The sequence below is a fragment of the Limimaricola cinnabarinus LL-001 genome (assembly GCF_000466965.1).
Lineage (GTDB): Bacteria > Pseudomonadota > Alphaproteobacteria > Rhodobacterales > Rhodobacteraceae > Limimaricola > Limimaricola cinnabarinus.
Window position 1 is genome coordinate 1 of sequence record NZ_BATB01000028.1, and the last position, 44,268, is coordinate 44,268.

The following is a 44,268-nucleotide window of genomic DNA, read 5'->3' on the forward strand; positions in this document are numbered from 1 at the left end:
CCTGAAGCTCGCCAAGAAGTCGAGGGAGGAGATCGACGCCGCGATCTCCAACGCCGCCCGCATCCTGCAGCTCGAACCTTATCTCGACCGCCTGCCTAAGGCGCTCTCGGGCGGCCAGCGGCAGCGGGTCGCCATCGGCCGCTCGATCGTGCGCGACCCCAAGGTCTATCTCTTCGACGAGCCGCTCTCCAACCTCGATGCGGCGCTGCGCGTCGCCACGAGGATCGAAATTGCCCAGCTCAAGGAATCGATGCCCGACTCGACCATGATCTACGTCACCCACGACCAGGTCGAGGCGATGACGCTGGCGACCCGGATCGTGGTTCTGGCCAACAAGGGCATCGCCCAGGTCGGCACGCCGCTCGAACTTTACGAGCGGCCCGAGAACGAGTTCGTGGCGCAGTTCATCGGTTCGCCGGCGATGAACCTGCTGCCGGGCCGGATCACCGGCACCGGCGCGCAGACCACGGTGACGCTTGATGGCGGCGGCACCGCGCTTTCGGCGGTGCGACGACCGAGGCCGACATGGGCAAGGTCGTAAAGCTGGGCGCGCGGCCCGAGGATCTGATCGAGACCACGGATGCGGGCGGGGCCCATATCTTCGAGGGCCGCGTCGATTTCACCGAGTCGCTGGGCGAGGTGACGATCCTGTATTTCGAGAAGGTGAACGGCGCCGATCCGGTGATCGCCAAGCTGCCGGGCATCCATTCCGACCTGCGTGGCCGCAATGTGCGTCTCTCGGCGGCGCCAGAGAAGGTGCAGGTCTTCCACGAGGGGCGCTCGCTCTACTACCGGTGAGCCGGGCGGGCCGACCCCGGCATCGGCGAGCGGAGGCGCACCGGTGCCGGGGTCGGCCTTCAAGGCCTCATCGGTTCAGGAACGCGCCGCGCGGTTTGCCCCGCGGCTGGCCGTGCCGGCCCGAAGGTTCAGATAATTGCCCCCGAGGATCAGCGCGGCGCCCAGAACGACCCAGGTCCCAATCGGTTCGCCGTAAGCCACGAGCCCGACCACCGCAATCACCGGAAGCCGCAGGAAATCGAACGGCATCACCAGCGTCGCCGGGGCAAGCCGCAGCGCGCTCGCGATACAGAAATGCGCCGACAGCCCCGCTGCCGCGATCAGGGCAATCCATGGCAGCGTTGCGGCGGAGGGCAGGGTGATGTCGGCGTCGAACGCGGCGCAAGCAAGGCCGAAGACGGCTTGGCTGACGGTCATCCACCACAGGATCTCGGCGGTGCTTACCTGCACGGTAAGCTTCTTGGTCAGGATATAGGTGAAGGCGAAGCCAATGGCGCAGCCCGCGGCGGCCAAGAGGGCGGGAGAGATCGGGGCAGCGCCGGGGCGCGCCACCAGCAGGATCCCCGCGAAGCCCAGTAGCGCGGCCAGCGCCCGGGCCCGCGTCAGCCGTTCGCCGAGCAGCAGCGGCGACAGTACAAGCGCCCAGAGCGGCGCGGTGAACTCGAGCGCGAAGACCTGCGCCAGCGGCAGCGAGACGATCGCGTAGAACCACAGGTTCTGGGCCGTGAAATGTGCGAGGTTGCGCGCGAGGTGAAGATCGGGCCGGCGCAGGCCCACCGCGCCCCAGCGGCCGCGCAGGCCCAGCGTAGCAGCGACGATGGCCGCCCCGATGAGCGAACGGTAGGCCATGATCTCGAAGGTATCGAGCTCGAACGACACGGCCCGGCCCGCCACCGCCATCGAGGTGAAGGCCGCCACTGCGCCCATCATCCATGCCGCCGCAAGAAGCGCCTGCGATCCGGTGCCGTCGGTCGCGTCTTGCGTGCTCATGCTGCCCTCCCGTTCTCCCCCGATGTGCTAGCGCAGCCCTTCGTCTTTGCCCATGCCCCGTGGCCATGCGCGGCACTCGGCCTCGGGCGCGGCACGGGGTCGAACCCGTTTGACCCGTCGGCGCGGGCGTCCTAGAAGTCGACAACACTTCCGACAGAGCGGGACACGCCTTGACCGACGCCAGCATCATCCGCCACGACTGGACCCGCGCCGAGGCGCAGGCGCTCTTCGACCAGCCGTTCAACGACCTGCTGTTCCAAGCCCAGACCGTGCATAGGCAGAACTTCGACCCCAACAAGGTCCAGCGCAGCCAGTTGTCGAACATCAAAACCGGCGGCTGTGCCGAGGATTGCGCCTATTGCAGCCAATCGGCGCGCAACGGCTCGCATCTCCCGGCCTCCAAGCTGATCGAGGTGGAGCGCGTGCTTTCGGAGGCGCGCCGCGCCAAGGAGCAGGGCTCGACCCGCTTTTGCATGGGCGCGGCCTGGCGTTCGCCCAAGGAACGCGACATGGACCAGCTCGTCGCCATGGTCGAGGGCGTGCGGGCGCTCGGCATGGAGACCTGCATGACATTGGGCATGCTCGAGGACGATCAGGTGATCCGCCTCAAGGGCGCGGGGCTCGATTACTACAACCACAACATCGACACCTCGGAGCGGTATTACCCCGAAGTGATCACCACCCGCACCTTCGCCGACCGGATCGACACGCTCAACCGCGTGCGCGAGGCGGGGATCAAAGTCTGTTCAGGCGGCATCCTCGGGATGGGCGAGACCGAGATGGACCGGATCGACATGCTGCTGGCGCTGGCCAATCTTGCCGAGCATCCCGACAGCGTGCCGATCAACCAGCTGATGCCGATGCCCGATACGCCGCTCGCGGATGCCGAGCCGGTGGACGGGATCGACTTCGTGCGGGTCATCGCGTTGGCGCGCATCCTGATGCCGAAAGCCCATCTGCGGCTCTCGGCCGGCCGCACGGCGATGAGCGAGGAGACGCAGGCGCTGTGTTTCTTTGCCGGGGCCAATTCGATCTTCTCGGGCGACGTGCTGCTGACGGCGCAGAACCCCGGCGAGGATCGCGACAGCGTCCTGTTCGGTCGGCTCGGGCTCGAGTCGATGGAGCTTGGCGAGACCGGCGCGCGATGAGTGCTGCGGCCTCACGGGGCCGCCCCGGATTTGCGCGCCACGCCGATGCGCTCGACGCGCTCGGTGCGCGCGGCCGCAGGCGCGTGCTGATGCCCCGGTTGGGGCAGGACTTTTCCTCGAACGATTATCTCGGGCTGGCGGGATCCGATCTGTTGCGCGCGGCGGCGCGCGCGGCGCTCGACCGGGGCGTGGCCACGGGATCGGGCGGCTCGCGGCTACTGCGCGGCAACGACGCAGAGCACGAGGCGCTGGAAGCCGAGGCGGCGGCCTTTTTCGACGCGCCCGCCGCACTCTACATGGGCGCGGGCTTTCCCGGCAACGTGGCGATCTTCTCGAGCCTGCCGATGCAGGGCGATCTCGTCCTCCACGACGCGCTGGTGCATGCCAGCGCGCATGACGGGATGCGTCTCGGCCGGGCCGAGACCCTGAGCTTTGCGCATAACGACGCGGATGCTGCACGCGACGCCCTGCGGGGCTGGCGCGCGGGCGGCGGCATGGGCCGGGTCTGGATCGCCTGCGAGAGCCTCTATTCCATGGAGGGCGACCTCGCGCCTCTCGAGGACCTCGCCGCCATCGCGGTGGAGGATGGCGCGGTGCTCGTCGTCGACGAGGCGCATGCGACCGGGCTTTATGGTGATCGCGGGCAGGGGCGAGCGCATGGGCTCGACCCATCCGTCGATATCGTGACGCTGCACACCTGCGGCAAGGCCCTCGGCGGCGCGGGCGGTCTGGTCTGCGCCGATCCGGTGCTGATCGACACCCTGGTCAACCGCGCCCGCAACTTCGTGTTCTCCACCGCCCCGTCACCGCTCGACGCGGCCATCATGCGCGCGGCGCTGCGGCTGATGGCCGAACGGCCCGATCTGCGTGATGCGGCATGGGACAACATCCGCCACTCTCACGACGTCGCCCGGCGCGCGGGCTTCGGGCAATTCGACACGCAGATCCTGCCGGTGATCATCGGCGAGGATGCCGAGGCGCTGGTTCTTGCGACCGCACTTCAGGCGCGGGGCCACGACGTGCGCGCGATCCGCCCGCCCACGGTGCCGCGCGGCACGGCACGGCTTCGGATCTCGATCACCCCCAATGTCGCTTCGGGCGAGATCGACGCGCTCTTTGCCGATCTGTCCAACCTTCGAAAGGCCGCCGCATGACCCCCATCATCGTCACGGGCACCGATACCGGCATCGGCAAGACGGTCGTTTCCGCCGGTCTCGTGCAGGCCCTCGGCGCGCGCTATTGGAAACCGGTGCAGTCGGGGCTGGAGCATGAGACCGACAGCGAGATCGTGGCGCGGCTTTCGGGCGGAGTTGTCCTGCCAGAGGCGGTGCGCCTGAGCCTGCCCGCGAGCCCGCATATCTCCGCCGAGGCCGAGGGTCTGAGTATCGACCTCGACACACTGCGCCTGCCCGAAATCTCCGGGCCTTTGGTCGTCGAGGGGGCGGGCGGCATCATGGTGCCGCTCAATGACGAGACCACCTTTCTCGATCTCTTTGCCCGCTGGCGCGCGCCGGTGGTGCTCGTGGCGCGGACCGCGCTCGGGACGATCAACCACACGCTTCTGTCGCTCTCGGCGCTGCGCTGCGCGGGCGTTCCGGCGGGAGGCGTGATTTTCGTGGGCGAGGCTGCGCCGCGCGTGGAGCGCACGATTGCCGAGATGGGCAAAGTGGCGCATCTGGGCCGCCTGAGCCACCTCGATCCGCTGGACCCCGATACCCTGCGCGCGGGGTTCGACGCCATCGACATCACCGCGATCCGCGCCGCGATGGAGGCCGCATGACCGACGCCGCCTTCGACCGCGATCATCTCTGGCATCCCTACACCAACGTCATGGCGCCGGGGCCGACCTATGTGGTCGAGAGCGCCGAGGGCGCGTGGCTCACTCTCGATGACGGCACCCGCATGATCGACGCCATGTCGTCTTGGTGGTGCACCATCCACGGCCACCGCCACCCGGCGATCTCGCGCGCGATGCACGAGCAGATCGACCGCCTGCCGCATGTGATGTTCGGCGGGCTGACGCATGGCCCGGCGATCGAGCTGGGCCGCAGGCTGGTGGCGATGACGCCCGAGGGGCTCGAACACGTGTTCTACTGCGACAGCGGCTCGGTCGCGGTCGAGGTGGCGATGAAGATGGCAGTGCAGCATCAGCTTGCCGCCGGGCGGCCCGGCCGCGTCCGTTTCGCGACGCCGCGCGGCGGCTATCATGGCGACACATGGAAGGCGATGAGCGTCTGCGACCCGGTGAACGGAATGCATCATCTGTTCGAGGGCGCGCTCAACATCCAGTATTTCGCGCCGCGTCCGCCGGTAGCGATGGGCGACGATTGGCCCGAGGACGACGAAGCCAACGGCATCGCGGCGCTGTCGCGGCTGCTGCATGAGCATGGCGACCAGATCGCCGGGCTGATCCTCGAGCCGCTGGTACAGGGCGCGGGCGGCATGCGCTTCTACCATCCCGAATATTTGCGCCGCGCGCGCGAGCTTTGCGACGAGTTGGGCATCCTGCTGATCTTCGACGAGATCGCCACCGGCTTTGGTCGCGTGGGCGAGATGTTCGCGGCCGATCTCGCGGGCGTGGCCCCCGACATCATGTGCTTGGGCAAGGCGCTGACTGGTGGGCACCTTTCCTTCGCCGCCGTCATGGCCTCGGGCGAGGTGGCGCGGATGATCGGCTCGGGCACGCCGGGGCTCTTCATGCACGGGCCAACTTTCATGGGCAATCCGTTGGCCTGCGCCGCCGCCTGCGCCAGCCTCGATCTGCTCGCGGATGGCACATGGCGCGACCATGTCGCCGCCATCGCGGAGCAGATGGGAGAGGAGTTGGCCCCCGCGCGTGACCTGCCGGGCGTGGCAGAGGTGCGCGTGCTCGGGGCGATCGCGGTGATCGAGATGGAACACGAGGTCAGCGCCGATGCCGCCCACCCGATCTCTCGTGAGACCGGCGTCTGGCTGCGTCCATTCGGGCGCAACATCTACGCCATGCCGCCCTTCGTGCTGACATCGGGAGAGGTCAGCCAGGTCTGCGCCGCGATGATCCGCCTCGCAGGCGAGCTATAGCGTCATGCGGACGCGCTGGCTGGCCGGGCCGAGCGATGCGTCGGAGGTCATCGTCGCCTTTGGCGGTTGGACCGCCGGGGCCGGGCCGCTGGCACATTTGTCGGGCGATTGTGACGTGCTGTTCTGCGACGACTGGCGCGATCTGGGGGCCGAGCTTCCCTCGCTTGAGGGCTATGCGCGGCGCTCCCTCGTCGCGTGGTCCTTCGGTGTCGCGGCCTATGCGCATTGGCAGGCCGGGCAGGCGACCGGGTTCGACCGGCGCGTCGCGCTGTGTGGCAGCCCCGTGCCGGTCGACCGCCGCCTCGGCATTCCCCCTGCGATCTTCGCGCGCACCCGCGACCGGCTCGATCGGGATACGCTCAAGCTCTTTCTCGATCGGGCCGGGGTCCCGCCGGTGGCGGATGCAGATATCGACGCCCTGCGAGATGAGCTCGACGTCGTGGAGGCGCGCGGAGTTGCGCCAGAGGTCGTCTGGAACAACGTTGTGATAGCGTCGCGTGACCACGTGTTCCCCGAGGCCAACCTGCGGCGGGCCTTCGAAGGCGTGCCCCTGCGCGTGGTCGAAGCGCCGCATTGCCCCTTCGGCCTCTGGCAGAGTTGGAACGAGGTGCTTGGATGAGCATCGCCACCGACCGCGTGGCACGTGCGTTTCGGCGAGGCCTGCCGAGCTATCACGACGAGGCGCGGGTGCAGGCGGCGAGTGCCGCGCGGCTGGCCGGGATGCTGGTCGAGGACGGGGTCGGGCCGCGGATTGCCCGCGCCTTCGAGTTCGGCTGCGGCACCGGGCTTCTGACCACCGCTCTGCGGTCGCGCTTCGCCATCGAGAGCTTCGAGACCAACGACCTGCTGCCGGAGGCGGTCGCCTATCTTCCTGCCGATCTGCGCGCCGGGTTCCGTCCCGGACCGATCGAGGACATCGCCCTCGACGGCCGGTTCGACCTGATCGCCTCGGGGGCCACGATCCAGTGGATCGCCGATCCCGCCGCGCTGCTCTCGCGGCTGGCGCGGCATCTCGCGCCGGATGGGCGATTGCTGATCGGCGGCTTCGGTCGCGGCCATTTCGCGGAGCTGGCGGCGCTGGCGGCGCCTGAGCCTTTGTTCTACGCTGATCCCGCCGACTGGCCTGCCCTGCTGCCTCGGGGGTTGGCTCTGCGGGCGGTCGAAATCCGGCGCGAGGTGTTGGGGTTCGACGACTTGCCGCAGCTCTTGCGGCACCTGCGGGCCACCGGCGTCACCGGCAACGCACGGGCGGGCTGGGGGCGGAGGGCGATGCGCGCCGCCGAGACGCGCTGGCGGGCCGAGCATCCGCGCCCCGACGGGCGGCTCGGGTTGAGCCATGTTTCGGTGCATCTCGTCATCGGTGCCACCGCTGCGGGCGGCGCATGTGCCGGGGCCGATACGCCCTAGCCCGAGAAATACAGTTCAGGGTGTTGCAGTAATGTTCGACCAAGGCAGAACCGCCTGCGCGGTCTCCTCCTGCCGGGGGTCGGCCTGCGGCGCGGGCGCGGTTTGGGTCAGGCAGATCACCTCGATCTCGGCTCCGGCGCGGCCCACCGCATGGATCGATGCGCCGCAGGTCAGCGTTTCGTCGCCGCCACGTGTTACGATGCAGATCAGTTGATCCGCATCCCCCAGAAGCTCGACGGTCGTGATCGACAGCGCCTTGTGGGCGGCATGCAGCAAGGCGCTCTCAGGCACACGTGGTGGAACGGGACCGCAGGAACGGCTCAAGGGAAGGTCACGAGCGCGAATGGGCGGCATCGCACCGTCAAAGCCACCGGCGGCATGGCTGCGATCATCGGTCCTTCCGTTTCGATTCTGCCCAAAACTCCGCCCCGCGGCATGGTTCGGGATGACTCCGCCAAGCCTGCACCGCCCGATCTTTTTGCGCCAGCGCGGCGTGGCGCTCCAATAGACGGCAGCCCGGGCGACGTTGCCCAATTTTGCGACATCGCGCCACCTGAGCGCCGCCAGAAGAGGCAAGTCGTGTCGCGTGTCGAAAATGCATTTGGCCTCGATTGCACCCGCGGCGGCTCTGGCCGAACCGTGTGCCATCCCGACCATTCGCCCGATGGGCCATGAGGGCGGGAGGGAGACGGCCACTGGACTTGGACCTCGCGGCGGCCGCCCCCCGGATGCAACACAGTTGCGGAAGTTGAGCTAGGGCGGGCAGGGCCGAGAGGCAATCCCCGCCCCGCCGCTTCCGCCAGGAGACCGACAGATGATCAGACCCTCGACTTCACTGGCCGCCTTCCTCGCGATCGGCGCGCTGAGTGCCCCCGCCATGGCGCAAGACGCATCCTGCCCGATCAAGGTGGGCGTGCTGCACTCGCTTTCGGGTACCATGGCCATCTCCGAGACCACGCTGAAGGACACGGTTCTGATGCTGGTCGAGGATCAGAACGCCAAGGGTGGCCTTCTGGGGTGCGAACTCGAGGCGGTGGTCGTCGACCCGGCCTCAGACTGGCCGCTCTTTGCCGAAAAGGCGCGCGAGCTTCTGTCGGTGCACGAGGTCGACGTGATCTTCGGCAACTGGACGAGCGTGAGCCGCAAGTCGGTGTTGCCGGTGGTCGAGGAGCTGAACGGCCTGCTGTTCTACCCGGTGCAGTACGAGGGTGAGGAGAGCTCGAAGAACGTCTTCTACACCGGCGCCGCGCCGAACCAGCAGGCGATCCCCGCGACCGACTACATGATCGAGGAGATGGGGGTCGAGAAGTTCGCGCTCCTTGGCACCGACTACGTCTATCCGCGCACCACCAACAACATCCTCGAAGCCTATCTCAAGGATCAGGGCGTCGCCGACGCCGACATCTTCGTCAACTACACCCCCTTTGGCCATTCCGACTGGTCCAAGATCGTCTCTGACGTCGTGGGCTTGGGCGCCGACGGCAAGAAGGTCGGCGTGATCTCGACCATCAACGGCGACGCCAATATCGGCTTCTACAAGGAACTCGCCGCGCAAGGCGTCTCGGCCGAGGACATCCCAGTCATCGCTTTCTCTGTGGGTGAGGAGGAGCTGTCGGGTCTCGACACCTCGAACCTCGTCGGTCACCTCGCCGCATGGAACTACTTCCAGTCCGCCGATGGCGAGGCGAACGAGGCGTTCGTCGCCAAGTGGAAGGAGAAGATGGGCGAGGAGCGGGTCACCAACGATCCGATGGAAGCCCATTACATCGGTTTCAATATGTGGGCGCAGGCGGTCGAAAAGGCCGGCAGCACCGAGGTCGATGCCGTGCGCGAGGCGATGTACGGCCAGACCTTCGAGAACCTCACCGGCTCCACCGCCGAGATGCTGCCCAACCACCACCTGACCAAGCCGGTGCTGATCGGCGAGATCACCGAAGACGGGCAGTTCGACATCCTGACCCAGACCGACCCGGTGCCCGGCGACGCCTGGACCGATTTCCTGCCCGAGAGCGCGGTGCTGACCTCGGATTGGAAGGATCTCGGCTGCGGCATGTACAACACCGAAACCGAGACCTGCGTGCAGACCAAGTCGAACTACTGACGACGCAAGGGCCGGGGCGGATTGCGCCCCGGTCACCCACGGGGGCGAACGAATGACACGGATATTCATGACGGCGCTGGCGGCGCTGTGGCTGGCTCTCGGGCCTGCCACAGCGCAGACCGGATCGGTGCAGGATCTTTTGCAGGATCAGGGCGATCTGATCGAGCAAAGCTCGCGGCGCACCATCCAACCCGCGATCGACGCCATCGTCGCGAGCGGGCTGGAGCGGGTGCAGCCGGTTCTGCAGGCTTGGCAGAACAAGGCGCTGTGGCGCGATGCCGAGGGGCGCTTTTGGCGGGTGATCGAAAGGGACGGGGCCGAAATCCTCGTCGATGTCGATACCGGTGAGGAAACCGGCCCGGCCAACACCGACGCGATGGAGCAGATCAAGCCCAACAGCGGCATCCGCGCCCTCATCGGCACGGCGCTGGTGCAGTTCCAGCTCACCGACCCCGAGCCGCGCCGCCGCCGCGAGGCGCTGGTCTCGATCACGCGCGACCCCGAGCCGGAGCTGCTCGCACCGCTGCGCGCCTCGATCGAGACCGAGGAGGACGCCGATCTGCGCGCCCGCAAGATCCGGCTGGAGCGGCTTCTGACCATGCGCTTTGGCACGGCTGAGGCCGAGCGCGTCTCTGCCATCGAGGCGCTGTCGACCGACACCGCCGTCGAAGTGCGCGCCGCGCTCAACCCGCTCCTGGCCACGCGCCTTGAGGTCGTGCCCGCCGGCGCCACGCCCGAGGGCAACGTCGCGCGCGCCCTGTCGCCCGGAGGCGAGAGGCTGTCGATGGGCGCGGCCTATGCCCGGCTGGTCGAGGAGGGCCTCGCCCCGGCGCGTCCCGACAATTCCGACATCCGCGCAGCCCTTGAGGCGAACCGGGAGGCGGGCCGAGTCGGCGGCGTGCCTCTGGGCGCGCTAGGCGATCCCGCCGTCCGAGCCCGTGCCTATGACGCGCTGGCCGCCCGGGGCACCGTGCCGCCGCGCGTCGAGGATGGCGACGTCGAGGCCGCGCTCGGGGCGCATGACTTCTTCGGCGTCTATGTCGAGCCGAGCAGCGCCGTCACCGACGCCGCCCGCGCGGCAATCACCTCGATCGGGCTGCGGGTCGGCGCGATGAAGGGGGTCGATATCGGCCTCGATGCGCTGAGCCTCGCCTCGATCTACTTCCTCGCCGCCATCGGCCTTGCCGTCACCTTCGGCGTGATGGGCGTCATCAACATGGCGCATGGCGAATTCATCATGATGGGGGCCTACACCGCTTATCTCGTGCAACAGATCGTGCCGGACCGCACGCTGTCGCTCATCGCGGCCTTGCCTGCCGCCTTCGTGGTGACCTTTGCCGCGGGCGTGGCGATGGAGCGGTTGGTGATCCGGCATCTCTACCATCGCCCGCTCGAAACGCTGCTCGCGACCTTCGGCATTTCGATTGCGCTGCAGCAACTCGCCAAAATCATCTTCGGCACGCAGGCCCGCCCGCTCACCGCGCCAGACTGGCTCGGCGGCGCGTGGATCCTCAACGACGTGGTCGGGATCAGCTACATCCGCATCGCGATCTTCGTTCTGGCGCTGATGTTCCTCGGCTTCTTTCTATTTTTGATGAAGCGTACGCGGCTCGGGCTCGAAACCCGCGCCGTAACGCAGAACCCCGGCATGGCGGGTTCGGTCGGCATCGATCCGGGCCGGGTCAACATGCTGACCTTCGGGCTCGGCTCGGGCATCGCGGGCATCGCGGGCGTGGCGATCGGCCTCTATGCCAAGGTCACCTCCGAGATGGGGGCCGACTACATCGTGCAGAGCTTCATGACCGTGGTCGTCGGCGGCGTCGGCAACATCTGGGGCACGCTTGCGGGGGCCGCGATGATCGGTGGGCTGCAAAAGGGCATCGAGGTGCTCAACCCCTCGAACACGCTGGCGGCGCAGACCTACATGATCGTCGCCGTGATCATCTTCATCCAGTTCCGGCCGCGCGGCATCATCGCGCTCCGGGGCCGCGCGGCGGGAGACTGACCGCATGACCGCCCCTCACATCGCATCGGAGGCCCCATGACCGGCTCCTTTCTCAAGCGCAACCCGTCGGTCCCGATCATGCTCGGCGCGCTGCTCCTCGTCACCTTCCTCGTCTCGATCCTGTCCGAGGCGGCGGGCGGCGGGCTGTCCACCAGCTTCGTCAAGACGCTCGGCATGACGCTGTGCCTCGCGCTCGCGGCGCTCGCCATGGATCTGGTCTGGGGCTATGCGGGCATCCTGTCCTTAGGCAACATCGCCTTCTTCGCGCTGGGCGGCTACATGATCGGCATGTGGCTGATGACGGCCCGGACCGAAAACATCGTGGCCGAAAGCCTCGCGGGTTCGGTGATCCCGCCGACCCCCGCCGAGATCCGCGACGCGGTGGGCGGACAGATCTTCGGCGTCGTCGGCTCGTCCGATTTCCCGCCGATCTGGAGCCTGTCGAGCAGCCTCTGGGCGCAGCTCGCGCTCGTGGTGCTGGTGCCGTCGCTCTTGGCGCTGGTCTTCGGCTGGCTGGCGTTCCGCAGCCGGGTCACCGGCGTCTACCTGTCGATCCTGACGCAGGCGATGACGCTGGCGCTGGCGCTCTACCTGTTCCAGAACGACAGTGGGCTGCGCGGCAACAACGGGTTGTCGGGGCTGCAGAACCTGCCGGGGCAGGGCGACGTGCCGCAGGCGCAGGTGGCGCTTTGGTTCCTTTGGGGCTCTGCCGTGGCGCTGGGCTTGGGCTACGTGCTCTGTGCGTGGGTGGTGTCGGGCAAGTTCGGCGCGATCCTGCGCGGCATTCGCGACAACGAGGCGCGGGTGCGCTTCCTCGGCTACCCGGTCGAAGGCTTCAAACTCGCTGTCTTCACGCTGTCGGCGGCGATCACCGGCATCGCGGGCGCGCTCTATTATCCGCAGGCGGGGATCGTGAACCCCGCCGAGATGATGCCCATCGCCTCGATCTACCTCGCGGTCTGGGTGGCGATCGGCGGGCGCGGACGGCTCTATGGCGCGGTGATCGGTGCCATCGTGGTGAGCCTCGTGTCGTCGTTTTTCACATCTGGCCAGCTGCCGGATCTGGACCTCGGTCCGCTGCGCATCGTCTGGGTCGACTGGTGGCTGGTGTTCCTCGGCCTCAGCTTCGTGGCGGTGACGCTGTTCGCGCCGCGCGGTCTCGGCGGTCTGGTCGATTTGTGGACCCACCGCCGCCGGCCTTCGCGTCACGGCGCCGATCTCGGCCCAGACCGGGGATCGTTCCGCGAAGAGGAGGCAGAGGCATGAGCACGCTTCTTGAGGTGTCCGGCGTCTCGGTGAGCTTCGATGGCTTTCGTGCCATCAACAACCTGTCGTTCCGCATGGGCGCGGCCGAGCTGCGCGCGGTGATCGGGCCCAACGGCGCGGGCAAGACCACCTTCATGGACATCGTCACCGGCAAGACCCGCCCCGACAAGGGCACGATCCGCTGGGGCGAAAAGGGGCTGTCGCTCCTTGGTTTGTCGGAGGCGCGCATCGCCCGTGAAGGGGTGGGGCGCAAGTTCCAGAAGCCCACGGTGTTCGAGGACCAGACGGTGCAGTCGAACCTCATCGTGTCGCTCAAGAACCGGCGCGGGCCGTTCGCCGCGCTGTTCTACCGCCCCGGCCAGGGCGACATCGCCCGCGTCGAGGCGCTGGCCGAAAAGATCGGCCTCACCGCGCACCTGGCGCGCAAGGCGGGCGAACTCAGCCACGGCCAGAAGCAATGGCTCGAGATCGGCATGCTGCTGGCGCAGGAGCCGCGGCTCTTGCTGGTGGACGAGCCCGCCGCGGGCATGACGCTCGAAGAGCGTGAGAAGACCACCGACATCCTCGTCGAGGCCGCGAAGACCCGCGCCGTGGTGGTGGTCGAGCACGACATGGAGTTCGTGCGACGCCTGAACTGCCGCGTGACGGTGCTGCACGAGGGATCGGTTCTGGCCGAGGGCAGTCTCGATCACGTGACCTCCAACCCCGACGTCATCGACGTCTACCTGGGACGATAGACATGCTCGACGTGACCGATCTCGACCTCCACTACGGCCATAGCCAGATCCTCGATGGCGTGTCGATGACCGCGCGGGCGGGCGAGGTGACCTGCGTGATGGGCACCAACGGCGTCGGCAAGACCAGCCTGCTCAAGGCGCTGTCGGGGCGTCACCCGGCAAGCAGGGGCCGCATGACCCTCGATGGCGACGACATCGGAGGGATGTCCGCCCATGGCAAGGCGCGGGCAGGCGTGGGCTATGTGCCGCAGGGGCGCGAGGTGTTCCCGCTGCTTACCGTGCGCGAGAACCTAGAGACCGCCTTTGCCGGACTGCCGCGTGCCGAGCGGAAGGTACCCGACGACATCTTCGATCTGTTTCCCGTGCTGCACCAGATGCAGCACCGGCGCGGCGGCGACCTCTCCGGCGGCCAGCAGCAGCAGCTTTCGATCGCCCGCGCGCTGATCCTCAAGCCGCGCCTTTTGCTGCTCGACGAGCCGACCGAGGGCATCCAGCCCAACATCATCCAGCAGATCGGCCGCGTCATTTCCAAGCTGCGCGACCGGGGCGACATGGCGATCGTGCTGGTCGAGCAGTATTTCGACTTCGCCTACGAGCTCGCCGACAGCTTCGTCGTGATGCGGCGGGGGCGAGTGACCCTTACCGGCACCCGCGACGGGGTGAGCCGCGACGAGCTGCTGCGCGGCGTCTCGGTCTGAGTCGGGCGGGGCCGTTACGGCCCTGCCCACGAGATGCGGACAGGCATCCTCATCCGAGGCCCGGTCAATGTGCTTTGGACTTGGCAGGCAACAGCGACAGGACCGCCACGAGCACCGCGCCCACCGCGAGGCCTAACAGGCCCATCAACGTCGCACCGGTCAACCAGCCCAGCGCCTCGGGCAGGACCGGCACGTGATGCATGACGTATTCCTTGGCCCCCTCGACCGCGTGTTCGGGAAGGGCGATGTGATAGTTCTCGAGCCCGTGGATCAGGATCCCGCCGCTCACCCACAGCATTGCCGCCGTGCCGACAATCGACAGAAGGTCGAGCACATAGGGCATGCCCTTGACCAGCAGCCGCCCGAAGGCCGGAACGAACCCGTCCGGGCCGCGCGCCGCCAGCGCTGCGCCCACATCGTCGGCCTTCACGATGATCGCCACGGCGCCGTAGACGAGGAAGGTGATGAACACGCCGACGACCCCGAGCACGAGAGCTTGGGTGACGAAGGGCTGGCCCGCCACGGTCGACAGCGTCAACGCCATGATCTCTGCCGACAGGATGAAATCCGTGCGGATTGCGCCCTTGACGGTGCTCTCCTCGTCGAGCGGTGCCGCCTTGGCCGCACCGTGCCCGTGCCCCAGAAAGACCTCGGCTACCTTTTCGGCGCCTTCGTAGGCGAGATAGAGCCCACCCAGCATCAAAAGCGGCGTGATGGCCCAAGGTGCTAGAAAGCTCAGCGCGAGGGCCGCCGGCAGCAGCACCAGCAGCTTGTTGCGCAGCGAGCCGATGCCGATCTTGCGGATGATCGGCAGCTCCCGGTCGGCCATGAAGCCCAGAACGTATTTGGGGGTGACGGCGGCGTCGTCGATGACGATGCCCATGGACTTGCTGCCCGCCTTCACGGTGGCTGCGGCCACGTCATCGAGCGACGCCGCAGCGGTTCGGGCGATCAGGGCGACGTCGTCGAGAAGAGCGAATATTCCGGAACTCATGGGCCTGCCAATGCTGTGGGACGGTTGAACTTGCGTCGGGTGTATCGTCTTCCAACGAGCCATGCATCGAATGGGTCGCTATTGGGACGAAGTTTCTGTCACGAGGCAGTCTGAACCTGCGCCATGAGGAACCTCGGGCATCGCTCGCGAGCGCCATGCTTTGCTCAGAACTTCAGAACTGTGGAAGGGATCGCGCGGTCCGGTTGGTCAGCCCGCGCCGATGTTGCCGAAGTGCTGCGGCCTTCCCTGACCGGAAGAGGGGGGCGAACGCCCGCGCCGGGCTTGCCGCGCAGAAACTCGTCATGATCCGGCACTCCCCGGGGATCGCGGGCGAGGTCAGGCGACCCTGCGCAGGAATCGCCGGAGCCGCTCGTCGCGCGGCGCGTCGAGAACCTCGCTCGGCGGGCCCTGCTCGACGATGCGGCCGCCCTCCATGAAGACCACGCGGTCCGCAATTTCGCGGGCGAATTGCATCTCATGCGTCACGATCAGCATAGTCTGGCGCTGCTCGGCGACACGGCGCATGAGATCGAGCACCTCGCCGACCCATTCGGGATCGAGCGCAGAGGTCGGCTCGTCAAAGAGCATGAGCTGCGCGCCGATGGCCATGGCCCGGCCGATGCCGACGCGCTGCTGCTGCCCCCCCGAAAGCGCGGCTGGAAAGCTGTCGGCCTTTCCGGCGAGCCCGGTCTCGGCAAGCACTTCCAGCGCGCGGTGCTCCGCCTCGTCCTGCGAACGGCCCTGCACCGTGACCAGCGCCTCCATGATGTTCTCCTTCGCCGTCTTGTTGGCAAAGAGGGCGTAGTTCTGGAACACGAACGACGTGGCGCGGCGCAGCGCGAGGATGTCGCGTTTCGAAGCGCGGTCGGCATCGACCGAGACGTCGCCCACCCGGATCGTTCCGGCATCGGGCCGGTCGAGGAAGTTGAGGCATCGCAGCAGCGTCGACTTGCCGGTGCCGGAGGGGCCGATCACGACGACCCGCTCGCCCTCTGCGATGTTGAGGTCGATCCCGTCCAGCACCGCCGTGCCGCCGAACCTCTTGATGAGACCTTGAACCGAGATCATCGCGCATACGCCTTGTTGAGATGGGCCTCGAGCTGTTTCTGCCCCTGGTTCAGCGTCTCGACCATGATCCAGTAGATCACCGCCACCACGAGGAAAGCCTCGAAATAGAGAAAGCTGCCCGAGGCTTCCTTTTGTGTCGCGCCCATCATCTCGGTCACCCCGAGCGTGAAGGCGAGCGAGGTGCTCTTGATCATGTCGATGAAGTAGTTGACCAGCGTCGGCGCCGCGATCCGTCCGGCCTGCGGCAACACGATCCGCCGCATCATCTGGCCTTGGGTCATGCCGATGGATTGCGCGGCCTCCCACTGGCTGCGGTCGACGCCGGTGATCGCGGCGCGGATCGCCTCGGCCATGTAGGCCGAGAAATGCAGCGTCAGCCCCATGATCGCGGCCGTGACGCCGTTGATCTGCGTCAGGAACGCGAGAACCTGCGGCAAACCGTAGTAGAACAGGAACAGCTGCACCAAGAGGGGCGTGCCGCGAAAGAAACTGAGAAACAGCATCACCAGCCAATCGAGGCCCGGCACACGGATGACCCGCTCGACGGCCAGAAGCGAGGCCAGCACCAATGCGCAGGCCATCGCCACCACCGCCATGAACAGGGTCATCGGCACGTAGCCGAGAATGACGGGCACCAGCCCTATCATGTAGTCGAGGTCGAGTGCCCGCATCGATCAGCTCACTCGACCGCGGTCGCGGAGGTGGTGATGTCGCTGTCGAACCACTTCTTCGAGATGTCGGACAGCGTGCCGTCCTCTTTGAGCGCGGTCAGTGCCGCATCGACCCGCTCGAGCATCGCGCGGTCCTCTTCGGTGTCACGGAAGGGCAGCGCGTTGCGGATCTCGGAGAACGGCTCCCCGGCCAGCTGCAAGGGCAGCGGGCTTTCGGCGATCACCTGCGCCGAGGAGACCCGGTCCATCACGAAGGCATCGACACGGCCAAGCGCGGTGTCCTGCTCAATGTTGGATTCGTAGGTGCGAATGTCGATCTCGTCCGCGAAGGGCAGATCGCGCAGGAGCTGCTCGAAATTGGAGCCGAGATTAACCGCGACGGTCCGGCCGCGCAGGTCCTGGACGCCCTCGATCTCGTCGTTGCCCGCCTTGGTCACCACCTGCGCGCCGTCGATCACATAGGGCTGGGTGAAGGCGAACGCCGCCTCGCGATCGGGGGTGATGGTGATCTGGTTGGCGATCGTGTCGATCCGCCCCGCCTCGAGCGCACCGATGAGACCCGAAAACGACATCGTCTCGAACGCGATGTCGAGGCCGGCTTCCTCGCCGACGGCGTTCATCACGTCGACCTCGAAGCCCTGCAGCTCATCCTGACGCACGAAGGTGAAGGGAAAGTAGCCGCCGGACATGCCGACGCGCAGCGTGTCGTTCTCCTGCGCCATGGCGGCGCCCGACAGACCGCCGGTAGCGATGACAGCGGCAATGACCGTTTTCAGCATGGTGAAGCTCCTTGGTGTTGGACGACCCACCTGCCGTCTTGGAGCGACGAGTTCAACGTTGGTCTTGGAAATAAGAGCGCATGCCCAACTGCCGAGGCCACGATCGGAACAATATGCCCTCGCGACGCTCGTTGCACGGACCAACATTCTAGGTCGCGCCGCCGTTGCGAGGTCGACCTTGTGCGTGATCTCCGCTTCAAAGTGGTCTCGCAGATGTCGGTCATTGACGCGCTAACCAGCGTTACCGAACGCTGCCATGCTTGAATGTTTTTTTGTACCGAATGCCCGGGCCAACGCCGGAGAAGCCCCGCCAGTGGCGGTGATTTCTCTGCACTCTAACAGGGATATGGCGGAGAGACAGGGATTCGAACCCTGGGAACCCTTGCAGGCTCAACGGTTTTCGAGACCGCCCCGTTCGACCACTCCGGCACCTCTCCGCGGTCTGTGGGGCGTTTAGCCAGTGGCGCGAACGGGCGCAAGTCCCCCGCGACGAGAATTTGTCGAAGTTTTCGGTCACCGTGGCGTCAGCCTTTGCTGTGCTGTTGGAATGTGCGGGGCGAGAGCCTATCACAGGAAGACGCATTTCGGAGACCATGCCATGCAGCGTCACAAAAGCCCTCTCGCCGTTCTCGCCGCCATCGTGCTGGGTACGCTCGCGCCGAATGCGGCTGGCGCGCTGACCGCACAGGAGATCGATCGGCTCGTCAAGGCGCTGTCGCTCGACGAGATCACGGCGGTGATGCGCGAGGAGGGCCTCTCCTATGGCGCGGATCTGGGCGCGGAGCTTTTCGCGCAGGGCCGATCCGGTTGGGGCGAAGAGTTGGCGCGGATCTATGACGCGCGGGCGATGCAGGACGCGCTGGCGCGGGGGCTCGAGGAGGGGTTGGTGGGTCACGAGATCGGCCCGGTGCTCGCCTTCTTCGAAACCGGGCCGGGCGCGCGATTCTCGAGGCTCGAGGCATCGGCACGGCGCGCCATGCTGGACCCCGATGTCGAGGCCGGGGCCGAGATGTCGGCCGCGGAGGCAATGGACGCAGAGACAGAACGGTTCGCGCTGATCGATTCTTTCGTCGCGACGAACAACTTGATCGAGATCAATGTCGCGGGCGCGCTCAACGCGAGCCTCGCCTTTTCCCGGGCGCTGCTCGACGGCGGAGCCTTTGGCGGCGCCATGGGAGAGAGTGAGATGCTGGGCGACATCTGGCTGCAGGAGCCGCAGATCCGGCGCGACACTACTGAATGGCTCTATGCCTTTCTGAACCTCGCCTATGGCCCGGCGACGACCGAGGAGTTGGAGGCTTATGTCGCCTTCTCGCAAACGCCTGCGGGGCGCGATCTCAACAAGGCGCTTTTTGCTGCCTATGATGCGATGCTGATCGGCATCTCGCGGGATCTGGGTGAGACGGCGGCGCGGCTGATGGCCGGGCAGGAGATCTGATCACCCGCCCCAAAGCAGCAGCGACGTGACAAGCGCGCCGGGGTTGCTTTCGAAAAGCCCCAGATCGCCGGTGAGCTGAAGCCTGCGGGCCGGGCGATCGGCGAGCGGCACACCCGCCGCATCGAAGGCGCGCTCCAGCGCGGGGCCTCCGCCTCGGGAGATGTCGTCCAGCACGGATGCGAAATTGCCTTTCACGGCGATCTCGACCGCGCCCCGGCGGGCGTTGTCCTGCGCCGTGGCAGGCAGCAGCGTGGAGCGCAGGCCTGGCAGCGCGCCAGGCGCGCAGGCGGGCAGGGCGGCGAGGAGCAGCAGGAGGGGAAGAGCGCGCATGACGGTCCTTTCGCGGGGTTGACTTGGGATACCGCCTCGTTGATAAGCCCGCATCCCGGCAAGACCCCTTGTCACGGGATGAGCGGCTATCCGCAAGGCAAGCCGCGGTTTTCAATGACCGCCCCGATCGGGGCGCGCAGTCCGACGGTGGGGCCAAAAGCTCCGGAAACGCCCCGTATGGGGGACCCAAGCGACGCGGTATACGAAGGAACGACACATGTTTGCGGTTCTCAAGACCGGCGGCAAGCAGTACAAAGTGGCCTCGGGCGATGTGCTCCGGGTCGAAAAGCTGGCTGCAGATGCGGGTGACACCGTCCAGTTCAACGACATTCTGATGATCGGCGATGCCATCGGCGCGCCCTTCGTCGCGGGTGCGGGCGTTCAGGCCGAAGTGATCGACCAGATCAAGGGCGAGAAGGTCATCCACTTCGTGCGCCGTCGCCGGAAGCACTCGTCCAAGCGCACCAAGGGCCATCGCCAGCAGCTGACGCTGATCCGCGTCACCGACCTGCTGGCCGACGGCGCCGACAAGTCGGGCGTCAAGGCCGCGATCGGTGCGGGCTCCGCGCCGCGTTCGACCGAAACCGCCCCCGCGGCCAAGCCCGCCAAGGCTGCTGCATCGGGCGACGATCTCAAGAAGCTCTCGGGCGTCGGCCCGGCGCTCGAGAAGAAGCTGATCGAAGCTGGTGTTACCAGCTTTGCTCAGATCGCCGGTTGGTCGGAAGCGGACGTCGCCCGCTACGATGAAGAGCTTGGCCTCAAGGGCAAGATCGAGAAAGAGGGCTGGGTTGCCCAGTCCCAGGACCTCAAGGCCTAAGGAGAGAGACACATGGCACATAAAAAAGCAGGCGGCTCCTCCCGCAACGGGCGCGACAGCGCCGGACGCCGTCTCGGCGTCAAGAAGTTCGGCGGCGAAGCGTGATCCCGGGCAACATCATCATGCGCCAGCGTGGCACGAAGATGTGGCCGGGCGCCGGCGTCGGCATGGGCCGCGACCACACCATCTTCGCGACCGAGGAAGGCCGCGTGACCTTCCACAAGGGTCTCAAGGGCCGCACCTTCATCTCGGTGCTCCCGGTCGCCGAGGCCGCCGAGTAACGCCGGACCTCGATGTGACGACAGCGACGGGGGATCGGTGAGAAACCGGTCCCCCGTTCGCATTATGAACATAGATGTCGCCCATAAGGGCGCCATGAGTCCCCGGCGCAGAACCGGGGCCCGAGCAGCAGGGAAGCGGAGGAGGCGGCCCATGAGAAGCAATGACATCAAGGTGAGCGACGGCCAGCCGGTGATCGAGGCGGAGCGTTTCGTGCTGCGGCCGCTGCGTCGCTCCGACGAGGGGTTGATCGCGCATTATGCCGCCGATCCGCGTGTCGCGCGCGGCACGCGCCGGATTCCGCATCCGCTGCCTCCGGGCACAGTGACCCAACTGATCGAGCGGGCGCAGCGTCCCGACCGCACCGAAGATGTCTGGGTCATCGACGGCTCCGAGAACGCCTTGGCCGAGGTCTTGGGCCTCGTGACGCTGACTCGCATGGATCGTGGTCAGTCCGAGGTGCATTACTGGGTTGCGCCCGCCTTCTGGAATACGGGCTTCGCTTCCGAAGCGCTGCGCGCGCTGATCAACGTCAACCCGCATGGCGCGGCGCAGGTCTTTGCCGAGGTGTTTCAGGACAATGCCGTCTCGGCCCGCGTCCTGACCAATTGCGGTTTCGAATATCTGGGCGATGCCGAGGCCTACTCGGTCGCCCGTGGCGCCACCGCGCCAACATGGACATATGCATTGAAGATCGAATGACCCAGGAACTGATGACCGAACGACTCCGGCTCCGGCCGGTCTGCAAGGCCGATGTCGAGGCGATCCACGCCGCCCTTCAGGACATCGAGATCGCCCGCTGGCTGAGCCGCGTGCCCTATCCCTATGGCCGCGACGACGCCGAATGGTTCGCGGGAGAGGTCGAGGCAGGCCGAATTCCGGCCTATGCGGTGATCGACGCCGACGGCTTTGCCGGGGTCATCGCGATCGATCCGACGCTGGGCTACTGGTTCGCGCGCGACCGCTGGGGCCGGGGCTATGCCACCGAGGCCGGGCGGGCGCTGCTCGATGCGCATTTCTCGAACGGCAACGCCGAAGCGGTCGAGGCGGGATATTACGACGACAACGCAGGCTCGGGCCGCGTGCTCGACAAGCTCGGTTTCGAGCTGGTGGGACCGCAGATGCTGCCGTCCATGGTGCTTGGCCACGACGTGCCGGGCCAGAAGACGCGGCTCACCCGGGCGCGCTGGAATGTGCTGCGGGCACAGGAACGCACCGCGGCTGCCTGACCAGTCGCGGGGGAGCGGCGACTGCCGCTCCCCCGCGCGCCCTTGAGAACGGCGGCATGATCGGCTACCTCAAGCGCTTATCCGCAAGAGGCGCCGTCCCATGAAGTTTCTCGATCTCGCAAAGGTCACCATCCGCTCCGGTTCGGGCGGCAATGGCTGTGTCTCGTTCCGCCGCGAGAAGTTCATCGAGTATGGTGGTCCCAATGGCGGCGACGGCGGCAATGGCGGCGACGTGATCGCCGAGGCCGTGGACGGTCTCAACACGCTGATCGATTTTCGCTACCAGCAGCACTTCTTTGCCCAGAACGGCCGCGCGGGCCAAGGCAGCCAGCGCACCGGTGCCACGGGCAACGACATCGTGCTGCGCGTGCCCGTGGGCACCGAGATTCTCGATGAGGACGAGGAGACGGTGATCGCCGATCTCACCGAGGTGGGCCAGCGCGTCGTGCTGGCGCGTGGTGGCAATGGCGGCTGGGGCAACCTGCATTTCAAATCGGCGACCAACCAGTCGCCGCGCCGCGCCAATGGCGGCCAGCCGGGCGTCGAGCGGGAGATCTGGCTCAGGCTCAAGCTGATCGCCGATGCGGGGCTCCTGGGTCTGCCCAATGCGGGCAAGTCGACCTTCCTTGCTGCGACCTCGAACGCGCGCCCCAAGATCGCGGATTACCCCTTCACCACGCTGGCGCCGAACCTCGGCGTGGTCGGCGTCGACAACGTCGAATTCGTAGTGGCCGACATCCCTGGATTGATCGAAGGGGCTTCAGAGGGCCGGGGCTTGGGCGATATGTTCCTCGGCCATGTGGAGCGCTGCGCGGTGCTCTTGCACCTTGTCGATGGCACCTCCGGCGACCCAATGGTCGATTATCGTACCATCATCGGTGAACTCGAAGCCTATGGCGGGGGTTTGGCTGAAAAGCCGAGGATCACGGTGCTGAACAAGATCGACGCGCTGGACGAAGAAGAACGGGCCTTTCTGGCCGATGAGCTCGCTGCCGAATCCGGTGGCGAAGTAATGCTGATGTCCGGCGCCACGGGCGAAGGCGTGACCGAGGTGCTGCGTGCCCTGCGCGCGCGTATCGATGCGAACCGCCTGCGCCAGAAGGAAATACCGGAAGAGGAAGACAAGACATGGCAACCCTGACGGACGCCAAGAGGCTGGTTGTGAAGATCGGCTCGGCCCTGCTGGTGGACCGGGAAACCGGACAGCTCAAATCCGATTGGCTGCGCAGCTTGGCCGAAGACGTGGCGATGCTGCGCGACAATGGGACCGAAGTGACCCTCGTGTCCTCGGGGTCGATCGCCCTCGGCCGCCGTGTTCTGCACCTGCCCGAAGGCGAACTACCGGTGGAACAGAGCCAAGCCGCCGCCGCCGTGGGTTCGATCCGGCTCGCGCGGGCTTACGAAGACGTGTTCACACCGCATGGCAAGATCACCGCACAAGTCCTTGTTACGCTTGATGATTCAACAAGTCGTCGTCGCTACCTCAATAGTCGGGCGACGCTCGATACGCTGCTGTCCCTCGGGGCGATCCCTATCGTGAACGAAAACGACACCATCGCCACTGACGAGATCCGCTACGGGGATAACGACCGTCTTGCGGCGCAGGTCGCCGTGACGGTCGGGGCCGATCAGCTGATCCTGCTGTCGGATGTCGACGGGTTCTACAATGGCAACCCGCATGTCGATCCCTCGGCCAAGCGGTTCGAAGAGGTCGAGGAGATCACGCCCGAGATCCAGGCCATGGCCGGCCTCGGCGTTTCGGGCCTGTCCAAGGGCGGCATGATCACCAAGCTGCTCGCAGCCAAAGTGGCGTCGGAGGCCGGATGCGATATGGCGATTACGCTAGGTTCGCCACTTAATCCCTTGAAACAGCTCATGAATGGCTGCAACGCTACTTGGTTCAAGGCGCAGACCGATCCGCATTCAGCACGTAAAAACTGGATCTCGGCGATGAAGCCCAAGGGTGAAATCCGCATCGATGCCGGGGCCGCTCGCGCGCTGGCTGACGGCAATTCGCTGCTGCCTGCGGGTGTTACCGGCGTCTCGGGTCGTTTTGGCCGTGGCGACCCGGTGGCCATCACCGGGCCTGACGGCACCCGCGTCGGCTTTGGTCTGACCCGATACACGGCCGAGGAGACGCGCAAACTTCGCGGCCACCAGAGCGACGAGATCGAGAAGGTGCTTGGCTACAAGGGTCGTGCCTCGCTGGTGCACCGCGACGACATGGTCGTCTGACGCACCTTCCATCTTCTCGACAGATCCGAAATCAGCGTCCGAAAGGAACCCGCATGACCGATCACACCGACATTCCCGCCTTGATGAAGGATATCGGTGAGCGTGCCCGCGCCGCCGCCGCCGAGTTGGCCTTTGCCAAGCCCGAAGCCAAAAAGACCGCCCTCGAAGCCGCCGCCGAGGAGGTGTTGCGCCGCCGCGAGGAGATCAAGGAGGCCAACGCCAAGGATCAGAGCTTTGCCACCGAAAAGGGCATCAGCCCGGCAATGATGGACCGGCTCAAGCTCGATGACGACCGCATCCAATCCATCGTGGATGGTTTGCGCGCCATTGCGGGGCAGGACGATCCGGTAGGCGCGGTGCTCACCGAATGGGACATGCCATCGGGCCTCAACATCCGCCGCGTGCGTACGCCGCTCGGCGTGGTCGGCGTGATCTACGAAAGCCGTCCCAACGTGACAGCCGACGCGGGCGCTCTGTGCCTCAAGGCGGGCAATGCCGTGATCCTGCGCGGCGGCTCCGAGGGGCTCAACTCCTCGACGATCCTGACCGAGTGCCTGAAGACCGGCCTTGAGAAGGCCGGGCTGCCGACCGATGCGATCCAGCTGGTGCCGACCCGCGACCGCGCCGCCGTCTCGGAGATGCTGAAGGCTACGGACCATATCGACGTGATTGTGCCGCGCGGCGGCAAGGGCCTCGTCGGGCTGGTGCAGCGTGAGGCCCGGGTGCCGGTCTTCGCCCATCTCGAAGGCATCGTGCACATCTATGTCGACAAGGCCGCCGATCCCAAGAAGGCGCTCGAAGTCGTGCTCAACGCCAAGACCCGTCGCACCGGCATCTGCGGCGCCGCCGAATGCCTGTTGGTGCATGAGGACCTCAAGGACAGCCTTGGCCGCGACATCGTCACAGCGCTCGTCAAGGCGGGTGTCAACGTGCATGCCGCGCCCGAATTCGCCGATGTCGTGGGCACGACCCCCGCGACCGAGGATGATTGGGGCCGCGAGTATCTGGACATGGATATTGCGGCAAAGACCGTCCGCGATGTCGACGGCGCAATCGAGCATATCCGCGCCTACAGCTCGAACCATACCGACGGCATCCTGACCGAGGACAAGGCGACCGCCGAGCGGTTCTTCGAGCGGGTCGATAGCGCGATCCTCGTGCATAACGCCTCGACCCAGTTCGCCGATGGTGGTGAATTCGGCATGGGGGCCGAGATTGGCATCGCCACCGGCAAGATGCATGCGCGCGGCCCCGTGGGGGCCGAGCAGCTGACCAGCTTCAAGTATCTCGTCGTCGGTGACGGCGCGGTTCGCAGCTGATCAAAGCCTGATTTCGATCCCGTGCTCGCCCGTCTCGATCGACGCCGGGCGGGCACGGGCGCGCAGCAGGGCCGCGGCCGCCGCGAATTGCACTTCGCCGGGTCTGGCGTCGCTCGTCACCTCGAGGCCGCGCAGCCGGTTCCAAGCATCTGCTTCGATCCGGAGCCGTGGCCCATGCCCGCGCAGCCGAAGTGCATCGACCGACCCGTCGACCGTGATGCTGCCGCCATAGGGAAGTGCCGCTTCAAGGCAGGCGATGAGCAGCAGGGCCAGCTTCGCACGGTCGCGTGTCAGATCCTCGGTCACCTCCCAATCAAGGCGCAGGCGGCCGCTGCGCGACACCGCGTCGAGAATCGACACGACCTCGTTCCTGCCGATGATCTGTCGTGTCGTGGCGACACCGTAGGCAAGGCGGAAAAAGCGGATGCGGGCGAGGGCGCTCTCCACGCTCTCGGAGATCAGGGACAGCTCGGGCCCGGGCGGGGCGGTCAACGCCAGAAGCTCCACCCCATTGCCGATCGCGCTTAGCGGGCTGATAAGATCGTGGCACAGGCGCGAAGCGATCAGCGCGCCGAGATCCGGATCATCGCTCATGGCGTGTTCCCAAGACAGCAGGAGGCCGCGATGGCCGATTTGAATTCCATTCTCACGCCGGGCATGATCGTGCGCCATCCCGATCGTCCCGAATGGGGCAATGGCCAGATCCAGTCCAACATCGGTGGCCGCATTACCGTGAATTTTCGCGAAGAGGGCAAGGTGGTGCTCGATGGGTCCAAGGTGGCGCTTGTCCTTGTATCGGCGAGTGACTGAATTCAACCCAAGGTAGCGAACCGTCGCCACCTGTCAACGACTGAGGCGAGCCGGCGCAGTCTTGTTGCCAAGCGGGGCGACCCCGCCTAGAACCCGGAGGCAACATCCCGATCCGGAGACCGCCCTCATGGCGCCTGTGCCGAGTCCGATCCGACGCCGATGATCCTGTCCTCTCCTGTCCTGTCGGTGCGGCTTGCCCGTGACGCGGCCGAGCATGCCGAGGCCGAGCGTCTGCGCTACGATATCTTCGTGCGTGAACTGGGCGGCGATGGTGAGATGGTCGATCACGAGGCGGGCCGCGAGCGCGACCGCTTCGACGCGGTGACCGAGCAATTGCTCCTGATCGACGAGGCGCGGCCCGAAGGCGCACGCATCGTCGGGCTCTACCGCCTGCTCGACGACGAGGGCGCTGCGCGGATGGGGCAGTTCTATACCGAGGACGAGTTCGACCTCGCCCCGCTCAAGCGCTCCGGGCGGCGGCTGCTGGAGCTGGGGCGCTCTTGCCTGCATCGCGACTACCGGGGCGGCACGGCGATGTTCCGGTTGTGGCAGGGATTGGCCGCGCATATCGAGGCGCGCGGCATCGAGATCCTGTTCGGCACCGCTTCGTTCCAAGGGGCCGATCCGCGCGCGCATCTCGGGCCGCTGGCGCTTTTGGGCCGAGATCACCTCGCCCCGCCCGAATTGCGGGTGACGAGCCGGCAGGTAGATCATGACGCGATGCCGGTGGTCGCAGATCTCGACCGGGCGGCGGCGATGCGGGTGATGCCGCCCTTGATCAAGGCCTATCTGCGGATCGGCGGCCGGGTCGGGCAGGGCATGTTCTCGGACCGCGCCTTCAACACCACGGATGTCTGCATGATCCTCGACATGAACCTGGCCCATGCGGGCCAGCGCGCCCGCTACGGCGCGCGCGGATGAACGGCGCGCCCGAGCCCCTGACCTGGCACGGGGTCGAACCCGCGCCATGGGACGGCCCCGATCCGGCCGGTTGGCTGCGCGTGGCGTGGCGCGCCCCGCTTCTGGGCGGCGTCATGCTGCTGGCGCTGGCGGTGTCGCTGGCGCTACGACCGCTGGAGCGGCGGATCTGGGGGCTGAGCCGCCCGGTCACCTCGCGCATCACCCAAGGGGCCTGCCGCGCGGCCCTTGCGATCCTGGGGCTGCGGCTGGGGCTGACCGGCCGCCCGATGGAGGGGCACGGGGCGATGGTCGCCAACCATGCGTCTTGGCTCGACATCTTCGCGCTCAACGCCAAGGCTTCGGTCTATTTCGTGTCCAAGGCCGAGGTGGCGGGCTGGCCCGGCATCGGCTGGCTGGCGCGCGCCACGGGCACCGTCTTCATCCGCCGCGAGCGGCGTGAGGCCGCCGCGCAGGTGCGTCTGATGCGCGAGCGGCTGGCGCATGGCCACCGGCTGGTGTTCTTCCCCGAGGGCACCTCGACCGACGGGCGGCGGGTGCTGCCGTTCAAGGCGACGCTTTTCGCGGCCTTCCTGTCGCCCGATCAGCCGAACCTCGAGATTCAGCCGGTGAGCGTGGTCTACCGCGCACCCCAAGGCCGGGACGTGCGGTTCTATGGCTGGTGGGGCGACATGGAGTTCGGGCCGCACATGCTGCGGATGCTGTCGGCGCGGCGGCATGGGCGGATCGAGGTGATCTATCACCCGGCCTTGCGGGTCGCCGACCATCCCGACCGCAAGGCGCTGGCGCGCAAGCTCGAGGGCGTCGTGCGCGCCGGGCTGGAGAGCGCCGGCGCGCTGGAGCAACCGGCAGTTCAGCCCGCCATGGCCGATGCATAGCGGCGCAGCATCTCCGCGGCGTCGGCCTCACGCCAGATCTCCTCGCCGATCCCGAAGAAATCGGCATGCGGGGCAAGGCGCCGCACGAGATCGAGGTCGAGCGCGCCCTCGGCCACCACCGGCACCTCGATCATCATCGACCACCATTCGAACAGCTCGGCCTCGGCCTGCGGCGTGGTGCCCAGATCGGTGGCCCCCGCCGGGCCGAAGGAGACGTAATCCGCCCCCACCTCACCCGCGGTCATGCCGTCATGGCGCGAGTTGCCGCAAAACGTGCCGACGATCGCGTCTTCGCCGAGATCCTTGCGGGTGGCCCGCACCGAACGCGAGCCATCGGTGAGATGCACGCCGTCGAGCCCGAGCCGGGTGACGAGCTTGGCATGGGTATCGATCACCAGCGCCACATCGCGCGCATGGGTGATCTCGCGCAGCGCGTCGGCGGCGCGGCTGATACGGTCCTCGTCGCGCGTGGCGAGCCCGAGGCGCACGCAGGCGACCTCCGTGGCATCGAGGCAGGCGGCGAGCCGGTCGGGAAACTCCGACAGTTCGAATTCGGGCGGGGTGACGAGATAGATCTGCGGCGCGTCGTCTTGGTCGCTCATGAGGGCCTCCTGCACTTCGAGGCCGCCCTATATCGGGGATCGCGGGGCTTGGCTACTTCGCAGGCAGGCTTTCGGCATGGGCGAAGGCCAGCGCCATCAGCGTGCCGCGTGAATCGTCGTCGGCCACCGTCTCGTCTTTGGCCGCGACCATGCCGCCCATCGGCTTCCCGGTGAACATCATCGGCCCGGTGCCGGGGATCTCCAACGCCTCGGCTTCGCGTTCCTTGCCGACCCGGAACATCGCGCCCTGCGAGGTGACGCCGCACAGCATGTTGCCGAAAAGCATGAAGCCAGACCGCCGAACATCCGCTTTTCCGAGATGCCCGGCCGCCCGTCCAGATCATCGCGCAACAACGCCGCCAGTCCTTCGTCATAGGCCATCGGTGCCACTCCTTGTCTCGGACGTCCCTCGAGGCTACACCGCCGCGCATCCTTCCGCCTAGCCCCGGGACCACCATGACCGACCCCAAGCCACAGCCCGCCTTCGTCCTGATCCGCCCGCAGATGGGCGAGAACATCGGTGCTGCGGCGCGCGCGATGTGGAACTTCGGCCTCGACAGGATGCGTGTCGTGGCCCCGCGCGACGGCTGGCCGCAGGAGCGGGCGGTGGCGCTGGCCTCCGGCGCAGGGCGGCTTCTGGACGAGGCGATGCTGGCAGGCGACACCGCCGAGGCGGTCTCGGACTGCACCTTCGTCTACGCCACCACGGCCCGTCCGCGCGGTCTCACCAAGGAGGTGATGACGCCCGAGGCCGCGATGCGCGACGCCGCCGAGCGGATCTCGCAGGGCCAGAAGGTCGCCGTGATGTTCGGACCCGAACGCGCGGGCATGGAGAACGACGACATCGCGCGCGCCAACGTCATCGTCTCGGTCCCGGTGAACCCCGAATTCGCCTCTCTCAACCTCGGGCAATGCGTGCTGCTCATGGCCTATGAGTGGCGTCGCGCCTCGACCGAGGTTGCCGATCGCCGGATTGAGATGGCGGGGGCCGAATGGGCGCAGGCGCATGAGGTCGAGAAGCTCGCCGAGCATTACGAGGAGCGGCTCGATGAGGCGGGGTTCTATTTCCCCGAGCACAAGGCCGCGCATATGAAGCAGACCATGCGCAACCTGTGGAGCCGGATGCCTCTGACGCGTTCGGATGTGCAGACGCTGCACGGGGTGATGCGACAGATGGTCCGCTGGAAGGAGCGCGGCTGAGGGCGTAGCCCTTCGCGCGTTCCAAGTCGTTGCAATGGCGGGTGTTGTCGCCCGCAGGGTGCGCGCCTAGTCTGCGCGCCGATCAGACCGGAGGTCCCGACATGGCGAAACAGGCGGAAAAGCGACCCCGCTCCATTTTCGAGGAGGTGGGCACGAACCAGAAATCCGTCGCCACCCCCGGCGGCATCGACCGCGGTCGCGCCGATGCGCGCCGCGGGTTGCGGATCTGGCTCGGCATTCTCTTCGTGCTCGTCGCCGCCATCGTCTTCGTCGGTGGCATGACGCGGCTGACCGACAGCGGGCTGTCGATCACGGAATGGAACCCGGTCTCGGGGGCCATCCCGCCGCTCTCGGCCGCCGATTGGGATGTCGAGTTCGCCAATTACAAGGCCAGTCCGCAATACGAGCTGATGAACCAGGGCATGGAGATGTCCGAGTTCAAGCGCATCTTCTGGTGGGAATGGGGCCACCGCCAGCTTGGCCGCACCATCGGCCTCGTCTGGGCGCTGGGCTTTCTGGGCTTTCTTGTGACCAAGCGCATTCCGGCGGGCTTCAAGACCCGCTTTCTGGGTCTCGGTGCGCTGATCGGGCTTCAAGGCGCGGTCGGCTGGTGGATGGTTCATAGTGGGCTTCAGGACGGCATGGTGACCGTCGCCTCCTACCGCCTCGCCACGCATCTCGGCCTCGCCTTCGCGATTCTTGGCCTGATCACGTGGTACATCCTGCGGCTCAAGCGGCGAGAGGTCGATCTGCTGCAGGCTCGCCGCTCGGCCGAGCGCAAGCTCTGGGGCGGGATGACCGGGCTGATGCATCTGGGCTTCTTGCAGATCATCCTCGGGGCGCTGGTGGCGGGGATCGACGCAGGCCGTGCCTTTCCGACCTGGCCGCTGATGGGCGACAGCTTCCTGCCGCCCGATCCGTTCCAGCTCGAGCCGATCTGGCGCAACTTCTTCGAGGATGCGGGGCTGGTGCAGTTCATCCACCGCATGTCGGGCTACCTGCTGATGATCCTCGGCGTCGTCGTCTGGTTGCGGGGCCGCCGGTCGCCGCACCCGTCGACCCGCCTCGCGGTCAATGCCGTGCTGGCGATGCTGGTGGTGCAGATGGTCCTCGGCATCGTCACGGCGATCTACGCAGCGCCGCTCCATGCCGCGATCACGCATCAGCTCGGCGCGGTGCTGCTCTGGGTGCTGATCCTGCGCGCCCGCTTTCTCGCCCGCTACCCCTATGTCCAGTCCCTCAGGAAGATCCGCAAATGACCGTGTATGACGATCTGATGGCGCATGCGCGCGAGACCGAGGCGCTGGCGCAGGTGGCGGGCCGTCTCGGCTGGGATCAGGAGACGATGATGCCACGCGGCGCCGCCGCCCAGCGCGGCGAGGAATCGGCAGCGATGGAGGGCGTGCTGCACGCGCGCCGCACCGATTCGCGCTTTGGCGACTGGCTCGCGCAAGCCGAGGCGGGGGATGCGGTAGCCAAGGCCAACCTGCGCGAGATCCGCCGCGCCTACGAGCGCGCGAAGAAGGTGCCCGCAAAGCTCGCCGCCGAGATTGCCCGCGTCACCTCGGTGGCGCAGGGCGTCTGGGCCGAGGCCCGCGCCGCCGAGGATGTCGCGGCCTTCCTGCCGACCCTGCGGCGCGTCGTGGCGCTCCGTCAGGAGGAGGGGCAGGCTCTGGCACAGGGCGGGGACGTCTATGACGCGCTGCTCGACGATTACGAGCCGGGCGCCGGGCCGCCGAGCTCGACGAGATGTTCGGTGCCCTGCGTCCGCGCCTCGTGGCGCTGCGGGCGGCGATACTGGACAAGCCGCAGCCTGCCGCGCTTGCGGGCCGCTTCGACGAGGCGGCACAGCTGGCGCTTTCGCGCGAGCTGGCAGGGCTGTTCAGCTACGATTTTTCGCGCGGGCGTATCGACAAGGCGGTGCATCCCTTCTGCTCGGGATCCGGCAGCGATGTGCGTGTTACCACCCGCACCGATCCGGTCGATCCGTTCAACTGCCTTTATTCGACGATCCACGAGGTCGGTCACGCAAGCTACGAGCAGAACGTCGACCCCGACCACCTGCTGACGCCGATCGGACGGGGCGTGTCGATGGGCGTGCATGAAAGCCAGAGCCGGATCTACGAGAACCAACTCGCGCGGTCTCCTGCCTTTGCAGGTTGGCTGCTGGGCCGTATGCGCGACACCTTCGGTGATATCGGCATCACCGACCCGATGGAATTCGCTCGCGCCGTCAACCGCGTCTCGAACGGCTATATCCGCACCGAGGCGGACGAGGTGCAGTACAACCTGCATGTCATGATGCGCTTCGATCTCGAGCGGACGCTGATTTCCGGCGATCTGGCGGTGGACGACCTCGAAGCGGCCTGGAACGACCGTTTTGCCGCCGATTTCGGCTTTGCCGTCGACAAGCCCTCGAATGGCTGCCTGCAGGACGTGCACTGGTCGGTGGGATTGATGGGGTATTTCCCGACCTACAGCCTCGGCAACGTCTATGCGGGCTGCCTGCACGCGGCGCTGCGGGCCGACCGGCCCGCCCTCGACGCCGAACTGGCGCGCGGCGACCTCTCGGGTGCCACGACATGGCTGCGCGACAAGGTGCAACGCCACGGGGCGCTGATGTCGCCGCGCGAGACGATCAAAGCGGCTTGTGGTGCAGCACCGTCCGAAGCGCCGCTGCTCGATTATCTCGAAGCCAAGTTCAGTGCGCTCTACGATCTATGATTTGCCGGCCACCCATGTAAAAACCCCCGCGACCGTAAGGTAGCGGGGGTTTTTACATTTCGAGCCCTAGCTCCGGCGACGGCCGCGCCGCGCCGCGCGTTCAGGGCCTGCGCCATCGGTCCCGTCTGAGGCCGAGGAGAAGCCGCCCAGCTTCTCGACGATGGTTTCCAGCGTCGGACGCTCGCCGCGCGGGCGGGTCTCCAGCGCCTCGCGCATGGCGCGCAGATGGTCCGGCATGGTGCCGCAGCAGCCACCGATGATCGTCGCACCCGCGTCCCGCGCGAGGCAGGCATAGTCGGCCATCAGCTCGGGCGTTCCGTCGTAATGGATATGGCCATCCTGATACTTGGGGATGCCGGCATTGCCCTTGGCGATGATCGGCCGCTCCGGCCCGGCGGCGGTAAAGCCCAGAACCGTGCGCAACAGGTCCGACGCCCCGGTGCCGCAATTGGCGCCGAAGGCCAGCGGCGCGTGGTCGAGCTTGCCGACCATCTTGACCATGTCGGCGCTGGTCAGGCCCATCATCGTGCGGCCCGCCGTGTCGAAGCTCATGGTGCCGCACCAAGGCATGTCGGCCTTGCCGAACGCCTCGGCGGCGGCGCGGAACTCCTCGGCGGCCGAGATCGTCTCGACCCAGAGCACATCGGCGCCGCCCGCCTTCAGGCCCTCGGCCTGCTCGTGGAACATTTCGACCGCGATCTCGTGGGTGAGGCTGCCCATCGGCGCCATGATGTCGCCCGTGGGGCCGACCGAACCTGCCACGATCACCGTGCGGCCCGCCTTGTCGGCGACCTCGCGGCCCAGCTCGGCGGCAGCCTTGTTGAGTTCGAACACCCGGTCCTGCGCCTGATGCAGCTTGAGCCGCGAGGCGTTGCCGCCGAAGCTGTTGGTCAGGAACAGGTCCGATCCCGCATCGACGGCACCGGCATAGAGCGCACGGATCTTGTCCTGTTCGGTCACGTTCCAAAGCTCGGGCGCGTCGCCCGAGCTCAGACCCATGTTGAACAGGTTCGTCCCCGTGGCCCCGTCGGCCAGAAGCCAGTCACGGGTTTCGAGAAGTCGGGTAAGCGCGTCGGTCATTGGCGGGGCCTGTCTGGTCAGTGAGGCGCGGCGCAGCGCCGCGGAAGACCGGGAGCCGGATCGGCCGCCGGGCGGTATCGCCGCCCTTCTGCACCGGAGCGCCGCCGAATTCAATGTCGGGGATCGGCGGTTCGGCGTCGAGCGGCGCGGGCACGTGCACGGCGCGCGCGATCTCGATCCCGGCGCGCAACAGGCCGAGGCGGGTCGGGGCGGCGGCATAGAGCGGCCGCCAGCCGGGCCCGAAGCCGCGCTTGAACTGTTCGAGCCCCGCGCCGCCGGGCCGGGCCGCCACCTTGGCGCAGACCCATCCGGGCATCCAGCGCGGCATCTGTGGCAGCGCGGCGAGCGACAGCTGCGGCACCTGTGCCGCGCGGGCGGCCTCGATCGCGGCGAGGATCAGCGCCATCATTGTGCCATCGGGGGCCGTGCCGGTCTGGCGCATCAGGTCGAGGGTCCAGTCGCCCCGGCCTTGATGGAAGCTGGCGAAGGCCACCAGTTCGCCCTCGTGCCGGGCCAGCGCGACGAATTGGTGGTTCAGAAGCTCGGGGCAGAACCGCCCCATCGAAAACCCTCGCTCGCCGCCCGAGCGCGCGGCCCAGTCGGCATGGATGCGCGCCATCTCGTCCAAGGGCAGGATTTGCGGCGCGGTTTCGATCGTAACACCTGCCTTGGCCACGGATTTCAGCTTGCGGCGCAGGCCGCGGCAGGCGGGCCGATCGAGGCTCCAGCGGGCGGTGTCGATCACCGCCTCGGTGGCGATCCGTTCGACCGCCCAGCCCGCCGCGCGGGCGCGGATCGCCATGCGGGGCCCGCATTTGTAGATCGCCGCGTTGAAGCCGAGACGGCTGGCATGGGCGCGCAGCGCCGAAAGTTCGGGGCGGCCCAGCGGCTCACCGATCGCGGCCAGCGTGCCGCCGGTGCGCCGCACGAGCCAGCCGCTCTCCTGATCGGGCGACAGCAGAATCCGCGCGCTTTGCCAGACGAGACCCCATTCGGCCTGCGGCGCGCAGGACAGCGCCCGGTGCCGCGCCGCCCCTTCGGCCGAGGTCAGGCCCGGCCGTACATCGATGGTCATCGGGCGGATCAGCAGGAGCAGCGCCAGCAGCGCGGGCACCGCGTGATAGACGACGCGGTAGCCGATCATCGCGGCAATCAGGTCGGCCTCGGGCACCTGCGGCAGCAGCGCCAGAAGGCACAGCTCGAACGCGCCGACGCCGCCGGGGCTCTGGCTGGCGAGGCCCGCGCCCAGCGCCGCGAGATAGGCGAAGATTGCCGCCGAGGCCGGGATCTCGACGTCCGCCGGCAGCAGGAGCCAGAGCACGGCGCCCGCGGCGCAGGTGTCGATGGCGGTCCAGACGATCAGCCGGGGCAGCGTGCCCGCCCGCATCTGCGGCAGGCCGGGCAGGCGGGTGATCCGCGACACCCCCGCGATCACCACGATCGCCAGAAGCGCGGCCAGCGCCGTGTGCCCATCGAGCAAGAGCAACGACAGCCCCGCCAGCACGCCAAGCGCCCCCATGAAGGAGGCCGAAACCCACAGCGACAGCCGCGTCGCCGTCCATAGGTCGCATTCGGGCAGGCTGCGCCAGCGCACCAGCGCGCCGGTGAGGCTGCCGAAGCCCACGGTCTGCGCGATGGCCATGGCGCGCATGCCCGCCGCGCGGGCGCGGGCGGGAGCGATGCCGGTGCCCATGGCACGGTGCAACACCACGTCGTATTGACCCAAGGCCCAGAGGCTCAAGGCGGTGCAGGCCAGAGCGCCGATCCATTGCTGCGGAGGCAGCGCCCGAAGCGCGGGCCAGACCGCGCCGAAATCGATGGTCTCGCAGCGCTGCGCCAGAAGCCATGCGCCAAGGCCCAATGCCAGCAACGGCAACAGCCGCAGCGCGGTTCGCCCAAAGCTGAGCGGAAGGGACCGGGCTCCGCGCGTGGCGGGTTCAGGCGAGGATGCGGACATGGGCGCGGCTCGGGGTCAGAGGGCCTGAATACCGTCGCGGCGGTCGGCCGGACAGTATCGGACTTTGATTGAAAATCGGGCTTGTGCAGGAGGGGCGAGCCACCGAAAAGAGATCCCCGGGGCCGTAGGAAAGGCGGTAGAGAAACAGGGTATCAGTTTTCCTGCAACAGCTCCGACTTGGCTGCGATGGTGAACTCGGCCATCTTCTCGCGGATCTCTTCGTCGCTCATCAGGTGGCCTATGTCGCGGCGCAGCTTGCGGAACACGTCGTCGTCGCCCGCCTCCTGAAACTCGGCCTTGATGACCTCGCGGGTATAGTCGGCGGCGGCGTCGCCCTCCTTGCCCAGCAGGCCGGCGGCCCAGAAGCCGAGCATCCGGTTGCGCCGGGCTTCGGCGCGGAACTTCATCTCTGCATCATGCGCGAACTTCGCCTCGAACGCATGCTCCCGTTCATCGAAAATCGTCATTTGACTTGCCTTTCCGCGCCTCCGCCCCATGCAATAAAGGATACGCCCCGCGACACCTTGCCCGCAAGGGGGGCTTGGACTATGAGGCCCTCAAGGCCGCGTTACGCAGCAATCCGGTCACGGACCTGCTGCGTCGCCCCGACATCCGGGGCCTTGGCGCGCGAAACCCCGTGGAGAGCGCATGGCACGTCGCAAGAAGATTTACGAGGGCAAGGCGAAGATCCTTTATGAAGGCCCCGAGCCGGGAACGCTGGTCCAGTATTTCAAGGATGACGCGACCGCCTTCAACGCCGAGAAGAAGGCGGTGATCGAGGGCAAGGGCGTGCTCAACAACCGCTTGTCCGAATTCTTCATGACTGGGCTGCAGTCGATCGGCGTGCCGACGCATTTCATCAAGCGGCTGAACATGCGCGAGCAGTTGATTCGTCAGGTGGAAATCATTCCGCTCGAAGTCATCGTGCGCAATTTTGCCGCCGGTTCCATGGCCAAACGTCTGGGCATGGAAGAAGGCGCGCCGTTGCCGCGTCCGATCATCGAGTTCTCCTACAAGGACGACAAGCTCGGCGATCCGCTGGTGCCCGAGGAATACATCATCGCCTTCGGCTGGGCCTCGCAGCAGGATCTCGACGACATCGTGGCGCTGGCTCTCAGGGTCAACGACTTCATGTCGGGTGTCATGCACGGCGTCGGCATCAAGCTGGTGGATTTCAAGATCGAGATCGGCCGGATCTGGGACAACGACTTCCAGCGCCTCGTCGTGGCCGACGAGATCTCGCCCGACAGCTGCCGGCTGTGGGACATCGAGACCGGCCAGAAGCTCGACAAGGACGTGTTCCGCAAGGATCTGGGCAGCCTCACGGATGCCTATACCGAGGTGGCGCGACGCTTGGGCGTGCTGCCCTCGAACGTGACCCACCGTCCCCGCCCGACGCTCATCAACTGAGGCGTCGGGTCGACCGGACCGACTGACAGATCGAAGAAGAAGGAGCGGCGCGCATGAAGGCTCGCGTGCAGGTGATGCTGAAGACCGGAGTCCTCGACCCGCAAGGCGAGGCGATCCGCCATGCGCTCGGCGCGCTGGGCTTCGACGGCGTCGAGGGCGTCCGGCAGGGCAAGGTGATCGAACTGGACCTCGCGGGGGACGATGCGACCGCCGCCGAGGCCCAAGTGACCGAGATGTGCGAGAAACTTCTCGCCAACACGGTGATCGAAAGCTACAAGATCGACCTGAGCTGAGGTCGCGCGCCGCCTCTCGGGGCGGCGTTCGCGTCTTTGGAACAGGTTTCGCTTTCGGGCATCGCTCGGCCGTCTTCGGGGGGCCTGAGCACCGGGAGCGATGCGGCGGTGGTTGCAGGGGAGGGCGCCACCGCCGACCTGAATTCGCGCCGCGGGCCGCCAGAGCCCCCGGCCTCCAGTTACCTCGTTCGCGGTTCCGCCGACCCCCGTTTGCGGTCCCGCCCCAGACCCCGAAGGATGCCCGCCATGAAGGCCGCCGTCATCGTCTTTCCCGGATCCAACTGCGATCGCGACATGGCCGTCGCCCTGCGCGCCGCCGGTGCCGAGGTCGAAATGGTCTGGCACAAGGATGCCGGTCTGCCGCGCGGCGTCGATCTGGTCGCCGTGCCGGGAGGCTTCTCCTTCGGCGACTACCTGCGCTGCGGCGCCATCGCCGCGCAGTCGCCGGTCTGCCGCGCCGTGATCGATCACGCGCAGAAGGGGGGCTACGTGCTGGGTGTCTGCAACGGGTTCCAAGTGCTGACCGAAACCGGCCTGCTGCCCGGCGCGCTGATGCGCAACGCCGGCATCCGCTTCGTCTGCAAGTCGATCCCGCTTGAGATCGGGACCACCCGGAGCGATTTCACCAGCGGCTACGCCGAGGGTGCGACGCTTCATATCCCCGTGGCCCATCACGACGGCAACTACTTCGTCGATCAGCCGACGCTCGATCGGCTGCGCGCTGAGGACCGGATCGCCTTCACCTATGGCGACAACCCCAACGGCTCGACCGGCGACATCGCTGGCGTGCTCTCCGAGAACCGCCGCGTCCTCGGCATGATGCCGCACCCCGAGCGGGCGGTGGATGCGGGACATGGCGGCACCGACGGGCGCGGCCTGTTCGTCAGCCTCGTGGGCGCGCTGGTTTCGGCCTGAGCCTCGATCTCACGCCGCCCGTGAATGCGGCGTGATCCGCCCCGGCTTGCCGCGCCGCCCGGCGCGGCGTAAACCCGTCCGCATGGCGAACGACACTTCCAGACGGCCGCGTCCACGGCGCAGTTGGGCTCCGCGCATAGCGCTGGCGCTGTTCTGCCTTGCCGCGATCGCGGTGATCTGGGTGACGAACGTGCTGCTGACCGAGCGTTTCACCGAAGCCACGCGCACCCGCACCGACGTGCGCCTCACGCTCTATGTCGGCAACCTGATCTCCGAGCTGCAGCGCAACTCCATCGTGCCCCAGCTTCTGGCGCGCGACCCCGAGCTGATCGGGGCGCTGTCCTCCTCCGACTTCTCGCGCTCGACCCAGCGGCTCTTGTCCTTCGTCGACGAGATCGGCGCGGCTTCGCTCGTGCTCTATGACAGCGACGGTCGGATCGTCGCGGCGACCGACCGCAATCGCCTCGGAGAGACGCATCGCAGCGCGCCCTATTTCATCGATGCGATGCGTGCGAACTCCACCATCTTCACGATCTTCCAGCGGCCCACGGGCGGCTACTCATTCCTCTATTCGCGCAAGGTTGACGCCAACGGCGCGGCGCTGGGAGTGATTTCGGTCGAGGTCGATCTGGCCAAGCTCGAGCGCAGCTGGGCCGGCACTTCCGACGCCGTGCTCGTCACCAACAGCACCGGCGAGATCATCCTGTCGACCGAGCCGCGCTGGCGCGGCCTGCCCGAGAGTGAGGCGCTGGAGCGCCAGTCCGCGCCATCGGCGATCGAACGGGCCTTTCTTGCCACCGACTGGACCGCCCTGCCGATCGACGCCTATCTGCGCGGCGAGGCGGTGATGCGGCGCGAACTGCGGGTGCCGTTCCAAGGGTGGAAGATGGTGACCTTCACCGCCTACACGAGCGTACGCGAGCGGGTGAACGGTGTGCTGGCGCTTGAAATCATGGGATTTGCAATGCTGCTGGCGCTGACCTTCTGGATCAGTTCGCGCAAATCTGCCTCTCGGCTGTTGCTCGTGCGGCGCGAAAGCGACCAGCTGCGGCGGCTCAACATGCGGCTGCAGCGCGAGATCGCGCAGCGCCAGCAGGTCGAGCGCAATCTTGAAAGCGCCGAGCAGACCATCGCCCAAAGCTCCAAGCTCGCCGTGCTGGGCGAGATGTCGGCCAGCGTCAGTCACGAACTGAACCAGCCGCTGGCGGCGATGAAGACATATCTCGCCGGGGCGCGGCTGCTGTTGCAGCGCCGCCGCCCGGAGGAGGCGCTCTCCTCGTTCCAGCGGATCGACGATCTGATCGACCGGATGGGCGCGATCACCCGACAGCTCAAATCCTATGCCCGCAAGGGCAATCAGGCCTTCGAACCGGTCGATGCGCGCGCCGCGCTGTCATCGGCGCTCGCCATGATGGAGCCGCAGCTCAAGACCCGCTCGGTCGCGATCAACCGTACGTTGCCTTCCGGACCCGCGATGATTTTGGGCGACAGGTTGCGTTTCGAGCAGGTGATCATCAATCTGTTGCGCAACGCGCTGGATGCCACCAAGGAGGTCCGGGATCCGCGCATCGACATCACGCTCACGGTCGAGGACGCCGTCGTCCTTACCGTGCATGACAACGGCCCGGGCATCGAGAACCTCGATGCGCTGTTCGAGCCGTTCTATACGACCAAGGCGCCTGGCGACGGTGTCGGGCTTGGTCTCGCGATCTCCTCCGGGATCGTGAACGATCTCGGCGGACGGCTGACCGCGCGGAACGCATCCGGCGGCGGGGCTGTTTTCGAAGTGCAGCTGCCTATCTTGGAAGAAGAAATGGCAGCGGCGGAATAGGGGGCTCCCATGAGCAAGACCATGAAGGTCGCCATCGTCGATGACGAAAAAGACATGCGCCAGTCGATCAGCCAGTGGTTGGCGCTGTCGGGCTTCGACACCGAGAGCTTTGCCAGCGCCGAAGAGGCGCTCAAGGGGCTGACGGCCGATTACCCCGGCATCGTGGTGAGCGACATCCGCATGCCGGGCATGGACGGGATGCAGTTCCTGCGAAAGCTCAAGAGCGTCGACAGCACGCTTCCGGTGATCATGATCACCGGCCATGGCGACGTGCCGATGGCGGTCGAGGCGATGCGGATCGGCGCTTTCGACTTTCTCGAAAAGCCGTTCAACCCCGACCGGATGACCGAGCTCGCGAAGAAGGCCAGCAGTGCCCGCCGCCTCGTGCTCGACAACCGCGCGCTTCGCCGCGAGCTGTCGGACGGCTCGGCGCTGATGAACAAGCTGATCGGTTCCTCGCCGGTGATGGAACGGCTCAAGGAGGACATCCTCGATCTGGGCCAGGCCGACGGCCACGTGCTGATCGAGGGCGAGACCGGCACCGGCAAGACGCTGGTGGCGCATGCGCTGCATGCGGTGGGCGCGCGAGCCTCCAAGAAGTTCGTGCTGATCTCCTGCTCGGCCTATGACGAGGAACGGCTCGGCGCGCGGCTTTTCGGCCCCGCGGGCGAGGACGACCCGATCCCGGCGCTCGAGGAGGCGCGCGGCGGCACGCTGGTGCTCGAGGACATCGAGGCGCTGTCGAGCGCGATGCAGGCCCGGCTGCTGACCGCGATCAACGACCAGGGCACGCCCGCCGAGACGCGCATCGTCGCGATCTGCAACCTGCAGGACGAAGGCAAGACCTGCGAGAGCGTGCTGCGGCCCGATCTCTACTATCGTCTGGCGGCCCTGCGCATCATCGTGCCGCCGCTGCGTCAGCGCGGCGAAGACATCCTGTCGCTGTTCACCCGGCTGTCCGAGCAGTTCGCCGACGAATACGGCTGCGACGCACCCGAGGTGAGCGCGCAGGAGGCGGCGCAGCTGCTGCAGGCGCCATGGCCCGGCAATGTGCGCCAGCTCATCAACGTGGCCGAACGCGCGGTATTGCAGAACCGGCGCGGGTCGGGCTCGATCGCCTCGCTCTTGATGACCGATGGCGACGAGCAGAGCGATCAGGCGATGACCACGGAGGGCAAGCCGCTCAAGGAATTCGTTGAGGCTTTCGAACGGATGCTCATCGACAACACGATGCGCCGCCACAAGGGGTCGATCGTGGCGGTGATGGACGAGCTGTGTCTGCCGCGGCGAACGCTCAACGAGAAGATGGCCAAATACGGGCTGCAACGTTCGGATTACCTGTAAAAAACAGGGCTATCGATTGATGATCGGGCCGCCCTTCGGGGCGGCCTTTCACATTCGTCATTGTGTCATGTGGACAAGTGCCGCTATGAAGGTCGGAACGGGCATGCGCTTGGCGCCGTTGCCCGGACGGATTTTCCGCTCCCTTTGCGACGGGGTTCCCCGGCACCGGAGGCGGACGAGACCGGCCCCGAGAGGGGCCGTTGACCTGACCCCGACCGGCCCGCTCATCTGGATGGCTGCCGGGCATGAACTGGCCCCCAGGGCCGAGGAAGAACCGCGATGCAACGCGCGCAGCATGCAGGCGACCCGTTGACGGCCCCGAGGGGCCGCACGGAGGCCGATACGCGCGTCATCGCCACAATCGGACATGAGCGCGCGACAGGCGCCCCCCCCGGGGGCGTCAGTCGGCGCGCCATGCGAATGGATAACATGGCAAAGAAAATGCTCATCGACGCCACGCATGCGGAAGAGACCCGCGTCGTGGTTTGTGACGGAAACAAGGTCGAGGAATTCGACTTCGAAAGCCAGAGCCGCCGTCAGCTCGCGGGAAACATCTACCTCGCCAAGGTCACGCGCGTAGAGCCGTCGCTGCAGGCGGCCTTTGTCGATTACGGCGGCAACCGGCACGGCTTTCTCGCCTTCTCCGAGATCCACCCCGACTACTACCAGATCCCCGTCGCCGACCGCGAGGCGCTGCTGGCCGAGGAAAAGGCCTATGCCGAGAGCATGAAGGCCGAAGCCGAGGCGGCGGGCGCGGATGACGAGACCGACGAGGCCGAGGAAAACGGCGGCGATCGACCGCGTCGCCGCCGCTCGCGTTCGCGGAGCCGCGCCTCGGAGGCCGGCTCCGACGCCGTCAGCACCCAAAGCGACGACGAGATCTCCGGCATGGAGGTGATCGACGCCGAGGACGAGGACGAGGATGACGCCGCGTCCAAGGACGAGGGCATCGAAAGCGTCGCCGACGAGGATGACAGCGAGGACGTGCGCCCCGCGCGCAAGCCGCGTCCCAAGCGCTACAAGATCCAGGAAGTCGTTAAGGTCCGGCAGATCATGCTGGTGCAGGTTGTCAAGGAAGAGCGCGGCAACAAGGGTGCGGCGCTCACCACCTACCTGTCGCTGGCGGGCCGCTACTGCGTGCTGATGCCCAACACCGCGCGCGGTGGCGGCATCTCCCGCAAGATCACCAACGCCGCGGATCGCAAGAAACTCAAGGAGATCGCGGGCGAAATGGATGTGCCGGAAGGCGCAGGCTGATCATCCGCACCGCCGGATCGCAGCGCACCAAGTCCGAGATCAAGCGTGATTACGAATACCTGCAGCGCATGTGGGAGCAGATCCGCGAGCTGACGCTGAAATCGATCGCGCCGGCCAAGATCTACGAGGAAGGCGATCTCATCAAACGGTCTATCCGCGATCTCTATTCCAAGGAGATCGACGAGGTCATCGTCGAAGGGATCGACGGCTTCCGCACCGCGCGCGACTTCATGAAGATGATCATGCCGTCGCACGCCAAGAACGTGAAGCCCTACACCGACAGCCTGCCGCTCTTTGCCCGCTATCAGGTCGAGAGCTACCTCGCGGGCATGTTCAACCCGACGGTCCAGCTGCCCTCGGGCGGCTACATCGTAATCGGCGTCACCGAGGCGCTCGTCGCCATCGACGTGAACTCGGGCCGCGCCACCAAGGAAGGTTCGATCGAGCAGACCGCGCTCAAGACGAACCTCGAAGCCGCCGACGAGGTGGCGCGCCAGCTGCGGCTGCGCGATCTCGCGGGCCTCATCGTGATCGACTTCATCGATATGGACGAGCGGCGCAACAACACCGCCGTGGAAAAGCGCTTCAAGGACAAGCTCAAGACCGACCGCGCCCGCATCCAGGTCGGCCGTATCTCGGGCTTCGGCCTGATGGAGATGAGCCGCCAGCGCCTGCGCCCGGGCATGCTCGAGGCGACGACCCAGCCATGCTCGCATTGCCACGGCACCGGCCTGCTGCGCTCGGACGACAACGTGGCGCTGGCGATCCTGCGCCAGCTTGAGGAAGAGGGCGTGCGCGGCCGCACCAAGGAAGTGCTGGTCCGCGTTCCCTACGCGATCATGAATTTCCTGATGAACCACAAGCGCGAACACGTGGCCGCCATCGAGCAGCGTTACGGCATGGCCGTGCGGGTCGAGGGCGACGCCACGCTGATCTCGCCCGACTTCGTGGTCGAGAAGTTCAAGACCGCCACCCGCGCAGTACCCGAGGCTGCGCCGATCGTATCGTCGGCCGCGCTGATGGAGGCGCTCGACGCCGAGTACGACTTCGACGCCGATGATGAGGTCGAGGAGGAAGAAGTCGCCGAGGCCGAAGCGGAGATCACGACCGAGACCTCGTCGCGGCAGGAGACCAATGAGGCGGCGGACGAGGACGACAGGCCTCGCAAGAAGCGGCGCCGTCGGCGTCGGCGCCGGGGCGGCAACGGCGAAGGAGCCGATGCGCAGGGCGAGGATCGGAGCGATGACGACGCAGATGATTCCGACGAGGACGAGGAAACCGGCTCCGATCCGGTGACCGAGGCCGAGGCCGAGGCCGAAACCGCCAAGGTTCCCGAACCGGCCACGGCGACCGAGGCCGAGCAGGCACCCGCGACGGAGGCCGTCACCGAAGCCAAGACTGAGGCCGAGGCAAAGCCCAAGCGGACCCGCACGCGCAGCCGCAAGAAGGACACCGCCGAGGACGCGCCTGCCACGGCTCCCGAGGCGGAAGCCGCAGCCGAGCCTACCGCCGAAGAGGCACCGAAGCCCAAGCGCACGCGCCGCAAGAAGGCCGACACCCCCGCCGCCGAGCCGGCGGAGGCCGAGGCCGAGGCTGCACCCAAGCCCAAGCGGACCCGTCGAAAGAAGGCCGAGCCCAAGGCCGAGGAGGTCGCCGAGACCGCCCCGGTCCCGGCCGCGG

General features: G+C 67.0%; 41 protein-coding genes, 1 tRNA gene and 4 pseudogenes. 32 read left to right on the forward strand and 14 right to left on the reverse strand.

Going from position 1 to position 44,268, the window contains the following annotated elements; genetic code table 11:
* A pseudogene (locus MBELCI_RS22405) lies at positions 1 to 798 on the forward strand (ABC transporter ATP-binding protein); the annotation flags it as partial.
* Between the two features lie 75 nt (positions 799 to 873).
* On the opposite strand, the gene MBELCI_RS10525 reads toward MBELCI_RS22405, so the two are convergent.
* A complete protein-coding gene (locus tag MBELCI_RS10525; protein ID WP_021694184.1) occupies positions 874 to 1,788 on the reverse strand; it encodes a DMT family transporter in 915 nt (304 codons plus the stop codon).
* Positions 1,789 to 1,973: 185 nt separating this feature from the next.
* On the opposite strand from MBELCI_RS10525, the gene bioB reads away from it, so the two are divergent.
* The 6 genes from bioB to MBELCI_RS10555 are packed head-to-tail and all read left to right on the forward strand — an operon-like array spanning position 1,974 to position 7,403.
* A complete protein-coding gene (gene bioB, locus MBELCI_RS10530; protein WP_235047617.1) occupies positions 1,974 to 2,936 on the forward strand; it encodes a biotin synthase BioB in 963 nt (320 codons plus the stop codon).
* Entirely contained in the window at positions 2,933 to 4,090 is a 1,158-nt protein-coding gene (locus MBELCI_RS10535; protein ID WP_021694186.1) for an aminotransferase class I/II-fold pyridoxal phosphate-dependent enzyme, read from the forward strand. The genes bioB and MBELCI_RS10535 overlap by 4 nt, the downstream gene beginning before the upstream one ends.
* On the forward strand, positions 4,087 to 4,716 hold the full coding sequence (bioD, locus tag MBELCI_RS10540; RefSeq protein WP_021694187.1) for a dethiobiotin synthase: 630 nt from the start codon (positions 4,087 to 4,089) through the stop codon (positions 4,714 to 4,716). Before MBELCI_RS10535 ends, bioD begins: the two co-directional genes overlap by 4 nt.
* Positions 4,713 to 5,996: an adenosylmethionine--8-amino-7-oxononanoate transaminase gene (gene bioA / locus MBELCI_RS10545; protein WP_021694188.1), complete on the forward strand. Its 1,284-nt coding sequence runs from the start codon at positions 4,713 to 4,715 to the stop codon at positions 5,994 to 5,996. The genes bioD and bioA overlap by 4 nt, the downstream gene beginning before the upstream one ends.
* Positions 5,997 to 6,000: 4 nt before the next feature.
* The gene (locus MBELCI_RS10550) at positions 6,001 to 6,615 is read left to right on the forward strand and encodes a pimeloyl-ACP methyl esterase BioG family protein (protein WP_021694189.1); all 615 of its coding nucleotides are present in this window, start codon (positions 6,001 to 6,003) and stop codon (positions 6,613 to 6,615) included.
* Positions 6,612 to 7,403, forward strand: a complete 792-nt coding sequence (locus MBELCI_RS10555; RefSeq protein WP_021694190.1) for a methyltransferase domain-containing protein — start codon at positions 6,612 to 6,614, stop codon at positions 7,401 to 7,403. The genes MBELCI_RS10550 and MBELCI_RS10555 overlap by 4 nt, the downstream gene beginning before the upstream one ends.
* A gap of 15 nt (positions 7,404 to 7,418) precedes the next feature.
* On the opposite strand, the gene MBELCI_RS10560 is transcribed toward MBELCI_RS10555, so the two are convergent.
* Positions 7,419 to 7,679: a hypothetical protein gene (locus tag MBELCI_RS10560; RefSeq protein WP_021694191.1), complete on the reverse strand. Its 261-nt coding sequence runs from the start codon at positions 7,677 to 7,679 to the stop codon at positions 7,419 to 7,421.
* A gap of 538 nt (positions 7,680 to 8,217) precedes the next feature.
* On the opposite strand from MBELCI_RS10560, the gene urtA reads away from it, so the two are divergent.
* From urtA to urtE, 5 genes are read left to right on the forward strand one after another with little or no spacing between them, the layout of a single operon-like run.
* The gene (urtA, locus tag MBELCI_RS10565; protein WP_021694192.1) at positions 8,218 to 9,504 is read left to right on the forward strand and encodes an urea ABC transporter substrate-binding protein; all 1,287 of its coding nucleotides are present in this window, start codon (positions 8,218 to 8,220) and stop codon (positions 9,502 to 9,504) included.
* A gap of 52 nt (positions 9,505 to 9,556) precedes the next feature.
* Positions 9,557 to 11,509: an urea ABC transporter permease subunit UrtB gene (urtB, locus tag MBELCI_RS10570; RefSeq protein WP_045320012.1), complete on the forward strand. Its 1,953-nt coding sequence runs from the start codon at positions 9,557 to 9,559 to the stop codon at positions 11,507 to 11,509.
* A 36-nt stretch (positions 11,510 to 11,545) separates the two neighbouring features.
* The gene (urtC, locus tag MBELCI_RS10575) at positions 11,546 to 12,775 is read left to right on the forward strand and encodes an urea ABC transporter permease subunit UrtC (protein ID WP_021694194.1); all 1,230 of its coding nucleotides are present in this window, start codon (positions 11,546 to 11,548) and stop codon (positions 12,773 to 12,775) included.
* Complete coding sequence (gene urtD, locus MBELCI_RS10580) at positions 12,772 to 13,512, forward strand: urea ABC transporter ATP-binding protein UrtD (protein WP_021694195.1); 741 nt, start codon at positions 12,772 to 12,774, stop codon at positions 13,510 to 13,512. The genes urtC and urtD overlap by 4 nt, the downstream gene beginning before the upstream one ends.
* Positions 13,513 to 13,514: 2 nt before the next feature.
* On the forward strand, positions 13,515 to 14,210 hold the full coding sequence (gene urtE, locus MBELCI_RS10585; RefSeq protein ID WP_021694196.1) for an urea ABC transporter ATP-binding subunit UrtE: 696 nt from the start codon (positions 13,515 to 13,517) through the stop codon (positions 14,208 to 14,210).
* 64 nt (positions 14,211 to 14,274) lie between these two features.
* On the opposite strand, the gene MBELCI_RS10590 is transcribed toward urtE, so the two are convergent.
* The 5 genes from MBELCI_RS10590 to MBELCI_RS10610 all read right to left on the reverse strand — a co-directional run bounded on the left by MBELCI_RS10590 (position 14,275) and on the right by MBELCI_RS10610 (position 18,159).
* Positions 14,275 to 15,204 (reverse strand): DUF808 domain-containing protein, encoded by a 930-nt coding sequence (locus tag MBELCI_RS10590; protein ID WP_021694197.1) that lies wholly within the window; start codon positions 15,202 to 15,204, stop codon positions 14,275 to 14,277.
* 336 nt (positions 15,205 to 15,540) lie between these two features.
* Positions 15,541 to 16,272, reverse strand: coding sequence for an amino acid ABC transporter ATP-binding protein (locus MBELCI_RS10595; protein WP_021694198.1), 732 nt, complete (start codon positions 16,270 to 16,272; stop codon positions 15,541 to 15,543).
* Positions 16,269 to 16,943 carry an amino acid ABC transporter permease gene (locus tag MBELCI_RS10600; protein ID WP_021694199.1) on the reverse strand — a complete coding sequence of 225 codons (675 nt, stop codon included), beginning with the start codon at positions 16,941 to 16,943 and terminating at the stop codon, positions 16,269 to 16,271. The genes MBELCI_RS10595 and MBELCI_RS10600 overlap by 4 nt, the downstream gene beginning before the upstream one ends.
* 8 nt (positions 16,944 to 16,951) lie before the next feature.
* A complete protein-coding gene (locus MBELCI_RS10605; protein WP_021694200.1) occupies positions 16,952 to 17,722 on the reverse strand; it encodes an amino acid ABC transporter substrate-binding protein in 771 nt (256 codons plus the stop codon).
* A 347-nt stretch (positions 17,723 to 18,069) separates the two neighbouring features.
* Positions 18,070 to 18,159: transfer RNA gene (locus tag MBELCI_RS10610), tRNA-Ser, on the reverse strand.
* 161 nt (positions 18,160 to 18,320) lie between these two features.
* Here MBELCI_RS10610 and MBELCI_RS10615 point away from each other — a divergent pair.
* Complete coding sequence (locus MBELCI_RS10615) at positions 18,321 to 19,160, forward strand: hypothetical protein (protein ID WP_021694201.1); 840 nt, start codon at positions 18,321 to 18,323, stop codon at positions 19,158 to 19,160.
* On the opposite strand, the gene MBELCI_RS10620 is transcribed toward MBELCI_RS10615, so the two are convergent.
* The gene (locus MBELCI_RS10620) at positions 19,161 to 19,490 is read right to left on the reverse strand and encodes a hypothetical protein (protein ID WP_021694202.1); all 330 of its coding nucleotides are present in this window, start codon (positions 19,488 to 19,490) and stop codon (positions 19,161 to 19,163) included.
* Positions 19,491 to 19,707: 217 nt separating this feature from the next.
* Here MBELCI_RS10620 and MBELCI_RS10625 point away from each other — a divergent pair, with 217 nt between their 5' ends.
* The 7 genes and pseudogenes from MBELCI_RS10625 (at position 19,708) to MBELCI_RS10655 (ending at position 25,369) form a co-directional block, all read left to right on the forward strand.
* Positions 19,708 to 20,307 carry a 50S ribosomal protein L21 gene (locus MBELCI_RS10625; RefSeq protein WP_021694203.1) on the forward strand — a complete coding sequence of 200 codons (600 nt, stop codon included), beginning with the start codon at positions 19,708 to 19,710 and terminating at the stop codon, positions 20,305 to 20,307.
* A gap of 12 nt (positions 20,308 to 20,319) precedes the next feature.
* A pseudogene (gene rpmA / locus MBELCI_RS10630) lies at positions 20,320 to 20,588 on the forward strand (50S ribosomal protein L27).
* A gap of 151 nt (positions 20,589 to 20,739) precedes the next feature.
* Positions 20,740 to 21,288: a GNAT family N-acetyltransferase gene (locus MBELCI_RS10635; protein WP_021694205.1), complete on the forward strand. Its 549-nt coding sequence runs from the start codon at positions 20,740 to 20,742 to the stop codon at positions 21,286 to 21,288.
* Entirely contained in the window at positions 21,285 to 21,815 is a 531-nt protein-coding gene (locus MBELCI_RS10640; protein ID WP_052512719.1) for a GNAT family N-acetyltransferase, read from the forward strand. Before MBELCI_RS10635 ends, MBELCI_RS10640 begins: the two co-directional genes overlap by 4 nt.
* 100 nt (positions 21,816 to 21,915) lie before the next feature.
* Positions 21,916 to 22,956 carry a GTPase ObgE gene (obgE, locus tag MBELCI_RS10645; protein WP_021694207.1) on the forward strand — a complete coding sequence of 347 codons (1,041 nt, stop codon included), beginning with the start codon at positions 21,916 to 21,918 and terminating at the stop codon, positions 22,954 to 22,956.
* The gene (gene proB / locus MBELCI_RS10650; RefSeq protein ID WP_045320014.1) at positions 22,944 to 24,050 is read left to right on the forward strand and encodes a glutamate 5-kinase; all 1,107 of its coding nucleotides are present in this window, start codon (positions 22,944 to 22,946) and stop codon (positions 24,048 to 24,050) included. Before obgE ends, proB begins: the two co-directional genes overlap by 13 nt.
* A gap of 53 nt (positions 24,051 to 24,103) precedes the next feature.
* Positions 24,104 to 25,369: a glutamate-5-semialdehyde dehydrogenase gene (locus MBELCI_RS10655; protein WP_021694209.1), complete on the forward strand. Its 1,266-nt coding sequence runs from the start codon at positions 24,104 to 24,106 to the stop codon at positions 25,367 to 25,369.
* On the opposite strand, the gene MBELCI_RS10660 is transcribed toward MBELCI_RS10655, so the two are convergent.
* Entirely contained in the window at positions 25,370 to 25,963 is a 594-nt protein-coding gene (locus MBELCI_RS10660; protein WP_021694210.1) for a histidine phosphotransferase family protein, read from the reverse strand.
* A gap of 30 nt (positions 25,964 to 25,993) precedes the next feature.
* Here MBELCI_RS10660 and MBELCI_RS10665 point away from each other — a divergent pair, with 30 nt between their 5' ends.
* The 3 genes from MBELCI_RS10665 (at position 25,994) to olsA (ending at position 27,975) form a co-directional block, all read left to right on the forward strand.
* Positions 25,994 to 26,179, forward strand: coding sequence for a DUF3553 domain-containing protein (locus MBELCI_RS10665; RefSeq protein WP_021694211.1), 186 nt, complete (start codon positions 25,994 to 25,996; stop codon positions 26,177 to 26,179).
* Positions 26,180 to 26,338: 159 nt separating this feature from the next.
* Positions 26,339 to 27,100 carry a GNAT family N-acetyltransferase gene (locus tag MBELCI_RS10670; protein WP_021694212.1) on the forward strand — a complete coding sequence of 254 codons (762 nt, stop codon included), beginning with the start codon at positions 26,339 to 26,341 and terminating at the stop codon, positions 27,098 to 27,100.
* Entirely contained in the window at positions 27,097 to 27,975 is an 879-nt protein-coding gene (gene olsA / locus MBELCI_RS10675; protein ID WP_021694213.1) for a lyso-ornithine lipid O-acyltransferase, read from the forward strand. The genes MBELCI_RS10670 and olsA overlap by 4 nt, the downstream gene beginning before the upstream one ends.
* On the opposite strand, the gene MBELCI_RS10680 is transcribed toward olsA, so the two are convergent.
* Positions 27,951 to 28,577, reverse strand: a complete 627-nt coding sequence (locus MBELCI_RS10680) for a thiamine phosphate synthase (RefSeq protein WP_021694214.1) — start codon at positions 28,575 to 28,577, stop codon at positions 27,951 to 27,953. The two genes, olsA and MBELCI_RS10680, sit on opposite strands and share 25 nt — an antisense overlap.
* Before the next feature lie 52 nt (positions 28,578 to 28,629).
* Complete coding sequence (locus tag MBELCI_RS10685) at positions 28,630 to 28,863, reverse strand: hypothetical protein (protein WP_021694215.1); 234 nt, start codon at positions 28,861 to 28,863, stop codon at positions 28,630 to 28,632.
* 170 nt (positions 28,864 to 29,033) lie between these two features.
* Between MBELCI_RS10685 and MBELCI_RS10690 the strand changes: the two genes are divergently transcribed.
* The 3 genes and pseudogenes from MBELCI_RS10690 (at position 29,034) to MBELCI_RS10700 (ending at position 32,501) form a co-directional block, all read left to right on the forward strand.
* Positions 29,034 to 29,777, forward strand: coding sequence for an RNA methyltransferase (locus MBELCI_RS10690; protein WP_021694216.1), 744 nt, complete (start codon positions 29,034 to 29,036; stop codon positions 29,775 to 29,777).
* 101 nt (positions 29,778 to 29,878) lie between these two features.
* Positions 29,879 to 31,036 (forward strand): heme A synthase, encoded by a 1,158-nt coding sequence (ctaA, locus tag MBELCI_RS10695; RefSeq protein WP_021694217.1) that lies wholly within the window; start codon positions 29,879 to 29,881, stop codon positions 31,034 to 31,036.
* Positions 31,033 to 32,501, forward strand: a pseudogene (locus tag MBELCI_RS10700) (carboxypeptidase M32). The gene ctaA and the pseudogene MBELCI_RS10700 overlap by 4 nt, the downstream one beginning before the upstream one ends.
* Positions 32,502 to 32,567: 66 nt before the next feature.
* Here the strand turns inward: MBELCI_RS10700 and bmt are convergent.
* From bmt to MBELCI_RS10715, 3 genes are all read right to left on the reverse strand, one after another.
* Positions 32,568 to 33,581, reverse strand: a complete 1,014-nt coding sequence (gene bmt / locus MBELCI_RS10705) for a betaine--homocysteine S-methyltransferase (protein ID WP_021694219.1) — start codon at positions 33,579 to 33,581, stop codon at positions 32,568 to 32,570.
* Positions 33,544 to 35,538 (reverse strand): phosphatidylglycerol lysyltransferase domain-containing protein, encoded by a 1,995-nt coding sequence (locus MBELCI_RS10710; protein WP_131505536.1) that lies wholly within the window; start codon positions 35,536 to 35,538, stop codon positions 33,544 to 33,546. The genes bmt and MBELCI_RS10710 overlap by 38 nt, the downstream gene beginning before the upstream one ends.
* Positions 35,539 to 35,690: 152 nt before the next feature.
* Positions 35,691 to 36,005 carry a DUF1476 domain-containing protein gene (locus MBELCI_RS10715; protein WP_021694221.1) on the reverse strand — a complete coding sequence of 105 codons (315 nt, stop codon included), beginning with the start codon at positions 36,003 to 36,005 and terminating at the stop codon, positions 35,691 to 35,693.
* Positions 36,006 to 36,186: 181 nt separating this feature from the next.
* On the opposite strand from MBELCI_RS10715, the gene purC reads away from it, so the two are divergent.
* The 6 genes and pseudogenes from purC to MBELCI_RS10745 all read left to right on the forward strand — a co-directional run.
* Positions 36,187 to 36,948 (forward strand): phosphoribosylaminoimidazolesuccinocarboxamide synthase, encoded by a 762-nt coding sequence (gene purC, locus MBELCI_RS10720; protein ID WP_021694222.1) that lies wholly within the window; start codon positions 36,187 to 36,189, stop codon positions 36,946 to 36,948.
* A 53-nt stretch (positions 36,949 to 37,001) separates the two neighbouring features.
* The gene (gene purS / locus MBELCI_RS10725) at positions 37,002 to 37,241 is read left to right on the forward strand and encodes a phosphoribosylformylglycinamidine synthase subunit PurS (protein WP_021694223.1); all 240 of its coding nucleotides are present in this window, start codon (positions 37,002 to 37,004) and stop codon (positions 37,239 to 37,241) included.
* Between the two features lie 246 nt (positions 37,242 to 37,487).
* The gene (gene purQ, locus MBELCI_RS10730; RefSeq protein ID WP_021694224.1) at positions 37,488 to 38,156 is read left to right on the forward strand and encodes a phosphoribosylformylglycinamidine synthase subunit PurQ; all 669 of its coding nucleotides are present in this window, start codon (positions 37,488 to 37,490) and stop codon (positions 38,154 to 38,156) included.
* Between the two features lie 82 nt (positions 38,157 to 38,238).
* Positions 38,239 to 39,987, forward strand: coding sequence for a sensor histidine kinase (locus tag MBELCI_RS10735; RefSeq protein ID WP_021694225.1), 1,749 nt, complete (start codon positions 38,239 to 38,241; stop codon positions 39,985 to 39,987).
* 9 nt (positions 39,988 to 39,996) lie between these two features.
* Positions 39,997 to 41,331, forward strand: coding sequence for a sigma-54-dependent transcriptional regulator (locus MBELCI_RS10740; RefSeq protein WP_021694226.1), 1,335 nt, complete (start codon positions 39,997 to 39,999; stop codon positions 41,329 to 41,331).
* Positions 41,332 to 41,760: 429 nt separating this feature from the next.
* Positions 41,761 to 44,268, forward strand: a pseudogene (locus tag MBELCI_RS10745) (Rne/Rng family ribonuclease); the annotation flags it as partial.

Excerpts from the sequence above, each read along its gene's own strand:
- MBELCI_RS10660 (WP_021694210.1), bottom strand. The coding sequence starts at position 25,963 with ATGAGCGATGATCCGGATCTCGGCGCGCTGATCGCTTCGCGCCTGTGC.
- MBELCI_RS10655 (WP_021694209.1), top strand. The coding sequence starts at position 24,104 with ATGACCGATCACACCGACATTCCCGCCTTGATGAAGGATATCGGTGAG.
- purS (WP_021694223.1), top strand. The coding sequence starts at position 37,002 with ATGAAGGCTCGCGTGCAGGTGATGCTGAAGACCGGAGTCCTCGACCCG.
- MBELCI_RS10590 (WP_021694197.1), bottom strand. The coding sequence starts at position 15,204 with ATGAGTTCCGGAATATTCGCTCTTCTCGACGACGTCGCCCTGATCGCC.
- MBELCI_RS10605 (WP_021694200.1), bottom strand. The coding sequence starts at position 17,722 with ATGCTGAAAACGGTCATTGCCGCTGTCATCGCTACCGGCGGTCTGTCG.
- olsA (WP_021694213.1), top strand. The coding sequence starts at position 27,097 with ATGAACGGCGCGCCCGAGCCCCTGACCTGGCACGGGGTCGAACCCGCG.
- ctaA (WP_021694217.1), top strand. The coding sequence starts at position 29,879 with ATGGCGAAACAGGCGGAAAAGCGACCCCGCTCCATTTTCGAGGAGGTG.
- MBELCI_RS10715 (WP_021694221.1), bottom strand. The coding sequence starts at position 36,005 with ATGACGATTTTCGATGAACGGGAGCATGCGTTCGAGGCGAAGTTCGCG.
- MBELCI_RS10735 (WP_021694225.1), top strand. The coding sequence starts at position 38,239 with ATGGCGAACGACACTTCCAGACGGCCGCGTCCACGGCGCAGTTGGGCT.
- MBELCI_RS10635 (WP_021694205.1), top strand. The coding sequence starts at position 20,740 with ATGAGAAGCAATGACATCAAGGTGAGCGACGGCCAGCCGGTGATCGAG.
- MBELCI_RS10550 (WP_021694189.1), top strand. The coding sequence starts at position 6,001 with ATGCGGACGCGCTGGCTGGCCGGGCCGAGCGATGCGTCGGAGGTCATC.
- urtB (WP_045320012.1), top strand. The coding sequence starts at position 9,557 with ATGACACGGATATTCATGACGGCGCTGGCGGCGCTGTGGCTGGCTCTC.
- MBELCI_RS10710 (WP_131505536.1), bottom strand. The coding sequence starts at position 35,538 with ATGTCCGCATCCTCGCCTGAACCCGCCACGCGCGGAGCCCGGTCCCTT.
- purC (WP_021694222.1), top strand. The coding sequence starts at position 36,187 with ATGGCACGTCGCAAGAAGATTTACGAGGGCAAGGCGAAGATCCTTTAT.
- MBELCI_RS10625 (WP_021694203.1), top strand. The coding sequence starts at position 19,708 with ATGTTTGCGGTTCTCAAGACCGGCGGCAAGCAGTACAAAGTGGCCTCG.
- purQ (WP_021694224.1), top strand. The coding sequence starts at position 37,488 with ATGAAGGCCGCCGTCATCGTCTTTCCCGGATCCAACTGCGATCGCGAC.
- obgE (WP_021694207.1), top strand. The coding sequence starts at position 21,916 with ATGAAGTTTCTCGATCTCGCAAAGGTCACCATCCGCTCCGGTTCGGGC.
- MBELCI_RS10690 (WP_021694216.1), top strand. The coding sequence starts at position 29,034 with ATGACCGACCCCAAGCCACAGCCCGCCTTCGTCCTGATCCGCCCGCAG.
- MBELCI_RS10595 (WP_021694198.1), bottom strand. The coding sequence starts at position 16,272 with ATGATCTCGGTTCAAGGTCTCATCAAGAGGTTCGGCGGCACGGCGGTG.
- proB (WP_045320014.1), top strand. The coding sequence starts at position 22,944 with ATGGCAACCCTGACGGACGCCAAGAGGCTGGTTGTGAAGATCGGCTCG.
- MBELCI_RS10535 (WP_021694186.1), top strand. The coding sequence starts at position 2,933 with ATGAGTGCTGCGGCCTCACGGGGCCGCCCCGGATTTGCGCGCCACGCC.
- MBELCI_RS10685 (WP_021694215.1), bottom strand. The coding sequence starts at position 28,863 with ATGCTTTTCGGCAACATGCTGTGCGGCGTCACCTCGCAGGGCGCGATG.
- MBELCI_RS10665 (WP_021694211.1), top strand. The coding sequence starts at position 25,994 with ATGGCCGATTTGAATTCCATTCTCACGCCGGGCATGATCGTGCGCCAT.
- urtA (WP_021694192.1), top strand. The coding sequence starts at position 8,218 with ATGATCAGACCCTCGACTTCACTGGCCGCCTTCCTCGCGATCGGCGCG.
- MBELCI_RS10680 (WP_021694214.1), bottom strand. The coding sequence starts at position 28,577 with ATGAGCGACCAAGACGACGCGCCGCAGATCTATCTCGTCACCCCGCCC.
- MBELCI_RS10740 (WP_021694226.1), top strand. The coding sequence starts at position 39,997 with ATGAGCAAGACCATGAAGGTCGCCATCGTCGATGACGAAAAAGACATG.
- MBELCI_RS10555 (WP_021694190.1), top strand. The coding sequence starts at position 6,612 with ATGAGCATCGCCACCGACCGCGTGGCACGTGCGTTTCGGCGAGGCCTG.
- bioA (WP_021694188.1), top strand. The coding sequence starts at position 4,713 with ATGACCGACGCCGCCTTCGACCGCGATCATCTCTGGCATCCCTACACC.
- MBELCI_RS10620 (WP_021694202.1), bottom strand. The coding sequence starts at position 19,490 with ATGCGCGCTCTTCCCCTCCTGCTGCTCCTCGCCGCCCTGCCCGCCTGC.
- MBELCI_RS10525 (WP_021694184.1), bottom strand. The coding sequence starts at position 1,788 with ATGAGCACGCAAGACGCGACCGACGGCACCGGATCGCAGGCGCTTCTT.
- MBELCI_RS10670 (WP_021694212.1), top strand. The coding sequence starts at position 26,339 with ATGATCCTGTCCTCTCCTGTCCTGTCGGTGCGGCTTGCCCGTGACGCG.
- urtC (WP_021694194.1), top strand. The coding sequence starts at position 11,546 with ATGACCGGCTCCTTTCTCAAGCGCAACCCGTCGGTCCCGATCATGCTC.
- MBELCI_RS10600 (WP_021694199.1), bottom strand. The coding sequence starts at position 16,943 with ATGCGGGCACTCGACCTCGACTACATGATAGGGCTGGTGCCCGTCATT.
- urtD (WP_021694195.1), top strand. The coding sequence starts at position 12,772 with ATGAGCACGCTTCTTGAGGTGTCCGGCGTCTCGGTGAGCTTCGATGGC.
- MBELCI_RS10615 (WP_021694201.1), top strand. The coding sequence starts at position 18,321 with ATGCAGCGTCACAAAAGCCCTCTCGCCGTTCTCGCCGCCATCGTGCTG.
- MBELCI_RS10640 (WP_052512719.1), top strand. The coding sequence starts at position 21,285 with ATGACCCAGGAACTGATGACCGAACGACTCCGGCTCCGGCCGGTCTGC.
- urtE (WP_021694196.1), top strand. The coding sequence starts at position 13,515 with ATGCTCGACGTGACCGATCTCGACCTCCACTACGGCCATAGCCAGATC.
- bmt (WP_021694219.1), bottom strand. The coding sequence starts at position 33,581 with ATGACCGACGCGCTTACCCGACTTCTCGAAACCCGTGACTGGCTTCTG.
- bioD (WP_021694187.1), top strand. The coding sequence starts at position 4,087 with ATGACCCCCATCATCGTCACGGGCACCGATACCGGCATCGGCAAGACG.